The organism is Oceanisphaera sp. W20_SRM_FM3 (assembly GCF_052119705.1).
Lineage (GTDB): Bacteria > Pseudomonadota > Gammaproteobacteria > Enterobacterales > Aeromonadaceae > Oceanimonas.
On sequence record NZ_JBGQOP010000025.1, the window covers coordinates 1 to 49,713 of the forward strand.

At 50.5% G+C, this 49,713-nt stretch carries 42 protein-coding genes; 15 read left to right on the forward strand and 27 right to left on the reverse strand.

From position 1 onward, the window contains the following. Positions 1-173 precede the first annotated feature (173 nt). Entirely contained in the window at positions 174-857 is a 684-nt protein-coding gene (locus ACEN2G_RS12060; protein ID WP_442021851.1) for a type 1 glutamine amidotransferase domain-containing protein, read from the forward strand. Positions 858-1,199: 342 nt separating this feature from the next. On the opposite strand, the gene ACEN2G_RS12065 is transcribed toward ACEN2G_RS12060, so the two are convergent. Beyond that, complete coding sequence (locus ACEN2G_RS12065; RefSeq protein WP_442021852.1) at positions 1,200-5,504, reverse strand: hypothetical protein; 4,305 nt, start codon at positions 5,502-5,504, stop codon at positions 1,200-1,202. Between the two features lie 574 nt (positions 5,505-6,078). Between ACEN2G_RS12065 and sstT the strand changes: the two genes are divergently transcribed. Then, a complete protein-coding gene (gene sstT / locus ACEN2G_RS12070) occupies positions 6,079-7,329 on the forward strand; it encodes a serine/threonine transporter SstT (RefSeq protein WP_442021854.1) in 1,251 nt (416 codons plus the stop codon). A gap of 461 nt (positions 7,330-7,790) precedes the next feature. Here the strand turns inward: sstT and ACEN2G_RS12075 are convergent, their stop codons facing one another. Beyond that, positions 7,791-8,669, reverse strand: coding sequence for a LysR substrate-binding domain-containing protein (locus ACEN2G_RS12075; protein ID WP_442021856.1), 879 nt, complete (start codon positions 8,667-8,669; stop codon positions 7,791-7,793). A 91-nt stretch (positions 8,670-8,760) separates the two neighbouring features. Between ACEN2G_RS12075 and ACEN2G_RS12080 the strand changes: the two genes are divergently transcribed. Further along, positions 8,761-9,732 carry a TDT family transporter gene (locus ACEN2G_RS12080; RefSeq protein WP_442021858.1) on the forward strand — a complete coding sequence of 324 codons (972 nt, stop codon included), beginning with the start codon at positions 8,761-8,763 and terminating at the stop codon, positions 9,730-9,732. Positions 9,733-9,797: 65 nt separating this feature from the next. Here ACEN2G_RS12080 and ACEN2G_RS12085 read toward each other — a convergent pair whose 3' ends face one another. The 5 genes from ACEN2G_RS12085 to ACEN2G_RS12105 form a co-directional block, all read right to left on the reverse strand. After that, positions 9,798-10,637, reverse strand: coding sequence for a metal ABC transporter permease (locus tag ACEN2G_RS12085; protein WP_442021860.1), 840 nt, complete (start codon positions 10,635-10,637; stop codon positions 9,798-9,800). Continuing rightward, a complete protein-coding gene (locus ACEN2G_RS12090) occupies positions 10,634-11,491 on the reverse strand; it encodes a metal ABC transporter permease (protein WP_442021862.1) in 858 nt (285 codons plus the stop codon). The genes ACEN2G_RS12085 and ACEN2G_RS12090 overlap by 4 nt, the downstream gene beginning before the upstream one ends. Beyond that, entirely contained in the window at positions 11,475-12,395 is a 921-nt protein-coding gene (locus ACEN2G_RS12095) for a manganese/iron ABC transporter ATP-binding protein (protein ID WP_442021864.1), read from the reverse strand. The genes ACEN2G_RS12090 and ACEN2G_RS12095 overlap by 17 nt, the downstream gene beginning before the upstream one ends. Next, positions 12,392-13,312 (reverse strand): metal ABC transporter substrate-binding protein, encoded by a 921-nt coding sequence (locus ACEN2G_RS12100; protein WP_442021866.1) that lies wholly within the window; start codon positions 13,310-13,312, stop codon positions 12,392-12,394. Before ACEN2G_RS12100 ends, ACEN2G_RS12095 begins: the two co-directional genes overlap by 4 nt. A 335-nt stretch (positions 13,313-13,647) precedes the next feature. Then, positions 13,648-14,148 carry a lactoylglutathione lyase family protein gene (locus ACEN2G_RS12105; protein ID WP_442021868.1) on the reverse strand — a complete coding sequence of 167 codons (501 nt, stop codon included), beginning with the start codon at positions 14,146-14,148 and terminating at the stop codon, positions 13,648-13,650. Positions 14,149-14,243: 95 nt separating this feature from the next. Here ACEN2G_RS12105 and ACEN2G_RS12110 point away from each other — a divergent pair, with 95 nt between their 5' ends. Further along, positions 14,244-15,113, forward strand: coding sequence for a LysR family transcriptional regulator (locus ACEN2G_RS12110; protein WP_442021870.1), 870 nt, complete (start codon positions 14,244-14,246; stop codon positions 15,111-15,113). Positions 15,114-15,194: 81 nt separating this feature from the next. On the opposite strand, the gene ACEN2G_RS12115 is transcribed toward ACEN2G_RS12110, so the two are convergent. From ACEN2G_RS12115 to azu, 14 genes are all read right to left on the reverse strand, one after another. After that, positions 15,195-16,238 (reverse strand): NADP-dependent oxidoreductase, encoded by a 1,044-nt coding sequence (locus ACEN2G_RS12115; protein WP_442021872.1) that lies wholly within the window; start codon positions 16,236-16,238, stop codon positions 15,195-15,197. A 36-nt stretch (positions 16,239-16,274) separates the two neighbouring features. Then, positions 16,275-17,432, reverse strand: coding sequence for an iron-containing alcohol dehydrogenase (locus tag ACEN2G_RS12120; protein ID WP_442021874.1), 1,158 nt, complete (start codon positions 17,430-17,432; stop codon positions 16,275-16,277). A 107-nt stretch (positions 17,433-17,539) separates the two neighbouring features. Further along, a complete protein-coding gene (locus ACEN2G_RS12125; RefSeq protein WP_442021876.1) occupies positions 17,540-18,127 on the reverse strand; it encodes a TetR/AcrR family transcriptional regulator in 588 nt (195 codons plus the stop codon). A gap of 289 nt (positions 18,128-18,416) precedes the next feature. Then, a complete protein-coding gene (locus ACEN2G_RS12130; RefSeq protein ID WP_442021878.1) occupies positions 18,417-18,941 on the reverse strand; it encodes a TIGR00645 family protein in 525 nt (174 codons plus the stop codon). A 288-nt stretch (positions 18,942-19,229) separates the two neighbouring features. Next, on the reverse strand, positions 19,230-20,225 hold the full coding sequence (locus ACEN2G_RS12135; RefSeq protein ID WP_442021880.1) for a branched-chain amino acid aminotransferase: 996 nt from the start codon (positions 20,223-20,225) through the stop codon (positions 19,230-19,232). A 95-nt stretch (positions 20,226-20,320) separates the two neighbouring features. Further along, entirely contained in the window at positions 20,321-21,682 is a 1,362-nt protein-coding gene (mnmE, locus tag ACEN2G_RS12140) for a tRNA uridine-5-carboxymethylaminomethyl(34) synthesis GTPase MnmE (RefSeq protein WP_442021882.1), read from the reverse strand. A gap of 107 nt (positions 21,683-21,789) precedes the next feature. After that, the gene (yidC, locus tag ACEN2G_RS12145) at positions 21,790-23,469 is read right to left on the reverse strand and encodes a membrane protein insertase YidC (protein ID WP_442021884.1); all 1,680 of its coding nucleotides are present in this window, start codon (positions 23,467-23,469) and stop codon (positions 21,790-21,792) included. A gap of 6 nt (positions 23,470-23,475) precedes the next feature. Further along, positions 23,476-23,718: a membrane protein insertion efficiency factor YidD gene (gene yidD, locus ACEN2G_RS12150; RefSeq protein ID WP_442021886.1), complete on the reverse strand. Its 243-nt coding sequence runs from the start codon at positions 23,716-23,718 to the stop codon at positions 23,476-23,478. Further along, positions 23,679-24,041 carry a ribonuclease P protein component gene (gene rnpA, locus ACEN2G_RS12155; RefSeq protein ID WP_442021888.1) on the reverse strand — a complete coding sequence of 121 codons (363 nt, stop codon included), beginning with the start codon at positions 24,039-24,041 and terminating at the stop codon, positions 23,679-23,681. The genes yidD and rnpA overlap by 40 nt, the downstream gene beginning before the upstream one ends. Continuing rightward, on the reverse strand, positions 24,041-24,175 hold the full coding sequence (gene rpmH, locus ACEN2G_RS12160; RefSeq protein ID WP_087035869.1) for a 50S ribosomal protein L34: 135 nt from the start codon (positions 24,173-24,175) through the stop codon (positions 24,041-24,043). The genes rnpA and rpmH overlap by 1 nt, the downstream gene beginning before the upstream one ends. A 330-nt stretch (positions 24,176-24,505) precedes the next feature. Continuing rightward, complete coding sequence (locus ACEN2G_RS12165; RefSeq protein WP_442021930.1) at positions 24,506-25,162, reverse strand: amino acid ABC transporter ATP-binding protein; 657 nt, start codon at positions 25,160-25,162, stop codon at positions 24,506-24,508. Positions 25,163-25,253: 91 nt separating this feature from the next. Next, on the reverse strand, positions 25,254-25,919 hold the full coding sequence (locus ACEN2G_RS12170) for an amino acid ABC transporter permease (RefSeq protein WP_442021890.1): 666 nt from the start codon (positions 25,917-25,919) through the stop codon (positions 25,254-25,256). A gap of 1 nt (position 25,920) precedes the next feature. Further along, positions 25,921-26,679, reverse strand: coding sequence for an amino acid ABC transporter substrate-binding protein (locus ACEN2G_RS12175; protein WP_442021892.1), 759 nt, complete (start codon positions 26,677-26,679; stop codon positions 25,921-25,923). 238 nt (positions 26,680-26,917) lie between these two features. Continuing rightward, a complete protein-coding gene (gene azu, locus ACEN2G_RS12180) occupies positions 26,918-27,379 on the reverse strand; it encodes an azurin (protein WP_442021894.1) in 462 nt (153 codons plus the stop codon). Between the two features lie 371 nt (positions 27,380-27,750). Here azu and dnaA point away from each other — a divergent pair, with 371 nt between their 5' ends. The 6 genes from dnaA to ACEN2G_RS12210 all read left to right on the forward strand — a co-directional run bounded on the left by dnaA (position 27,751) and on the right by ACEN2G_RS12210 (position 36,415). Beyond that, a complete protein-coding gene (gene dnaA / locus ACEN2G_RS12185; RefSeq protein WP_442021896.1) occupies positions 27,751-29,154 on the forward strand; it encodes a chromosomal replication initiator protein DnaA in 1,404 nt (467 codons plus the stop codon). A 13-nt stretch (positions 29,155-29,167) separates the two neighbouring features. Further along, complete coding sequence (gene dnaN / locus ACEN2G_RS12190) at positions 29,168-30,271, forward strand: DNA polymerase III subunit beta (protein WP_442021898.1); 1,104 nt, start codon at positions 29,168-29,170, stop codon at positions 30,269-30,271. A 2-nt stretch (positions 30,272-30,273) separates the two neighbouring features. Next, on the forward strand, positions 30,274-31,368 hold the full coding sequence (gene recF, locus ACEN2G_RS12195) for a DNA replication/repair protein RecF (protein WP_442021900.1): 1,095 nt from the start codon (positions 30,274-30,276) through the stop codon (positions 31,366-31,368). 4 nt (positions 31,369-31,372) lie between these two features. Then, positions 31,373-33,790, forward strand: coding sequence for a DNA topoisomerase (ATP-hydrolyzing) subunit B (gyrB, locus tag ACEN2G_RS12200; protein WP_442021902.1), 2,418 nt, complete (start codon positions 31,373-31,375; stop codon positions 33,788-33,790). Positions 33,791-33,977: 187 nt separating this feature from the next. Continuing rightward, entirely contained in the window at positions 33,978-35,654 is a 1,677-nt protein-coding gene (gene ilvD, locus ACEN2G_RS12205; protein WP_442021904.1) for a dihydroxy-acid dehydratase, read from the forward strand. 335 nt (positions 35,655-35,989) lie between these two features. After that, positions 35,990-36,415, forward strand: coding sequence for an Hsp20 family protein (locus tag ACEN2G_RS12210; RefSeq protein WP_442021906.1), 426 nt, complete (start codon positions 35,990-35,992; stop codon positions 36,413-36,415). 161 nt (positions 36,416-36,576) lie between these two features. Here ACEN2G_RS12210 and ACEN2G_RS12215 read toward each other — a convergent pair whose 3' ends face one another. From ACEN2G_RS12215 to glyQ, 3 genes are all read right to left on the reverse strand, one after another. Continuing rightward, positions 36,577-37,836 carry a valine--pyruvate transaminase gene (locus ACEN2G_RS12215; protein WP_442021908.1) on the reverse strand — a complete coding sequence of 420 codons (1,260 nt, stop codon included), beginning with the start codon at positions 37,834-37,836 and terminating at the stop codon, positions 36,577-36,579. 269 nt (positions 37,837-38,105) lie between these two features. Then, the gene (gene glyS / locus ACEN2G_RS12220) at positions 38,106-40,175 is read right to left on the reverse strand and encodes a glycine--tRNA ligase subunit beta (protein ID WP_442021910.1); all 2,070 of its coding nucleotides are present in this window, start codon (positions 40,173-40,175) and stop codon (positions 38,106-38,108) included. A 9-nt stretch (positions 40,176-40,184) separates the two neighbouring features. Continuing rightward, entirely contained in the window at positions 40,185-41,096 is a 912-nt protein-coding gene (gene glyQ / locus ACEN2G_RS12225) for a glycine--tRNA ligase subunit alpha (protein WP_442021912.1), read from the reverse strand. A gap of 158 nt (positions 41,097-41,254) precedes the next feature. Here glyQ and ACEN2G_RS12230 point away from each other — a divergent pair, with 158 nt between their 5' ends. Further along, entirely contained in the window at positions 41,255-41,830 is a 576-nt protein-coding gene (locus ACEN2G_RS12230) for a DNA-3-methyladenine glycosylase I (RefSeq protein WP_442021914.1), read from the forward strand. An 85-nt stretch (positions 41,831-41,915) separates the two neighbouring features. Beyond that, entirely contained in the window at positions 41,916-42,566 is a 651-nt protein-coding gene (locus tag ACEN2G_RS12235; RefSeq protein WP_442021916.1) for an OmpA family lipoprotein, read from the forward strand. 164 nt (positions 42,567-42,730) lie between these two features. On the opposite strand, the gene tusA is transcribed toward ACEN2G_RS12235, so the two are convergent. The 3 genes from tusA to fadB form a co-directional block, all read right to left on the reverse strand. Beyond that, positions 42,731-42,976, reverse strand: coding sequence for a sulfurtransferase TusA (gene tusA, locus ACEN2G_RS12240; protein WP_442021918.1), 246 nt, complete (start codon positions 42,974-42,976; stop codon positions 42,731-42,733). 173 nt (positions 42,977-43,149) lie between these two features. Beyond that, on the reverse strand, positions 43,150-44,325 hold the full coding sequence (gene fadA, locus ACEN2G_RS12245) for an acetyl-CoA C-acyltransferase FadA (RefSeq protein ID WP_442021920.1): 1,176 nt from the start codon (positions 44,323-44,325) through the stop codon (positions 43,150-43,152). Further along, positions 44,318-46,489, reverse strand: a complete 2,172-nt coding sequence (fadB, locus tag ACEN2G_RS12250; protein WP_442021922.1) for a fatty acid oxidation complex subunit alpha FadB — start codon at positions 46,487-46,489, stop codon at positions 44,318-44,320. The genes fadA and fadB overlap by 8 nt, the downstream gene beginning before the upstream one ends. Positions 46,490-46,810: 321 nt before the next feature. On the opposite strand from fadB, the gene ACEN2G_RS12255 reads away from it, so the two are divergent. Genes ACEN2G_RS12255 through hemG form a run of 3 tightly spaced genes read left to right on the forward strand, consistent with a single transcriptional unit; the run spans position 46,811 to position 49,458 of the window. Then, entirely contained in the window at positions 46,811-47,440 is a 630-nt protein-coding gene (locus ACEN2G_RS12255) for a YigZ family protein (protein WP_442021924.1), read from the forward strand. 23 nt (positions 47,441-47,463) lie between these two features. Continuing rightward, entirely contained in the window at positions 47,464-48,921 is a 1,458-nt protein-coding gene (locus tag ACEN2G_RS12260; protein ID WP_442021926.1) for a TrkH family potassium uptake protein, read from the forward strand. Positions 48,922-48,930: 9 nt separating this feature from the next. Then, positions 48,931-49,458 (forward strand): menaquinone-dependent protoporphyrinogen IX dehydrogenase, encoded by a 528-nt coding sequence (hemG, locus tag ACEN2G_RS12265; RefSeq protein ID WP_442021928.1) that lies wholly within the window; start codon positions 48,931-48,933, stop codon positions 49,456-49,458. Positions 49,459-49,713 lie beyond the last annotated feature (255 nt).

The following is a 49,713-nucleotide window of genomic DNA, read 5'->3' on the forward strand; positions in this document are numbered from 1 at the left end:
AGGATTAACCCCCAACGCATATGCGCAGCAACTTAATGCTGCTTAAACTGGTGTCTACTTTAGTCGGGCCATTCCATCTGCACACCTCACACCTCACACCTCCGCCGCACTAAAAACCACCTATGCTAAAAAGCGTGTCTATTTAACTATTTTTTTCAGTTTTAGGAGCTAGCATGCAGATCTTGATGGTGATGACCTCTCACGAAAAATTGGGCAACAGTGGCAAAAAAACTGGCCTGTGGCTTGAAGAGTTTGCCGCGCCTTATTACGTATTTAAAGATGCGGGCGCCGATATTACTTTGGCTACGCCCCTTGGTGGTATGCCGCCTATCGATCCTAATAGCGTGGAGCCCGATGCCCTTACTCCCGCCACCGAGCGCTATGCTGCGGATGCCAGTGCCAAGGCACAATTAGCGAATACCTTTGAGCTAAAAGATTTTTCTGCCTTCGAGTTTGATGGGGTATTTTATCCCGGTGGCCACGGGCCCTTGTGGGATTTAGCCGAAGACCCGCATTCCATTAGTTTGATTCAAGCTATGCTGGCCGCTAATAAACCGGTGGCCGCCGTGTGCCACGCCCCGGGCGTGCTGCGTCACGTTAAAACCGCGCAAGGTTTACCTTGGGTGACAGGTAAAAAGGTAACGGGTTTTAGTAACAGCGAAGAAGCAGCGGCAAGGCTCACGGAGATAGTGCCGTTTTTGGTGGAAGACATGCTTAAAGCAAACGGCGGACATTACCATAAAGCCGATGACTGGCAGCCCCATGTTGAAACTGAAGGCTTGCTGATCACCGGGCAAAATCCTGCCTCATCCGCCGCCACCGCCGAAGCACTATTAGCGAAACTTAACAGTACCTGATTACGTATGAACTTCAGCCATGATGCGCGTTGTTTTGGTTTGTTCTTTGTAGCAGCCCGTCTCTTTAATAAAGAGGACTTCGGCTGGCCAGCTTTGCTGGCTGTTACTGAGGTTTAGATTTAGACCAAAACACCAAACCGGGCCTCATATTCTTTACCGAAGATGCGGCACCTCCCTGTAATCTATTGAATTTATTGATACTGAACTCACTGATATATGGCTGAGCTTTGTGGGTAATCAGGTAACAGTAAAACTTAAGTACCCGTTTAATCCCTAATAGGATCGGCACAGGTAATAAAACGGCAGCCCTTAGGCTGCCGTGTTTATGCTGTTGCTATGAAGCTATAAAGGCTTATCTGGATCTGGCATATCTTGATCAGACTTAGCTAGCGCAGATTTAGCCGCAGCTTGGTTCCTAGTCTTAGTGGCTTTGTTTTTGTCTGCAAAGTCTAAGTGCAACTTCACCGGTCGCCATAAACCTTGGCAAGCAAAGCAGCTCCAACCCCAACGTAACCAGCGCAATAGGGCGAAGGCCAGCCACAGTGCCCAACTTAACATCAGCAAGCGATACACCCACAGCGGCAACGATAACACCCAAGCTTGAGGTAAGTTTCCCGCACTGCGGTCTTGATACCAGCGCAGCGTATTAGCATAAGAGCCATGGCCGCTAATCTGCATATTCGGCAAACCTAACAAGCCCTGTTGAATAGCCAAAAATAAAAAGCCTAGCGCCATTAAGCTCAGCAGCACCAAGCCAATTTGTGCCAGATTAAAGGCCGCTCCCGCCGTTTGATGTTGCCAACGACCGCGCAGCCCCAGTGTCAACAACCACGCCACTACCACCAGCGCCATCCATAGCGGCACTTGGCTTAAGCCGATGCCCAATAATAACCAGTGGTGAAAGCGCAGCGGTGTAAAGTGCACGCGGCTCAGGCCAAAGGCCAGCAAGGCGATAATTAGCAGTAAGCTCCAGAACAATACCGCCGGCCCCATGGGCGGACCCGAGGCCCATAATATCCAACGGTCATCGCCTAAGGTGAGCTGAATGTCGTTATTGACGCTGGCGCTATTCAGCACCATGTGGGGCGTGTTAAACAGGGTGGCAATGCCGGGCTGCTGGCGCCAGTTAAGTTGTATCTGTTGCGCGCCGGGCGTTAACGGGAGCAGCAAGCTGTGATCTGCTTGTAGGCGCAGCGCATGGCTTTTACCGTCGATAAGCACGGCTTGCAGCTCTATTTGCTCGGGCAGCTGCACGCTATGCTGGCCGCCTTGGCTGCTACGCAGCTGTAATGTTAAGTCTACATCTACCGCTTTGCGTCCGGCCGTTACGTTTAACTGGCTGCTATCTATGGTCAGGGTTTGCCCCAGCACGCCGGCTGGGCGGCTAATATGCAAGGTTAGCGACTCACCCGGCCAGGGGTGCCACACCGGCAGCCAAGTATTTTGTTCGCTGCCTTGCGCGCTATTGGGTTGGCTCTCCACTAAACCGCTGCTTTCTACGTGCCAGATGGCGCTGCTATCTAGGCGCCACACTTCACTCCAACGAGTAGTCTCGGCGGCGGTAAGCGTTAATTCAGCGGATTTATCTAAGCGCGATTGCCAATGAGCGCTCGTTTGATCCGCCTGCAAGGTAAGCTGCAAGTTACCGTCTTTGACGGTGAGGCCATCCGTGAGCAGCGATTCGCCTTTTAATAACGGCAGGCTCAAGATAATGGGCTCACCTAAAGGAGAAACGCGGCTTACTTGGGTGTCTACCTGCCAGTCTAGCCCCAACTGCACGGTGCGCGTAACTTGCACGAAGTCCGGTTGCGAGCCACTCGCTAACTGAGCCGCTCCCGCTTGGGAGCCTGTCTGTGCTTGGGCGCGACTAAACTGTAGCGGGCTTTTTGGTACGCCATTATCATTGAGCCCGCGCACCGCCCAGCCGTTAGCCATCACTTGTACATAACGGGGCACTAACGGCAGATCCAGCTGTAATTGCTCGCCATACAAGTCACCTTGCAGCTGCAGCTGATGAATCCCCTTACTCAGCGGTACATACAAGACTCCAGCCGCATCACGGCGCAAGGCTGTGGCAGGCTGCCCATCCACTAATACCGCCTTGAGCTGCCAATTAGGCTTAGCATGGGGCAAGGGGATGGCCACCGACGCTTGGGCATGAACTTCCAACTCCATGTTGAGCGGTGGAGCTGTGTTGGTAGCGGTGTTTTCAGGCAGGTTCTCAGACAAGTTATCAGGCACATTATTAGGCTCTTTATCAGGCACTTTATTAGATAAGGTCGGTAAAATGAGGTGCAGCCTAGTGATTTGCGCGCATTCGGGCAGGCAGTCGGCGGGCACCAGTAAACGCGTTTTTAGCTCATTCAGTAATGCTTGGTTAGGTATGTCCGCTTGGGCAGGCGAGGGCAAAGCCAACAGTAAAGGCAGCAATAAGCCGAGGGGTAACAGGGCTGACCATAAGCGCGACTCTTGATAAAAGCCGCGTTGGCGGCTGAGGGTAAAGCCTGCCATGCGCAGCATCAGCAGGCTGAGTAATAGCACTCTTAATAGGCTTAATGCCAGATTCATGGTCGGTGATAACAAGATTAAATTAATTTGTTGCGCCTCCTCTACCGGGCCATTCCAGCTCATGTCTATGCTGTTGGCATGCCACTGTGGCAGTCCGGGGCCGGTTTGTAACTTAGCATTGGGATCGGCTTGATGCAGAGCTCGAACTGGGGTGAGTGATTTGCCAGCCAGGGGTGCCGCTGAGCCTTGGCGGCGCACATGGCTGTCGGTTAAGGATTGCACGGGTGAGGACTCTGATTTTAAAGACTGATGCTCACCATCCCGAACATCGCCCATATCATCCGCTGCCGACATTTCTGCCTCTTGGATAGATGAGTAGTGTTCTAGAGTCTTATTAGGTAAGTGATAACTCACTTCAGCCAGCTGTGGATACATGGCAAGCCTCACTTGTTCGGCCATAAAAGGCAGCGCAATTAACAGCAATACTGCCAAACAAAGACTGCGATACCCGATCATCGCTTTTCTGAGCAAACCGACAGGCAGCACTTTGAGTAAGGCGCTGGCGGCCATTAGATTGAGCCATACCCAGCGCGGCGGGCCAAAGCCTGAGCTTTCGTGCCAGATTAATGCCAGCGTGACTAAAGTGAGCAAACCCCACCAGCCACCCCATAAGCGAAAGGCGGCCACGGCGGCAATTAACACCAAAAACAAATCCAGCAACGTCCACTGAGACAGCCAAGTGTTGGGGGCTTTATCCATGCCAGAGGCGGAAAGTAGGCTCCAGCCGGGCGGCAAATATAGCCGAGTCTGTAAGGAGGCCAGATCCGTATTCCAACCGACCGCCGGCAAACTGCTCACTGAGCCTTGATAACGACTGTCGGCGATAAGTTCTATATTGCCTTGGCGAATTTCCACGCCCTGCAATTCAGAGTCTACTTGCTGAGTAATAAACTGCGGTTGGCCATTTAAGGTTACTTGCCCCAGCTCTAAAGCGGGTTTGGCCTCTAGGCGCCAACCTTGATTGATTTGGCCGCTAAGCCGGTCTTGTACGCTATAGCCAGCGCCATCAAAATCCAGCCACAGCTGGCGCCTTAGCTCAAGTTGATTGGGTTGTGGATCGGGATTACCGCGGCGAATTTCGCGCAACACCATACGCTCGCCTTGGTTTACGCGATAGGCGGGCAGGCGTTGCCAGTCACTGGGTAAATTCGTTTGTTGTGGATCTATCGAACTGAGGTTTTCCACTTCGACTAAGCGCAGCTGCGGTGCGGCTTCAAATACCCACACTTCTTGCTTAGGCCAAGGCGCTTTGATCGTGGGAAGGCTTATCTCATGCACGGCACTGGGGTGGCGACTAATCAGGGTGAGAGTCCAGCGGCCGGGGCGTACCTGTATTCTTAAACGGCCATCGGGCTCTATTTTGGCCGGCAAGGGGCTGTCGAGTTGCAAGGGGATTTGCTTATCCAGCAATACGGGGCCCAGTACTAGCTCGCGCTGCTCACCGGTTACCTCTAGCGTTAGCTGATTGGTCACTTGCAGCGGATTAAGATCGCTTATTTTTCGAAACACCTGCAGCGTGAGTGCATCCGAGGGCGGCGCCGTATCGGGCTGCTCAGTCTGGGACTTTGCCAACCACAGTCGCCCCTTGGCGTCGATATCCAACTCTCGTTTGGCTTGCTTATTAATAGTGAGCGCTAACAAGCCGCTGGCGGGCGGTAACATCAGACTCTTGGGTAGGGAATTCCATTGCCACTGGCCGCGGATCATATATTGGCCGGCGGCGAGTTTAACGCTGAGCCAGCCATTCTTTAAGGCGATAGGCTGCGGCTGACCATTAACGGTTACTTGTTGTGGCCAATGCTGAATATCGCCGGGTAAGGGTACCCAGCTCTCGCTATAAAGTTGCCATTGTTGGCTAAATTGTCCGCCGCGTTCGGTTAAGTCTAAGTTCAGCTGAGTAGGCCAAGCACAGGGCTGATCGTGAGCTTGATTGTATAAAAAAGGGCATAAGCGTTGCGGCTGATCGGCTAATACCCATTCCACCCACGGCTGCAAAGGCTCAGGTATGGGCGTGCTGGCGCGAGCCGAAAGGGCGCTTAAGTTGAGTAATAACAGCGTAAAAAATATCAGGTAACGCATAAGAATCCTTTCTTTGCTTAGCCAAACTCAGGCGGTGTGGTATTAGGGTCTGTTGACCTTTCGAGATGATTTTTACAGCAGTTTGTGGGAGTTTTATACAAGGCAGAGCCTATGACATGTAGTCACTCTCCATAAATAGGCGATAACGCAGTAGAAAGCGTCCACCAGCGCTGCCCTTCGGATTCGGCGAAACGCGTTTTTCTCTTTGTTGAGAGTGTTTTGCTTAGAATGCTGGCTACACCCCTCTCGTCGCGATAAAAACGCGTTTAACTCGAACAAAATTTAACCGCGAAAGGTCAACAGACCCTAGGCCTTAATCGCATCCTAACATGCAGCCCTTAAAACATAGCTGCAGCAGCACAGTGAGGGGGTGACAACTAAGCAGTGCCGTCTAAGCTGGGGCATAAATGCAGGTTTTTTCTGTTAGCGGCTATTACTCAAACAGCATAAAAAAGTAGCGAGATGTGCGCCTCGTTGCAAAATGCTGCAGTAGCGGTTTTTTTATAGTGACTTCTGCTATAAAGTTGCTGAAATATGATTGGATAAGATGGATTTTTACCATCAAAGGATGACTATGAACCAAACACAGCCTTTTTTACTGCGTTTAAGTAATCGCGTTAGCTTAGTAACGCAGATTTTGATCGGTATTATTGCCGGCGTAGCGTTAGCTGTGCTGGCTCCCTCGGCGGCCGAGTCGGTTGGCTTATTGGGTAATCTGTTTGTGAGCGCGCTAAAAGCGGTGGCACCTATCTTAGTCTTTGTGTTGGTGTTGTCTTCTATCGCCAATCATAAAAAAGGTAGCCAAACCAGTATCAGGCCTATTTTGGCTTTGTATCTGATCGGTACCTTTGTGGCGGCGCTGACCGCTGTGGTGATGAGTTTTATCTTTCCCACTACCTTGGTATTAGTCAGCACCGGCATTGAGGCCTCGCCGCCAGAAGGCATAGCCGAAGTATTACACACCCTATTATTCCAAATAGTCGATAACCCAGTGAATGCGCTACTCACAGGTAACTTTATCGGTATTTTGGCCTGGGCCCTTGGTTTGGGCATGGTACTGCGCCACGGTGCCGACTCCAGCAAACATGTGTTTCGCGATATTTCCGATGGCGTGTCCAGCATAGTGCGCTTCGTTATTCGTTTGGCGCCCTTTGGTATCTTTGGTTTGGTAGCCAGCACCATAGCCGCCACCGGCTTTGATGCACTTTGGGGGTATGCGCGGTTATTAGCGGTATTAATCGGCTCCATGTTGATTATTGCGCTGGTGATGAACCCGCTGATCGTTTATTTCAAGATCCGCCGCAATCCGTATCCATTAGTATTTAAGTGCCTGCGCGAAAGTGGCGTCACTGCCTTCTTTACTCGTAGCTCAGCCGCTAATATTCCGGTGAACATGGATTTATGTAAGCGCCTAAACCTGCATGAAGACACCTATTCAGTGTCCATCCCCCTGGGCGCCACCATTAACATGGGGGGTGCGGCCATTACCATTACCGTGCTCACCTTGGCAGCCGTGCATACCTTGGGCATAGAAGTCGACTTAGGCACAGCACTACTATTAAGTGTGATCGCGTCGGTTTCTGCTTGTGGCGCATCCGGCGTAGCCGGTGGCTCCTTGCTGCTGATACCGCTGGCTTGTAGCTTGTTTGGTATTCCTAACGAAATCGCGATGCAGGTGGTGGCGGTAGGCTTTATTATTGGCGTGCTGCAAGACTCGGCAGAAACCGGTTTAAACAGCTCCACCGACGTACTGTTTACCGCCGCCGCTTGTCAGGTAGAAGAAGCGAAAGCTACCGTCTCTAAGGCTGCAGCAAACAAAGCCTAACGCCGTGCGCTAGGTCATTAGCCGTCAGAATAAAGATAAGCCCCGAGTCACCAGACTCGGGGCTTTTTTTAGCTGATCGCTTATGGCCTGTCTCTTAGTCACAAGTCAGTAAAGCACGCAGAGGTCGTGGTTTGCCTTCGTCAACTCGCTTAAGCTGCATCCATGCGGCGCTCGGCAAATGCCGTTGAGCGCCATGGACGGCGCGAGTGTCAACATTGCAGGAGCCTTTGTTGACCATGGCATTTGACGGTTGACTCCGGCAATGCCCACAACCTCTGCCGAAGATACAGAGTCCGTTGATGGTATTAACAGCGAACTCGGATGTATAGAAAGGCAGAGTGCAGCAGCTGAGCCACCTGGGATGGGTTCACGGCGAGTCGGAGGAGCGGTGCGCTTTGCCTGATATCGCCATTAAGCACAACAAAAAGATGTGACTAAGAGACAGGCTTATGGCTTAAAGCTTACCGCTTTGTTTCCTCATATTGCTGGCACAGCGCGATAAAGCGGCGTAATAAAGCCGAATGGTATTTTTGTTTATGCCATACCAGTTTGAGAGTGCGAGATAAGTAAGTGTTCACATTGATGGTCACTAAATGGCCATAGGTCAGCCGATCACTGACCGCTCTTCTAGACACAAACGCCAGCCCTAATCCTTGCTCTGCGGCCTGCATCACCGCCTCTAGGGTATTGAGCTCTAGGGTCTGACCTAGAGTGCCAATTTGCGGCGCCAGCTCGCGATCAAACTGCTCACGATTGCCCGATTGCGGCTCCCGCAATACCCAGTTGTGGTGTGCTAATTGCGCCAACTTGAGCGTTTCTTTCTCGGCCAGTGAGTGATGAGGGTGAGCGATAATTAACATTTCATCTTGTAACCAGTCCTGAGTCACCAAGTTAGGGTGAAAATTTTCCCCTTCAATCAATGCCATATCCAGCTCAAAGCGCAGCAGCATGTCACACAGGTTATGAGTATTAGTAATGCGCACCTTGGCCTGTAATTGCGGTTGTTGCGCCAATAGTTTGGGTAGCAGGTAATTGCCGATGGTTTGGCTGGCACCTAAGCGCAAAGAACCACTGGGCGCGCCTTGCTCATCAAAGAGATGTTCAATATCCGTGATGCGGCTTAACACTTCTTCTGCCAGCGGCTGTAATTGGCGACCTTGATCGTTGAGCTGCAAGCGTGGGTGTACCCGATCGAATACCGGATGGCCGAGCTGGCGCTCCAATTCGGCCAGTGCTTGAGACAGGGCGCCTTTGCTTAAAAACAGCTCTGCTGCCGCCAGCCCTAAGTTGCCGTGGCGGGCAATACTGCTAAACACCTGTAGCTGTTTTAGACTTATCATTTAGAAAAACAAAACGCTTTGTTTAAATCATTTAGATATCGTAAATACTAAGAGTTTTTTATGATGAGAGCCAGTTACCAAGGAGGCTCACATGCTAAATATTGCTCGACATCGTTTTGCCAATGTCCCCACGCCCATGGCGGGGCTGGCGTTAGGCATCGCCAGCCTTGGCTGGGCTTGGGAGAATGTGGGCCTGTTTGCGGGTGGAGCGCAACTGCTGGGCGCTGTTATCGCCGCTGTGTTGCTGCTGATTTTAACCGCTAAATTTGTGCTGCATCCGCAGCTATTAATGCAAGATTTAGCTCACCCTGTGGTTGGCAGCGTAGTGCCGACCTTTGCCATGGCCACCATGGTGGTATCTAAAGCGGTGAGCATGAACGTAAGCGGCCAGTTAGGTAGCGGCTTATGGCTGTTTGCCATCGCTCTGCATCTGGCGTTTTTGGTGACCTTTATTTGGCATCGTCTTAAAGACTTTAAACTACACCACATGGTGCCCAGCTGGTTTGTGCCACCCATTGGTATCATAGTGGCCGATGTAGCCAGCCCGGGTGGCGCATTTGCTCCTTTGGCCCAAGTGCTACTGTGGTTTGGTATCGTTTGCTATGCGGTCATGTTACCCATGATGCTGTATCGCCTGATATTTTGTGCTGAGGTGCCAGACGCCGCCAAACCGACCATCGCCATTATGGCCGCTCCCGCCAGCCTATCTTTAGCGGGTTACTTAACCGTTACCGCCGAGCCAGCACCGGTATTAGTGGCCGTGTTGTTAGGAATTGCCGTGTTAATGACCGCCCTTATTTACTTAGCCTTTATTAAGTTATTACGCTTACCCTTTAGCCCAGGTTACGCCGCCTTTACATTTCCGATGGTAATAGGTGCTACTGCCTTGTTTAAAGTGGCAATATTGGCCGAAAGCTTAGGTTTAGATGCTGCCGCTATTAATCAATTACGTTGGATGGCAGAAGGCGAGTTGGTTATCGCTACCTTGGTAGTCAGCTACGTAGCACTGCGTTTTGCGCTGCACTTTAACCCACTGCGTAAAGCCTTAGCCGAACTGGCTTAATGATATATAAGCGCCGAGCACCAAGCTTAACAAAAGACAGCGTTTTTTCTGCTCGGTGCTTAGCGCTAGGCGCTGTTTTCATTTTCTACATTAGCCTGCTTGCGGGTGGCACGAATAAAAGCCGCGATAAAGAACAGCGTGAGCAGCAACACTATGGTGGGCGCGGGCGCACTGTCGATAAAGAAGGACGCATAAACGCCAAAGAAGGCTCCTACAACGGCTATCACCACCGACAGTATCAACATGGTGCTGAATTTATTGGTGAGCAAGAAGGCAATGGCGCCGGGGGCGATTAGCAGTGAAATCGCCAAGATTAAGCCCACCGACTTTAATGCGGCTACTATGGTCAGTGCGATTAAACACAATAGGCTGTAATGCAGCACATTCACCCGCAAGCCTATGGCTTGCGCATGGGCTGGATCAAAAGCGTGCAGTAAAAAATCCCGCCATTTACTGCCTAAGATCAGCACAGTAATCAGCGCAATAACGCCGGTTTCGATAATATCTGGCCAGCCTACGCCCAACATGTCGCCAAACAGAATATGATCCAGGTGCACATCTGAGTTAATTTTCACATATAACAGCAGCCCTAAGCCGAACATGCCGGAAAACACTATGCCCATGATGGTGTCTTGCTTGATGCGGCTGTTATTTTTTAAAAAACCAATCGACAGCGCGCACAGCATACCGGCAATAAAGGCACCGATAGTAAAAGGTGCGCCCACTATGTAGGCAATCACGACGCCCGGGAATACGGCATGGCTCATGGCATCGCCCATTAACGCCCAGCCTTTAAGCACCAAGAAGCAGGATAAGAGTGCGGTCGGTACCGCAATCAGTACCGAAATAAGCAGCGCATTGGTCATAAAACTAAACTGAAAGGGCGCCAGTAAGGTGTCCATCATGATGCCACCTCCAATGCTTGCGCCGCCCGTTTGCGAGCAGCGAAGTAGCCGTGCTTAGGTGCAAAGAAAAAGGCCAGTAAAAACAATGCTGTTTGTAGCACCACTATGATGCCGCCGGTGGCACCATCGAGAAAATAACTGGCATAAGCGCCAATAAAACTGCTTACCGAGCCGATACTGATGGCGATAATCAGTAACCGAGGAAAGCGGTCTGTGAGCAAGTAAGCTGTTGCCCCCGGCGTGACCACTAAGCAAATTACCAAAAACGCGCCCACGGTTTGCAGCGCCGCTACCGTAGAGGCGGCCAGTAGCGTAAAAAACAGCAGCTTAATTTTGGTGGGATTAATGCCAATGGAGCGGGCGTGGCTTTCATCGAAGAACACCACCAAAATATCTTTCCATTTCACCAGCAAAATCAACAAGGTCACCACGCTTATCAGTACCAGCTGCAAAATATCCATGGGATCTATGGCCAGAATATTGCCCAGCACTATGGTCTTGATGTTCACCGCCGTGGGCTTGAGCGACACCATAAACAAACCCAGCGCGAAGAAGCTGGAAAAAATCAGCCCGATAATCACGTCTTCTTTAAGTTTGCTGCGCTGATTTAAAAACAGCATGGTGCCCGCCGCCAAACCGCCGGCAAAAAACGCACCCAACGAGAACGGCAAACCCAGCATGTAAGCGCCCGCTACCCCCGGTACGATAGAGTGGGACAGGGCATCACCAATCAGCGACCAGCCTTTGAGCATTAAATAGCAGGATAAAAAAGCACAGACGCCGCCGACCAAAGCAGACACCCACATGGCATTAATCATGTATTGGTAGCTAAAGGGCTCAAGCAGTAGGCTCATTATCTTTATCCTCCCACTGGCTCTGCGCTTCTCGGTTATGCACTTGTCCGGCTTTAATAATTAACGGACGTTCGTCATCACTAATAATACCGATGGCGTGCTCGCGGCCGTGGCGATTTTCATTGAGTACGAAGTGGCGCAACACACCGCCAAAGGCCAGCTCTAGGTTGTCTTGAGTAAAGGTGTCTTGGGTAGTGCCGTGGGCCAAAACTGTGCCTTTGATCAAGATAGTGCGATCACAAAACTCCGGCACCGAGCCTAGGTTATGAGTAGACACTAACATTACTCGGCCTTCGGCCCGTAACTCACGGAGCAGGGCGATGATTTGATCTTCGGTTTTTACATCCACGCCAGTAAAAGGCTCATCGAGTAATATAATGCGGCCGTTTTGCGCCAAGGCGCGAGCCAAAAATACTCGCTTCTTTTGGCCGCCCGATAACTCACCGATTTGGCGTTTGCGAAATTCAGTCATGTTCACGCGCGCCAGCGCTTGGCTTACGGCTTCATGATCCACCTTTTTGGCGCGGCGTAACCAGCCCATATGGCCATAACGACCCATTATCACCACGTCTTCTACCAACACCGGAAAATTCCAGTCCACGTCCTCGGCTTGTGGCACATAAGCTACTAGGTTTTGACGCAGTGCCTCATCCACACTCATGCCCAGCACGCTGATCTTGCCTTTAGCTAAACGCACAAAACCCATAATGGCTTTAAATAGCGTGGACTTACCGGAGCCGTTTACGCCTACTAATGCTGTGATGGTGCCGGTGGGAATAGCAAAGCTCGCATCACGCAGCGCCGTATGGCCGTTACGGTAAGTGACGGTTACGTCTTCTACATTAATGCCGGCACCGGCCGTTAGCGTCGTGGCTGCATTCGGTTGCTGATGCCGTTCGCTCATTTTGCTAATCCTTCTTTGATGCCGGTTACTATGGTTTTTGAGGTCACGCTCAGTAAGTCGAGATAAGTCGGCACTGGGCCATCTTCGGCACTTAAGGAGTCAACATACAAGACGCCGCCATAGTGACTACCGGTTTCGCGTGCCACTTGTTTGGCGGGCTTATCAGAAATGGTACTTTCGCTAAATACGGTCGGGATCTGATGTTGACGCATGGTGTCTATCACCTTGCGTACTTGCTGCGGTGTGCCTTGCTGATCCGCATTAATGGGCCATAAAAATAGCTCTTTTAAGCCAAAATCGCGGGCAAGATAAGAGAAAGCGCCTTCGCTGGTCACCAGCCAGCGTTTATCTTCTGGCAGCTCTGTAATTAACTGCTGAATAGGCGCAATTTCTGCTGCAATTTTGGCTTTATAGGCCTCGGCATTGGCCTGATAAATATCCGCATTGTCGGGGTCGTATTTCATAAAGGCATCGCGAATATTATCCACATAGATAATGGCATTTTTCGGTGACATCCACGCATGAGGATTAGGCTTACCCGCATAAGGGCCAGCCACTATGCCCATGGGCGCTATGCCATCAGACACCACCACTTCTGGCATCTGTTTCATATTTTGATAGAACTTCTCAAACCACAGCTCTAAATTCAAACCGTTAGCAAAAATCAGCTGGGCATCATGGGCGCGAATAATATCGCCAGGCGTAGGCTGATAATCGTGGATCTCGGCACCCGGCTTGGTAATCGACTCCACAGTGGCGGCATCACCGGCTACGTTGCGCGCCATGTCGGCGATCACGGTAAAAGTGGTGACGGCCTTAAATTTTTCTGCAGCCTGAACAGAGCCAAGTGTTAACAGCATGGTAAGTGCTAACAATCCGGTGCTTTTTATAAGCGCCCCTGCTTTAATATTTAACATGCTTGCTCCTTAACTGTGCCTACTATGCAAAACCGCAGAGTCAGCCAACGATACCCGTTTATCTTCATTTATAGAGAATTCCAACGCCAGAAAGGCGCTGGTGCGCCCTAAGTATCTATCGATACTAACTATTTCCCTACAATAGGGGAATGTGATCTATATCTCAAATTAACCGTTTTAAGTAGCCTCAATTGGCATAAGCCGTTAATTAAGGAAAGGGCGTTAAACCAAAGCTGGATTTAAGGGCTTGCAGAGTGGTTGCTGAAAGAGGCAAATAACCTCAACAAAGGGCGCAGTTGCGCCCTTTTAGCTAGATAGTTATGTGTGGTGCTAATTTAATAGGCGCCTTCGCTATAGATTAGTTCGTAGCTGTGGCTGTAGATTTCTAAAATATTACCGAACGGGTCTTCCATATAAATCATGCGATAAGGTTTTTCACCTGGGTAGTAGTAGCGCGGTTGTGCCATGCGCCGCTTACCACCGGCGGCGACAATGCGCTCGGCGAGCTCTTCTACGTGGGGATCTTGTACACAGAAGTGAAAGATGCCGGTTTTCCAGTATTCAAAGTTGTTTTCTGGATTGATCTGATTTTTAAACTGAAACAGCTCCACACCCACTCGATCGCCGGTAGACAGATGAGCAATGTTAAAACTGCCCCAACCAGCGCCGAATACTTCGGTGCACATCTCGCCAATGGCGCTGTCATCCTCGGTAATTTCGGTAGGCTGCATAATTAAATACCAGCCCATCACTTCAGTATAAAACTTCACGGCCTGCTCTAGATCCGGTACCGAGATACCGATGTGAGAAAAATTTCTTGGATAAACGGGGTTCATTGCTTGGTCCTTGTAAGATGAAACTGAATACAAGTTACAGGGTGTTGTAAATCATTTAAAATTATCAATTATCATCAAAACAATCATAAATCGTAATGATAAATACCACTTGGTTAACCAGCTTTTGCACCTTGGTTGAAGTAGGGCACTTCACTCGCACCGCCGAACGGCTGCATATTACGCAGTCGGGGGTGAGTCAGCATGTGCGTAATTTAGAACAGCAGCTGGGCGTTGAGTTACTGGTGCGACAGGGAAAGCAGTTCTCGGTTTCGGCGATGGGCGAGAAGCTCTACATCGAGGCGCAAGCCATTCTGTTGGCGCTGTCTAATCTCGAACAAACCGTTAGTGCAGACTCGCCCTATGAAGGACGAGTGCGCATTATGTCGCCGGGCAGTGTGGGGCTTAAGCTGTACCCTAAGTTATTGGCGTTGCAGCAACAGCATCCGAAGCTGATTATTGATTATCGGTTTGCCCCTAATTTAATGGTGGGCAGCGCCATTGCCGAGTCGAGAGTGGATATTGGCTTGATGACGACTCAATCTAGCTTGGCTGATGTGAGCTGCACTGCCATTGCCGAAGAACCGCTGGTGTTAGTGACGCCTGCCACGGTTAATGATCCTGATTGGGATACCTTGCTCGCCCTTGGCTTTATTGATCATCCGGACGGCAGTCATCATGCTAATTTGCTGCTCAGTGCCAATTACCCTGAGTTTCAACATAGTCAGTTATTCCCTAACAAAGGTTTCTCTAACCAAATCGGCTTGATTCTGGAGCCGGTGAGTATGGGGCTTGGCTTTAGCGTATTACCGGCTCATGCAGTAGCAGCATTTGGTAAGCCTGAGGCCATTAATGTGCATTTCTTGGCAAAGCCGGTAAGTGAGACTTTATATTTGGCTTTACTGCGGGGTAAAGTACTGCCAAAGAGCATAGCAACGGTTATTGCTGATGCCAAACGCTGGCTTTAACGTAGCGAGCAGGCCATAAAAAAGGGCGCTGCTGCGCCCTTTTAAGGTGTGATGAATTAGAGATGATGAAGCATACTTAATTTAGTCTAAATCATCTTCACCCACTCGGATCACTAACTTACCGAAGTTCTCGCCTTGTAATAAGCCGATAAAGGCCTGTGGTGCCTTATCTAGGCCTTCCACTATCTGCTCGCGATAATGAATTTTGCCCTCATATAGCCACTGGCTCATGTCTTGAGCAAACTCATTATAACGATGGCCGTAATCATCGAAGATAATAAAACCCTTCACCGTCATGCGCTTGATGAGAATAGTGCCCATTAGTTGACCGAGGCGATCTGGGCCATCCGGCAATGCAGTGGCGTTATATTGAGAAATTAAGCCGCAAACCGGAATACGGGCACCGGTATTCAGCAGCGGCAGTACCGCATCCAGCACCTTGCCGCCCACGTTCTCGTAGTAAACATCGATGCCCTTGGGGCAGGCCTTGGCCAGCTGTTCGGCAAAGTCAGCCGCCTTGTGATCGATACAAGCATCTACGCCCAGCTTATCCAGTGCATAAGCGCATTTTTCTGCGCCACCGGCAATGGCCACCACGCGGCAGCCTTTAAGCTTGCCGATTTGCGCCACCATGGCGCCTACGGCACCGGTGGCGGCGGCCACCACTATGGTTTCGCCAGCCTTGGGTTGGCCGATATCCAGCAGGCCCATATAAGCGGTGAAGCCTGGCATGCCTAATATCCCTAACGCATAGGAGGGCGGTACTTGGGCTGGGTCCAACTTGATTAAGCCCTCACCATTAGACAGCGCATAATCTTGCCAGCCGCTGTAGCTGAGTACCCAGTCGCCGACCTTAAAATCTGGATGCAGACTGGTGTGTACTCGGCTAACGGTGCCGCCAACCATAGGCTCACCAATGGCCACCGGATCCGCGTAAGACTTGGCATCACTCATGCGACCGCGCATATAAGGATCCAAACTTAAAAACACGGTGCGCAGCAGTACTTCGCCGGTTTGCGGCTGCGGGATGTCGGTTGCTTGTAGTGCAAAGTCAGTCACTGTGGGCGCACCGATTGGACGCGAGGCCAAGGTGAGCTGACGATTGGTGTGCCGAGTTTGTTTCATGTTTTCTCCTTCGCTCTATGTTGATTACAGGGCAAATTACAGGCTGGCTAATAGGATTTGGCGGCAATGCTCGGGGGTCACGTCACCGTGCTCACCTAACGCCACCATGCCGTGAGCGGTAAGGCTGTCGATAATGGCGTCTATATGCTCGGCGCCCAAACCATAGTCGCTTAGGCGGGTTTTTACGCCTACCGACTCGAAGAAGGCACGAGTGCGCTCGATGGCGGCCTCGGCTTTTTCATCATCGTTGCCGTCTCGGATATGCCAAACGCGCTCGGCGTATTGCACCAACTTGCCAAGCTTGGTGGCTTTACGCTGGCGCAGCATTTCCGGCAAAATAATGGCCAAGGTTTGGGCGTGATCCAAGCCATGCAAAGCGGTGAGCTCATGGCCCAGCATGTGGGTCGCCCAGTCTTGGGGTACACCGGCACCAATTAAGCCATTAAGCGCCAAGGTTGCGGTCCACATCAAGCTGGCGCGCGTTTGATAATCTTCTGGATTGGCCAAGGCTTTGGGGCCAATTTCAATTAAGGTTTGCAGCAAACCTTCGGCAAATCTATCTTGCACCGGCGCGTTCGCGGGATAAGTTAGATACTGCTCCATCACGTGCATAAATGCATCGACCACGCCGTTGGCAATTTGGTGAGTTGGCAGCGTGTAGGTCTTTACCGGATCCAGAATTGAAAACACCGGATACACATGCTCACTCATAAAGGGCAGTTTAGCGGCCAGCGATTTGCGGGTAATCACCGAGCCTTTGTTCATTTCTGAACCCGTAGCAGGTAGGGTTAATACGCTGCCAAAGGGCAGGGCGGCAGTGATATTCTGGCCGCCTTGTAGCAAAATATCCCAAGCATCACCTTCATACAGTGCGGCTGCCGCCACAAATTTGGTACCGTCAATCACAGAACCTCCACCCACGGCGAGTAAGAATTCAATGTTGTGTTCGCGAACCATAGTGACGGCTTTCATTAAGGTTTCAAAGCTAGGGTTAGGCTCTATGCCACCAAACAGCTGTACTTGGCGATCACCCAAGGCTTTAGTCACTTCATCCAAGGTGCCTGTACTGCGCGCACTTTCGCCACCAAATAACACCAACACTCTGGCCTTGGCCGGTACTAGTTGGTCTAGGTTCGCAATTTTTCCTGCACCAAACTCAATGCGGGTAGGGTTATAAAAGCTAAAGTCTTGCATAAGTTATCCTTAATGGTTGAACTAAATTAGACCGGTCGTCTATTGTCTAGATAAATAAAAAGGGGGTGAAAAAAGCTCGCACCATGGGCGAGCTTATCGCAAAAAAATTATCGAGTGTTAAGCAGCTGGCAAGTCATGTCCATCGCAAGATCCATGTGTTGCTCATCCCTATGTAGCTTGGTTAATAAGCTGGCGCCCAGCCACAACTGATACAAGCTGGTGGCCAAAAATGCCGGCTGCGCACTCTGTAAAGAGCCATCACTCATGGCCGCTTCAATGCAGCGAGTAATGCGCTCGATAACCTTATTAGTGCCGGCTTTTAACGTCAGTCGCATTGGCTCTGATAAATCCGCCACTTCGGCACTTAACTTAACCACCAAGCAGTCGCTGCGACTATTTGGGCCACAATAGCGACGCTGCCATTCCTGCCAGTAGCTCATCAATTGTTGCTGGCCGTTTAATCCAGCCTGACTAAACAGCTGATCGAGTTCGGTCAAATAAAAATCAAAGTAGTCTTCTAGCAGCGCCTCGCCAAACTGCTCCTTCGACTTAAAGTAGTGATAGAAGGAGCCTTTAGGCACGCCAGCCTGTTGTAACAGTGCGCTCAAACCAACCGAACTAAAGCCCTTTGCTGCGAGAACTTCGCGACCGGTATCCAGTAAGTGTTGGCGAGTATCTTGATATTTTGCGTTCATAAAAGGTACTTTAACTATTATTAGACCAGTCGTCTAATGTTTTTTTGTGTGGTTAAAAGTCTGATAATCCGCTAAGCGTGACTGCAGTTCACGTTATGGATGCAGTGCTGAGTATGAAAAAGATTCTTTTGAGGCTAAAAGGCTGTCAGTAAAGGTGGCTATTGTTCAGAGGTGTTGCGGGAAGAAAAATTATTCAGCGCAGTCATAAATGAACTCACGGGCTTACAACCACCAAGAGCACAGCCCTTGGTGGTTGGTCTTCAGCGCTTATGCTCAGCGTTAATCAGTGCTAGTGCTTTTTAGTTTCACCGGCAACTTTGTCCATAATGGCAAAGAATACACCAGACAATACGAAGGTCATGTGAATGATCACTTTCCACATCAGGCTAGCGGCATCAGCATCACTCATCTCGCGAGGTATATCCATAAACGACTTTAACAGGTCAATCGCAGAAATAGCGACTATAGCACCAATCACTTTTAGTTTGAGGCCAGAAAAGTCGATCTTTCCCATCCAGTCGGGGCGGTCTGTATGATTACCCGTATCAATTTTTGAGACGAAAATTTCGTAGCCGCTGAAAATAATAATAAGCAGTAAACTGGCCACTAACGCCATATCGACCAGCGACAATATTCCTACGATAACATCGGCTTCAGAGGCGCTAAAAACATGAGTGGTCATGTGCCAGAGCTCTTGGGTGAACTTGATAAACAGCAATATGATGCCCAGCACTAAACCTAGGTAAAAAGGGGCCAGTATCCAGCGGCTGTTAAAGATAGTTTTTTCCAAGGACTGTTCAACTTTTTTTAGCATGTAGAATTCTTGATGTCATTAGGGCTAGAAATTATAAATTATTCCCTGTTTTTGCGGTAGCAAAAATTTTTTAGCAGAGGATAACTACCCTGTGTCAGAGATAAATCCGTAAATAAGCAGAGGTTTTTACTGAGAGTTTGCAGACTATAAAATGGGTCATCAGCGGTCAGCGATAGGATCTTGGTTTGTTCAGCTCTAAACCCTGCAGCTTGCTTGCACGCCAGAAACCTGTTTTGTAAAGGGCAGAAGGAGCCGAATATATCGCCTATTCGGCTCAAGACGCGAGTATTAACAGACTTTAGTGAGCCAGCCGTGAGTATCGGCCGCTTTGCCCCACTGAATATCGTTTAACGCTTGGCGCAGCGCATTGGTGGTGGGGCCGGCTTCGCCGTTGCCAACGGTATATTCTTGGCCGTCATGGATTAAGGTGCCAACCGAGGTTAATACGGCGGCTGTGCCTGACAAGGCAGCTTCTGCACCTGGCTTTTGTGCACGCTCTAATAATTCGTCTACGCTTAGCGCCCGCTCAGAGACCATCATGCCGCGATCGCGAGCCAAGGTCAGAATGGAATGGCGGGTAATGCCATGCAAAAACGAGCTATCTAAGGATTTAGTAATAATCTCGTTGCCGTCGATTAATAAAAAGTTAGCGGCTCCCGTTTCTTGCACATCATCACCTGGGCAGAATAAGACTTGGTCGGCCTGCACGGATTGACGGGCTTTCAAGATTGGCTGCAAGGCACTGGCGTAGTTGCCGCCACTTTTTACCACACCCATATGCGAAGCGCAGCGGGTTTCGTCGGCTAATAACAAGCGCAATGGCTTGCTGCCGCTAGCGAAGTAATCACCTACCGGCGACAGCAACACATACAGCAGAGACGTATTGCTGGGTGCAGCCGCCTTGCCAATCGAGGCTTCGGTACCGATATGAGTAGGGCGAATATACATGGAGCCGGGAGGGGTGGGCACGTCTGCTGCGTAACGCTCAACGATATCCAGAATCATCAATTTGAGCTGCTCGGCATTGACGGCCGGCAGAGACAGCAATTCGCTGCTTTGGATCAAGCGGGCAATGTTTTGATCCATGCGAAAGATATTGATGGAGCCATCTTCATGTTTAAAGGCTTTTAAGCCTTCAAAACAGGTACTTGAGTAATGCAGCACGTGTGCACCTGGGTGCAAACTGATGCTGTCGCTGTTCACTATTTGCGTGGCGCTCCACTGACCTTGCTCGTAACGAGCTAGGCTCATTTCAGGGGCGAAAACGGTACCAAATGCTGACATGCTGCTGTTCCTGTGCTGAATAATAAATAGTAATTAAGCCGAAAATGAGTTGGTTCGGCTTATATGTTATGAGTTCTACCAGATTAAGTAAGTGGTTACTTACCGATACAAAACGAGCTGAAGATTTTGCCTAGCAGATCATCGGAGGTAAATTCGCCGGTGATCTGGCTAAGCTGTTCTTGGGCTAGGCGTAGCTCTTCGGCCACTAGCTCACCGGCTTTGTAGACCTCAAGCTGCTCTTTGGCCATCAGCAGGTGAAGGTCTGCATTATGCAAGGCGTCTAAGTGGCGACGGCGGGCGCTAAAGCCGCCTTCTAGTCCACCTTGAAAGCCCATGCAGTCTTTTAGATGTTCTTTTAACGCCTCTACACCCAGACCTGTCATGGCGGAAATCGGGTAAACGGGGTGCTCGCCATCACTGATAACGGCTAGCGGCTCGCCGCTTAAGTCTGCCTTGTTGCGGATGACGGTAAGCCCTATGTGGGCGGGCAGGCGATCGATAAAGTCCGGCCAAATATCTTTAGGATGCAGCGCTGCTGTGGTGGTGCCATCCACCATAAACAGGATGCGATCTGCCTGCTCAATCTCAGACCAGGCGCGTTCGATACCGATGCGCTCAACGGCGTCTGTGGCCTCACGCAAGCCGGCGGTGTCGATAATATGCAGTGGCATGCCGTCTAAGTGAATAAACTCGCGTAATACATCGCGAGTAGTGCCGGCGATATCGGTCACTATAGCCGATTCTTTACCAGCCAAGGCGTTGAGCAGGCTGGATTTACCGGCGTTCGGGCGGCCGGCAATCACTACCTTCATGCCTTCACGCATAATGGCGCCTTGGCGGGCTTGGCGTTGTACTTCGCTCAAGCGGTCGATAATGGCATACAGACCGGCGGCAATTTTACCATCCGAGAGAAAATCCACTTCTTCTTCCGGAAAGTCGATGGCGGCTTCCACAAAGATGCGCAGATTAATCAGCGCCTCTACTAAGTCATGTACATGGTTAGAAAACTCACCTTGCAAGGATTGCAGCGCCGAACGGGCGGCTTGCTCGCTGGAGGCTTCGATAAGATCGGCGATGGCCTCGGCTTGGGCTAAGTCTAATTTGTCGTTTAAAAACGCCCGCTCACTGAATTCACCAGCCTTGGCGGGGCGAAGACCGGGCAGTTCTAAAATACGCTTGATCAGCATGTCTAACACTACTGGGCCGCCATGGCCTTGCAGCTCCAGCACGTCTTCGCCGGTAAAGCTATTAGGGCCTTTAAAGAGCAGGGCTATGCCTTGATCTAGCACTTGGCCTTGGGCATCTTTAAAGGGCAGATAGTCGGCGAAACGTACCTTAGGCACCTTGCCGAGCACGGCCTGCGCCACGGCTTCGGCTTGAGCGCCAGAGACGCGGATTATGCCGACGCCGCCGCGGCCGGGGGCGGTGGCTTGGGCCACTATGGTATCAAACGACATCTGTTGTTACTCCACTACACATACAAGGCGATTAGCATTAAAAAGGCGACCCTAGGGTCGCCTTTAGTGTATTGATTTCTGAGGCTAGCAGCCAGTAAACCTAAGCCTTAAGCGTCGGGCTTGCTGCCGTGCAGGCCTTTCTTCTCTAATTGGCGGAAGATATACCACTGCTGAGCTATGGTCACCACGTTACTGACTAACCAGTATAAGGTGAGGCCAGCTGGGAACCACAAGAAGAAGAAGGTAAAGATGATAGGCATAAACTGCATCACTTTCTGCTGCAGCGGATCCGTGACCGTAGTTGGGCTCATCTTCTGAATTAAGAACATGCTGATACCCATCAGAATTGGCAACACAAAGTAAGGGTCGCGTACTGATAAGTCATCAATCCACAGCATGAAAGGCGCATGGCGCAACTCAACAGATTCCATCAATACCCAATACAGAGAGATGAAAATCGGCATCTGGATCAGAATCGGTAAACAACCACCTAAGGGGTTCACCTTCTCTTTCTTATACAGCTCCATCATGCCCTGAGACATCTTCTGGCGATCGTCGCCAAAGCGCTCTTTCAGTGCCGCCAGTTTAGGCTGCAGCATGCGCATCTTAGCCATGGAGGTGTACTGAGCCTTGGTCAGCGGATACATAACACCGCGCACCACGAAGGTGGTCAGAATAATGGCCAAGCCCCAATTCACGGCGAAGCTTTGTAAGAAGTGCAGCAGCTTAAATAATGGCTGAGCAATAAACCACAACCAACCGTAGTCGACGGTTAAGTCCAGGTTCTCGGCGGCAGCTGCCATTTTCTTTTGCAACTTAGGACCTAACCACAGCTCGGCGGTCACGGTTTGTTCGCTGCCTGCCGCTACCGTAGTGGGCTGGGCTTTAAAACCGATAATGGCTTGGCCTTGGTTGTTCAAGCTACGGCTATAGATTTGGTTGCCATCTTCTTTGGGTGCAATCCACGCCGACACAAAATAGTGCTGCAGCATGGCCACCCAGCCATTGGCCGTGGTTAGCGCTAGGTTTGCTTCTTGTACTTTCTTAAAGTCGTACTTGGTGTAACGAGTCTCGACGCTTGAATAAGCAGGGCCACGATAAGCTGAGGCCATCAGCATGTTGCCGCTTTTTTCGTCGACGGCGTTAACGCTTTGCTTTAATTGACCGTACAGCTGAGTCTCTACCGGTTCATTACTGTTATTCGCAATTTGGTAGCTGACGTTAACCACGTGGCTATCACGGGTTAAGGTAAAGGTTTTGGTGAACACCACGCCATTATCATTGGTAAAGGTCAGCGGTACACTCAAGGTGTCTTGGCCTTCGGTTAGGGCGTAGTCTTGTTGCTCGGCTTGATAAATCGGACGACCTTCAGGGTTAGCATCTGGGCCATCGCGACCGATCAGGCCACTTTGCGCAATATTCACGAAATTCTGAGTATTAGTCAGCAACACAAACTTGTTGTCTGAGTCTAATTTGTCGTCGTGTTCGAGTAACTCAGTACCAACTATGTCACCGCCTTGGGTGTCTATGGTCAGCTTGAGCGTGTCTGAAACAACAGTGATCAGGTTACGACTGGCCGGTACTGCAGCATCGGTCGGCACTTCACCTTCGACTTGCACGCTATCGGATGCAGGAATGAAGTTAGCGTCACTTGAGTTGGACTCAGCGGTGGTTTGCGAGCTTTGCTGTGCCACAACGGGCGGATTCTTATGCTCATCCCACTTCTGCCAGACGAGAAAACTCACCAGCAGCAGAGCGATAATCAGTAGATTGCGTTGAGATTCCATAGTTTATTATCTTCGCTTTGTCGGGACCGGATCGTGGCCACTTGGACCTAAAGGATGGCATTTTAATAGACGTTTGGTAGTTAACCAACCGCCTTTTAAAAAACCGTGCAGCCGGATGGCTTCAATGGCGTATTGCGAACAGGTGGGAGTAAAGCGACACCTGGGCCCAAGCAATGGACTGATGACCACTTGGTATAGCCGAAGAATGCCTATGCTGATTCGTTGCAGCGGCGAGAAAGCGTGCGCCATAATCTATCCAGCAGTTCGAACAGCTCGTCGTTGGGTACCTCTCCGATGCCTTTTTTAGCGATCACTACAATATCGACACTGGGCAATTGATGTTGCTTTAAACGAAAGGCTTCGCGAGTAACACGTTTGACCCGATTGCGCCAAACGGCACGTTTTAGTGCTTTTTTAGGTACAGCTAATCCCAGTCTGGGGTGACCTAGTTCGTTTGGTTTGGCAAGAAGTGTGAGATGTGGGGATGCGGCTCGGACAGGGTTGTCGAAGACGTTTTTAAAATGGGCGGGAGTTAACAAACGTAACTCCCGTGTAAAGGCGTGTCTGGCCATTAGGCGCTCAGACGGACACGACCTTTGGCGCGACGAGCGACCAATACTTTACGACCACCAACAGTGGCCTTGCGAGCACGGAAACCGTGGCTGCGTTTACGCTTCAGATTTGAAGGTTGAAAAGTGCGTTTCATAGTAGTTATTACCGCTGTGTCAGTTAGCTATACAGTTTGGCCATGTGCTTGACAGACGCATAAGCATCACCAAGACGGCCCCACCAAAGAGGCCGAATTCTAAACAGTTCTGTTTATAACGTCAATCCATAGCCGTGATTGATGACCTATACGGCTAAGTATTTCTGCTCGTCTAGATCGATCCCAAGATCCTTAATGATCGCGGGGCTGAAATTATACAGAAGCTCAGGGTGTTAGCAACAAAAACAGCTGCTGATAGGTCACTCAATAAGAAGAGAGCAAGGCCATGGTGGTAAAAGCGTCAATGCCGTTAGTGACGGTTCAGACTGCTTAAGTGACAGGTAGCACCTTGCGTAAAAAGGCACGAGTGCGTGGGTCACTGGGATGAGTGAGTATTTGCTCGGGCGGACCTTGTTCGACTACGTGGCCGCCGTCCATAAAGATCACGCGGTCGGCCACTTCACGGGCAAAGCTCATCTCGTGGGTTACCACCACCATGGTTTGATGCGCCAAGGCCAGCTTCTTCATTAAACCTAAGACTTCATCTACCCATTCTGGATCTAGCGCCGAGGTGGGCTCATCAAATAACATCACCTTGGCATGGCTGACCATGGCACGGGCTATACCAATGCGTTGCTGCTGACCTCCGGATAAAGACGAGGGATAGGCGTCTGCTTTATCGGCCAAGCCTATGTCGGCTAACATGGCCAACGCCTCGGCGTGAGCCTCGGCTTTGGTTTTTTTCCAGACAGTGATCAAGCCTTCGGCTATGTTGTCGTGGGCGGTTTTATTGGCAAATAAGGCATAGTTTTGAAACACAAAGGAGGTGCGCTTGCGCAGTTCTATGGCGTCTTTGCTACTGTGTTTAGCCAAGTTGATGGTAAAGCCATCTATGTCTAACTGGCCCACTTCCGGCGTTTCTAATAGATTGAGGCAGCGCAGCAGGGTCGATTTCCCTGTGCCCGAAGGCCCAAGGATCACCACAATTTAACCTTGTTTAATGTCTAGGCTAATGTCGTTGAGTACCGTCTGACCGTTATAAATCTTGGTCAGATTACGCAATTTGATCATGTGGCTCCTAATATGCGGCGTTGAGCCGACGCTCTAATAAACTCTGCAAATAACTGAAAAACAGCACCACACCCCAATAGATAAGCGCCACCGCAATAAAAGACTCGAAAAACTTAAAGCTACTGGCGGCTTCTTTTTGTGCCGAGGACATGATTTCTGCGACACCTAAGGTAAAGGCTAGTGAGGTACTTTTGATCATATCGATAAAGTAGTTCATTAAAGAGGGCGTGGCGATCCGCGCCGCTTGGGGCAAGATAATGCGCCGCATAGCCTGACTTCGGGTCATACCTATGCTGAGTGCCGCTTCCATTTGGTTGTTATCGACCCCGAGAATGGCGGCGCGAATCGATTCGGCCATATAGGCGGAAAAGTGCAGCGTTAAGCCAATCACGGCCGCACTAAAGGCATTGAGGCCGATAAAAATCGGCATAATTTGTGGTAAGCCGTAGTAAAGCAAAAACAGCTGTACCAATAAGGGCGTGCCGCGAAAAAATGAGATAAAGAGTCTGGCCAGAGCATTGAGGCCAAACAGCTTAAAAGTGCGGATCACCGCCAGTACGCCGGCAATAAGCAGTGCGAACACGAAGCCTAATAGCGCCATTTCCATGGTGGTGCCTAAATACCTAAATAAAATAGGAAATAGCGCCAGCGTATAGTCGAAATCAAAGGTCATATTATTTGTTACTTATGTCTGTGCCCAACCAGCGCTCTGAAATCTGCGTTAAGGTGCCGTCAGCACGCATTTCAGCTAATGCCTTATCGACCTCGGCTAACAAGGCGTCTTGCTTAGCCGTTTTCAAGAACGGAAAGGCGTTTTCTAGGGTATCGAAGGGCTTACCGGCTAATTGCAGCGCGAGTCCTGATTCTTTGATCAATTGCGCCGATCCTACTCTGTCCATCACGAAGGCATCGGTGCGGCCCAAGACCACATCTTGCTCTAGGTTAGTTTCGTAGGTGATGATATTAATTTCGTGATTAGTATCTTGCTGGCGTAGCAATTGTTCGAAGTTAGAGCCTAAGTTAACGGCGACTTTTTTGCCTTTGAGATCGTCCAAGCCTTGAATACTGTCATTGCCTTTGCGCACCACAATTTGTGCGCCGTCATACACATAAGGGGTAGAAAAGTTATATTTTTCTAGTCGCTCAGGCGTAATAGTGATCTGGTTGGCTATGGTGTCGATGCGGCCCGTTTCCAGCATGCCAAACAGGCCAGAGAAGCTAGAGGTAACAAATTCCACATCTTTGCCTAGACGCTTGGCTATCTCGTTCCACACGTCCACTTCAAAGCCTTGTAGCTTATCGAGTTTGACGAAGGTGAAGGGATAATAACTGCCAGACATACCCACCTTTACCGCATCGTCGGCCAAGGCGGGGGTCAGTAATAGTGCAGATAAAGTCAGGGCGCTCCCCAATTGCTTAATAGATTTCAACATTAGGTTTCTCCTCGCGGTGCATCTAGTACCGCCAAGGGCAGTGCCAGTCGCAGTTATGGTAAGCACAGCATAAGGGATGCAAGCTGTATTATGCCAGTCCGGATTAATAAGTGAGCAATAGGTTTGGAGAGGGCAGCTCAATAGAGATTGGGTATGAAAACAGCCGAGGCTAAATAGTAGAGTGAGGTGAGCGGGAACTAACAATAAACAGGTGCCCGAGCGGGCACCTGTAATAGGCTTATTCAGTCAGGCTGAAGGTGCCTTTCATAATGCCGATGTGGCCTGGGAACGAACAGAAGAAGCTGTAATCGTCGCCCGCTTTCAGATCAGCTGTGCTGAACTTGATAGTGTCGCTTTCGCCGCCACCGATCAGTTTAGTATGCGCAATCACACGCTCGTCATCGACTTTGATATAGTCGTTATCGGCGCCTGCTGCCATGCCGTCTGTGGCAATGGCTTGCATGTCATCGGTCTTACTCAGTACCACGTTGTGACCCATGGCCGCTTTTGGCATTGCGCCCGTGTGGTGCAAGGTCAAGGTTACTTCTTCACAGGTAGCAGGAACGCTTAGCTCTGTCTGGTCAAACTGCATGGCATCGTTGCTGTTGATTTCAATGGTACAGTCATCAGCCGCAAAAGCAGGCATAGCAGCGGTTGCTGACATTAATACCAGGCCGGCTAAATAATGTGTCTTTTTCATGCTTTCTCCTTAACGTCTACAGGGCTACTAGTCGCAGCACTATCACAGCACCATCACCGTTCTCGGGGCGGCTAGTTCACATAACCCTAACATATATTTTATTAATGAATAGTGGTTATAAAAAGTACAGCGACAATTATGCATATTGCCCAAGCCAAAAACATGATCCAGGTCTCATTTTTGGATCAAGTGGCAGATTCACTTGTGGGTAGCTTGTTTATAACGATAGGGATCCTGTGTATGAATAATAAGTTATGCACAGATGTCAAGGATCATATTTTAGTGGATCGACACGATCCGGCTAGAGATCCTGCCCTTGGCTCAGTAGAATAACGTCCCCTTGTATTTATCCCTTAGTTCCAGGAGTTTTGATGAGCGCTACGCTTTGGCAGCAGTGTCTTAACCGGCTACAAGATGAATTGCCCTCGGCAGAATTCAGTATGTGGATCCGGCCGCTGCAAGCGGAATCAGACGAGAATACCTTGACCTTGTCTGCGCCGAACCGTTTCGTACTGGATTGGGTACGGGATAAATATTTATTACGCATCAATAGTCTGCTCAGTGAATTCTGCGGCAGTAATTGTCCGCAGATGAAGTTTGAGGTGGGCAAGAAACGCCCCCCAGTTAATCTGATGGCAAATCAAGACAGCCAACCGGCAAGTACCGCCAGCCAGCCTAATAATAAAAAGGCGGCAACCACACAACTGGCTCCTTCTTGGGTTGAGCGAGCAGAAGATAAGCCTGAGCTGATTTATAAGAGTAACGTCAATGCTAATTACACCTTCGACAACTTCGTCGAAGGTAAGTCAAACCAGTTGGCGCGGGCGGCAGCGCAGCAAGTGGCTGAGAATCCGGGTGGCGCTTATAACCCGCTGTTTTTATATGGCGGCACTGGCTTGGGTAAGACTCACCTGTTGCACGCCGTGGCCAACGGCATACGAGCACGCAAGGCCGATGCTAAAGTCATTTACATGCACTCAGAGCGCTTTGTGCAAGACATGGTTAAGGCACTGCAAAATAATGCCATCGAAGAATTTAAACGCTATTACCGCAGCGTTGATGCCTTGCTAATCGATGATATTCAGTTTTTTGCCAATAAAGAGCGTTCCCAAGAAGAGTTCTTTCATACTTTTAACGCGCTGTTAGAAGGTAATCAGCAAATTATTTTGACCTCAGACCGTTATCCAAAAGAGATAGTGGGCGTAGAAGACAGGTTAAAATCGCGCTTCGGTTGGGGCTTAACGGTGGCCATAGAGCCGCCAGAGCTAGAAACTCGAGTGGCGATTTTGATGCGCAAAGCCGACGAAAATAAAATGCGCCTGCCTCACGAGGTGGCCTTTTTTATCGCCAAGCGGTTGCGTTCTAACGTACGTGAATTGGAAGGGGCATTGAACCGAGTGATGGCCAACGCCAATTTTACTGGTCGTGCCATTAATATCGATTTTGTGCGTGAAGCGCTGCGTGATTTATTGGCGCTGCAAGAAAAGCTGGTGACTATGGATAATATCCAGAAAACCGTGGCCGAATATTATAAAATAAAGCTGTCTGATATCTTATCTAAGCGTCGTTCACGCTCGGTAGCGCGTCCTCGCCAAGTGGCCATGGCCTTGGCTAAAGAGTTAACCAACCACTCGTTACCCGAGATTGGTGACGCTTTTGGTGGCCGCGACCATACCACTGTGCTGCACGCTTGTCGAAAAATCGCCCAGCTGCGCGAAGAAAGTCATGATATAAAGGAAGATTATTCTAATCTTATCCGCACCTTGTCTTCCTAAATCGGAGAGCCCCATGCAGTTTACTATTAGCCGCGAAGCCCTATTGCGCCCCTTGCAACTGGTGTCCAGCGCCTTGGGTGGCCGACCTAATTTGCCCATTCTCAACAATATCTTGCTCAGCGTCAGCGAAAACGCCTTATTGATGACCGGCACAGATACCGAAGTGGAAATGATCGCTCGCGTTGAATTGCAAGGTAACGCCACCGACGGTCGCATCACGGTACCGGCGCGTAAGATGTTAGATTTGTGCCGTGGTCTACCCGATGGTGCCGAGCTGAAGTTTAGCCAAGAAGGTGAGCGCTTGATCTTACGCTCTGGGCGCAGCCGTTTTAATTTAGCGACGCTTTCCGCCGAAGACTTTCCCAATATCGAAGAGTGGAGCTCTGAGCTGGAATTCGACATTAATCAGCTGGCACTGAAGAAGCTGATTGAGTCGACGCAGTTTTCGATGGCCATTCAAGATGTGCGTTATTACTTAAACGGCATGTTGTTTGAAACCGACGGTCAGTTACTGCGCACAGTGGCCACCGACGGTCACCGTTTGGCGACCTGCCAGCGCGAACTACTCTCAGAGTCGTTGCCGGCGCAACAAGTGATAGTGCCGCGTAAGGGCGTGCTTGAACTGGTAAAATTGTTAGAGCATGACGACCAAGACGTGCGCCTACAAATTGGTAAAAATAATATTCGCGCTGTCACGCCGGGCTTTACCTTTACCTCTAAGCTGGTCGACGGTCGCTTTCCGGACTACAGACGTGTGTTGCCGCGCGAATGCGATAAAACGCTGATCTGTGGCCGTGAAGAATTGCGCCAAGCATTTTCGCGGGCGGCGATTTTATCGAATGAGAAATTCCGTGGCGTGCGCTTAAACATGCAGCATCAAGTACTGAAGATTACCGCCAATAACCCAGAGCAAGAAGAGGCCGAGGAAGTATTGGACGTAGATTATCAGGGCACGGATCTCGAAATCGGTTTTAACGTGTCTTATGTGCTCGATGTGCTGGGCACCCTCAAGTCTGATAAAGTAAAAATCAGCCTGAAAGACGCCAGCAGCAGTGGTTTGATTGAGGCCGAAGACAGCGGAGATGCGTTGTACGTCGTGATGCCGATGCGACTCTAAGCATGGCCTTGCTTAATCTGCAGCTAAAAGACTTTCGTAATATTGCCCACGGCCGGTTAATTCCGGCCGCGGGCATTAATGTGCTGATTGGACCTAATGGCAGTGGCAAGACCAGTATTTTGGAAGCTATTCACTATTTAGGGGTGGGCCGCTCGTTTCGCACCCACTTAACGGGGCGCGTGATCCACCAAGGTGAAACGGCCTTTACCTTGTTCGCACGTATTGCTCAGGGTGACGACGATAGTTTACCGATTGGTTTAAGCAAAAACCGCGGTGGCGACACCCGACTTAAGGTAGGCGGACGAGTGGCAGAGCGTTTATCGGATCTCGCCCACATATTGCCCATTCAGTTGATCCACCCAGAAGGGTATAATCTGCTAACCGGCGGGCCGAAACTGCGCCGCGCTTATCTGGATTGGGGGTTATTTTACTCTAACGCCCGCTTTTTTAGCGTCTGGGGCCAGTATCGACGCTTATTAAAACAGCGCAATGCGCTATTACGCCGTCAGCGCCCGAGCAGCGAATTACGCTTTTGGGATCAGCAGTTAGTGGCCACGGCCGAAGACTTGAGTCTATTCAGGCAGCAATATGCAGCGGCCATAGAGCCGGTAATCCGTGAGATTGCGCGCGATTTTCTGCCTGAATACGATTTTAGCTTTGATTTTTTTCGCGGTTGGGATCGGCAAGTCGAGCTGGCCCAAGTGTTAGAGCAGGGTTTGGAGCGAGATCTTGGCTTAGGGTATACCCATTCTGGGCCTCATAAAGCCGAAATCCGCATCAAGGCGCGCGGCATGCCGGTGCAAGATTTATTGTCCCGGGGCCAGCTTAAGTTGCTGGTGTGCGCCATGCGCTTGGCCCAAGGCCGGTACCTGAAAACCGAATCCAATCAGGATTGTATTTTTTTAATCGACGACTTTGCGTCTGAGCTGGATGAACACAAGCGGGCCTTACTGGCACACCGACTCAATGACTTGGGTGCCCAAGTGTTTGTGTCCGCCATCGATGTGTCACAGCTCAGTCAAATGATCACACGGGATAACAGCAAGCTGTTTCATGTGAAACAGGGTGAAATCACCGAACACCAGGAGTGCGAGTAAGCCAATGAGTGAACACACTTACGACTCTTCGAGTATTAAGGTATTAAAAGGTCTGGATGCAGTCCGTAAACGTCCGGGTATGTATATCGGCGACACCGACGATGGCTCCGGCCTCCACCACATGGTGTTTGAGGTGGTGGATAACTCGATAGATGAGTCCTTAGCCGGTCACTGTAAAGATATAGTGGTCATCATTCACGGTGACGGTTCAGTGTCCGTATCCGATGACGGTCGCGGCATTCCGGTGGGCATTCACGAAGAAGAAGGCCGCTCCGCCGCCGAAGTTATCATGACAGTACTGCATGCGGGCGGTAAGTTCGACGATAACTCCTATAAAGTCTCCGGTGGTTTGCACGGCGTAGGTGTGTCGGTAGTAAACGCGCTGTCAGAGAAATTACAGCTGACCATTTGGCGTGACGGTAAGGTGCATGAGCAGACTTATCGCCACGGTGTGCCACAAGCGCCGTTAGCGATTGTGGGCGATACGCCAAAAAACGGTACCTTGATCCGTTTTTGGCCCAGCCACGACACCTTTACCAATACCGAATTTCACTTTGAAATTTTAGCTAAGCGCTTACGTGAACTGTCGTTCCTCAACTCGGGTATCTCGATTAAGTTGACCGATGAGCAGACCGATAAAGAGGCGCATTTTGAGTATGAAGGCGGCATCAGTGCCTTCGTAGAATACTTGAATCAGAACAAAACCCCGATCCACCCAAAAGCGTTTCACTTTGTCAGTGAAGAAGAAGGCGGCATTACGGTGGAAGTGGCGATGCAGTGGAATGACTCTTACCAAGAGAACGTATTCTGCTTTACCAACAACATTCCTCAGCGTGATGGTGGCGCCCACTTGGCCGGCTTTAGAGGTGCGTTAACCCGTACTTTAAATAGCTTTATGGACAAGGAAGGCTACAGCAAGAAAGCGAAAACTTCCGCCTCTGGCGACGATGCCCGTGAAGGCTTAACGGCGGTGATTTCGGTGAAAGTGCCGGATCCTAAGTTCTCCTCACAAACTAAAGACAAGTTAGTGTCTTCAGAGGTGAGAACCGCAGTTGAGCAAGCCATGAACGAGCGCTTTAACGAGTATTTGCTGGAAAACCCCGGCGACGCTAAAATCGTCGTTACCAAGATTATTGACGCGGCTCGTGCCCGTGAAGCGGCCCGTAAAGCTCGTGATATGACCCGTCGTAAAGGCGCACTGGATTTGGCCGGTTTACCGGGCAAATTGGCAGATTGCCAAGAAAAAGACCCAGCACTCTCTGAACTTTACATAGTGGAGGGTGATTCGGCCGGTGGTTCTGCCAAGCAAGGCCGTAACCGTAAAAATCAGGCTATTTTGCCGCTGAAGGGTAAGATCCTTAACGTCGAAAAAGCCCGCTTCGATAAGATGTTGTCTTCGCAAGAAGTGGCGACCTTAATCACCGCTTTAGGCTGTGGTATTGGTCGTGACGAATACAATCCAGATAAGCTGCGTTATCACTACATCATTATCATGACCGATGCGGACGTGGATGGTGCGCATATTCGTACTCTGTTGCTGACCTTCTTTTATCGTCAGATGCCAGAAATCGTCGAGCGCGGCTACATCTATATTGCTCAACCGCCTTTGTATAAGGTGAAAAAAGGCAAGCATGAGCAGTATCTGAAAGACGAAGACGCCATGCTAGAATTCCAGACCAATATGGCTCTGGATGGCGCTAGCCTGCACGTTAACGAGTCGGCTCCGGCCATTGGTGGCGAGCATCTTGAAAAGCTGGTGAAGAACTTCCGTAAAGTGGAAATTCTCATCGAGCGCTTAGCGCGTCGCGCACCTGTTATAGTGTTGAATGAACTGATTTATCAGCCGGCATTGACCATAGAAGCCTTGAGTGACGAAGCTCAAGTGGCCGCTTGGGTGAATAACATCAATAAGTCGTTAATCGTCGATAACACCCACGGTGCCGAATATATACTGGAGTATGAATACTTCGATGAGCGCAGCTGTTACCTACCTAAGGTAAAAGTGCGCCAGCACGGTATAGACCGTGAGTTCCCCATCAGCTACGACTTCTTCGCCTCTGGCGAATATCGCAGCATAGTCGAGTTGGGCGAAGGCATTGCCAACTTGATGGAAGAGGGGGCCTACGTGAAGCGCGGTGAAAAGATCAAGCAAGTGGACACTTTTGCCGAAGGTCTTGAATGGTTGATGCAAGAAAGTAAGCGCGGTCTCTATGTGCAACGCTATAAAGGCTTGGGCGAGATGAACCCAGATCAGCTGTGGGAAACCACCATGGATCCGGACTCGCGCCGCATGTTGCAGGTGAAAATTGAGGATGCCATTGCCGCGGACCAGCTGTTCTCGACCCTAATGGGTGACCACGTTGAACCCCGCCGTGAGTTCATCGAAGCCAACGCCTTGCGTGTAGCTAATCTAGATATTTAACAGCAGGATATTTAACGGAAGGATATTTAATTAAGAGTATCTAGTTAAGGTATTCAGTCAGTGAACCATAATAAACTTCAAAAGCAGCCTTAAGGCTGCTTTTTTATGTGTTCTGAGTACCCGTTTTTAACTGGGCTGGTACACTGGCCCGAGAGTCATATTCAAGATTCATATTAAGGACAGCATGATGAGTAATGATAAACGTCGCCAGTATTCCAGTCAGGTCGTAGATGGACCTACCAAGGCACCGGCCCGCGCCATGTTGCGCGCCGTGGGTTTTACCGACGAAGACTTCAAAAAATCGCAGGTGGGAATAGCTTCCACTTGGAGTAATCTCACCCCTTGTAATATGCACATCGACAAGCTGGCGGTAGAAGCCGGCGTGGGTGCGGATGCGGCGGGTGGCAAGAGCATTATCTTTAATACCATTACCATTTCCGATGGCATTGCCAATGGCACTATCGGTATGAAGTATTCTTTGGTGTCGCGGGAAGTGATTGCCGACTCCATTGAAACCGTAGCCGGTTGTGAAGGCTTCGATGGCATAGTGGCTATCGGCGGCTGTGATAAGAATATGCCTGGTTGCATTATCGGCATGGCGCGCCTTAATCGCCCTTCAGTGTTCGTTTATGGCGGCACCATAGCGCCGGGTGCTAATCACACCGATATTATCTCGGTATTTGAGGCGGTCGGCGCTCACGCCAAGGGCGATATGTCGCTGATTGATGTGAAGCAAATCGAAGACACTGCCATTCCGGGCCCGGGTGCCTGTGGCGGCATGTATACCGCCAATACTATGGCCTCGGCCATCGAAGCCATGGGCATGAGCTTGCCCAATAGCTCGGCGCAAAACGCCGTCTCTAATAATAAGATGCAAGACTGTCGTGAAGCGGGTGCGGCTGTATTGCATCTGTTAGAGCATGACATTAAGCCGTCAGACATTATGACCAAAGAGGCGTTTGAGAATGCCATTACGGTGGTGATTGCACTCGGCGGCTCCACCAATGCGGTATTGCATCTGTTGGCCATGGCGCACGCCATTAATGTAGAGCTGAGTCTGGAAGATTTCGTGCGCATCGGTGAGCGCGTGCCGGTATTGGCCGACTTGCGCCCCAGCGGCCATTACATGATGTCTGAGTTAGTGGCGATTGGCGGCATACAGCCGATGATGAAAATCTTACTGGATGCCGGTTTACTGCACGGCGATTGCTTAACCGTAACCGGCAAGACCATGGCGGAAAACTTAAAAGACGTCACACCATACCCTACCGGCCAAACCATTATTCGCCCCTTGGATAATCCGATTAAGAAAGACAGCCACTTACGGGTATTGTTTGGCAACTTAGCACCAGAAGGCTCGGTGGCCAAAATTACCGGTAAAGAAGGCTTGGCTTTCACCGGTCCGGCCCGCGTATTTGGTTCAGAAGAAGAGACCTTAGAGCGTATTTTGGACGGCACAGTGCAAGCGGGTGATGTATTAGTGATCCGCTACGAAGGTCCGAAAGGCGGCCCTGGCATGCGTGAAATGCTCAGCCCCACTTCAGCCATTATGGGCAAGGGTCTTGGCCAAGATGTGGCGCTGATCACCGACGGTCGCTTCTCTGGCGGCAGCCACGGTTTCGTAGTGGGCCATATTTCGCCCGAAGCCCAGCAGGGCGGCCCCTTGGCAATTGTGGAAGATGGCGACATTATTACTATCGATGCACAAACCAATAAGCTGGAAGTGCAGCTGACCGATGCAGAGATCGCCGCGCGCTTAGCCAAGTGGCAAGCGCCTGCGCCTAATTATCGTCGTGGTGTGTTAGCCAAATATGCCCATACCGTAAGCTCGGCTTCCACGGGTGCGGTAACCGATAATTTTTAGTTGGTGAAGAGTGATGAGTGAGGCGTAAAGAGTCAGGCGTAAACTCCGAGCTTTTCGGTTGGATTTAACGCCTCACATTTATCTCCTCACTCCTCACAATTCAAAAAAAAGATCCTGCGGGATCTTTTTTGTTTAAAAATCCAGCTATTGCTCTTGAAAGTATCAGGCTCTGCCCTTATCTATTAATTAAGGCAACAGAGTCGCTCGCTTGAGGGCTCTAAGATGCTCTGGACAGTTTCTCTAAGAAGCTTTTTCTAGACAATAACTGCCGATTAAGGCTAACGCTCGTCCATGTGGAGAGCACTTTTAACATCGCTCATTTGAGGATATAAAATATGTCACGTTTCGATCTTACTCCCCTGTACCGTACTGCCATTGGCTTCGACCGTTTAGCTTCCATGATGGAAAACGCCAATAACAGCAGCAGTAATAACGGTTATCCCCCTTACAATATCGAACTGCTGAGCGAAAACCATTACCGCATTTCCATGGCGGTGGCGGGTTTTGCAGAAAGTGATCTAGAAATTACCAGTCACGAAAATAGCCTGATCGTAAAAGGCACCAAAGAGCAGCCCGAGACGCCAAAGAACTATTTATATCAAGGCATCGCCGAGCGCGGCTTTGAGCGCCGTTTCCAGTTGGCCGACCACGTTCAGGTAACGGGTGCCGACATGGAAAATGGCCTACTGCATATCGACTTAGTACGTGATGTGCCAGAAGCGGCTAAGCCGAAAAATATTGCCATCGGCCACGCCCGCTAACTTTTTCTGACCGAGTAAAACCAAACGCCGACCCTAGGGTCGGCGTTTTTGCTTTTGTACATGTGAGGAGAGAGGCGAAAGGTGTGAGGAGTACAGACAAACACCCTGAGCTGATAATTTCGGTGTTTTACGCCTCACCCCTCACGCTTCACCCTTTACGATCAGGCTGCTGGCGCTTGATAAATAGCGTAGATTTCATCGGCCAAAATTTTAATGCCGGCCTGCACGTCTGCTTCGGATTGGGCATAGTTCAGGCGAATACACTGTTTGCTGTGCAGCCATTGCTCATCTTCGATGCCCGGAAAGAAGTAATGACCGGGCACTATCAATAAGCCTTTTTTCTTCAGGCGCTCATACAGCTCTTGGCAATGAATGGGTAAGTCTTCAAACCACAGCCATAAGAAGAGTGCGCCTTCGGGTTTATGAATATGAAACTGCGGCAAGCTGATGGCTGCTTGTAGCCACTGTACGGCTTGGCTCGCTTTGTGTTGGTAGAAAGGCTTAATCACTTCGTTGCTCAGTTTTAATACGTCGCCATTCTCCATCATAGGTAAGGTCATGGCTGGGCCCACGCTGCCGGGTGCCAAGTTGATAATGCCGCTGATATTGATCATGGCCTTAATTAACTCGGGCTTAGCCACCACAATACCGCAGCGTACGCCGGGTAAACCGAGCTTAGACAGGCTCATGCACAAAATGGTGTTGTCGTTCCAAAACGGCTTGGCGTCAGAAAAAATAATATTCGGAAACGGCATGCCATAGGCGTTATCGATTAATAACGGTATGCCTTTTTCCCGCGCTATGGCATCGAGACGCATAATTTCTTCATCGGTGAGCACGTTACCGGTCGGGTTGGTGGGGCGTGACACACAAATTAAGCCGATATCGTCGCCGACTTCTAATTGCTCAAAGTCCACGTGATATTTAAATAAACCGTCATCTAAAAGCGTGATGGTGGGCTTGCAGGCCACAAAGTGATCTTCACTGAGCGCGCCATCGCCATAGCCGATGTATTCTGGCGCGAGCGGAAATAACACTTTCTTCTTGCGGCCATCAGCGAACTCACCGGCCAATAAGTTAAACAGATAAAAAAAGGCGGTTTGGCTGCCGTTGGTCAGCGCAATATGTTCAGGGCCAATGGCCCAGCCCAGCTCGTTCGACAATAGCTTGGCGAGAGCGTTGATGTAGGCATCTTTGCCTTGGGGACCGTCGTAATTGGCCATGGCTTTAATTAAATCGCCGTTTTTTATCAGCTGTTGCGCCTGTTGCTCGAGATAAGCCAGCACTTCAGGAATGGCTGCCGGATTGCCGCCGCCCAGCATAATAGTGTCTGGCGTGGTCAGCCCCTGATTAAGGTCGTCCATCAATTGGGTGATGCCCGCATGGCGGGTAAACTTTTGGCCAAACGTTGAAAATTCCATGAGCTAACTTACCAACCAGAAAAAGTGAATATAAGGGGTCACGTTAGCCGATTTGCCCCTGACTGTCGACCGAGTAAAGAAAAGCCCCGCACTGGGCGGGGCTTGGTTTATTTTTACTTTACAGAGCATGGCAGTAAGGTGGCAAGATTTGTCGGAGCCAACCGTCAAATGCCAGGGAAGGCATTTGCCGAGCGTCGCAAGGATGCGGCTTAGCGTGTTGGCGGAGACAAGCCTGCTGCCTCCGCCATTAAGACCTGCAATCTCAATGCTTACTGCAGCAGCGAAATATCTGCTATTTGCAGGAACAGGTTACGCAGCTGGTTGAGCAGGCTTAAGCGGTTTAAGCGCAGCGCTTCGTCATCTGCCATTACCATCACCTGATCGAAGAAGTTATCGACACTTTCGCGCAAGGTGGCCAACTCGCTTAGTGCGCTGTTGTAATCCGCATTGGCAAACAAGGGCGTGAGGCGCGCGCTTAATTCGCTTAACTGCACTGCCAGTGCTTTTTCGGCGTCGTCTTGCAGCAAAGCAGGATTAACTTGCGCTGGAATATCACCCTCAAATTTGGCCAAAATATTACCCACCCGCTTATTGGCGGCGGCCAAGGCAGATGAAGCTTCGAGCTTGCGAAATTCGCTCACGGCTTTCATGCGCGCATCAAAGTCTGATGGGCGAGTAGGGCGGCGTGCCAACACCGCTTGGATCACGTCTACGCCGTAACCTAAGTCTTGATACCAAGCGCGGAAACGACCCAGCATAAAGTCTAAGATTTCATTGGCGGCGTTAGCGTTGCTTAGCTTATCGCCATACAGGGCTCGGGCCTGCTCAATCAGGATCGGCAAGTCCAGGTTATAGCCCTTTTCCACGATAATACGCAGCGCACCTAAGGCGGCGCGGCGCAGCGCAAACGGGTCTTTGTCGCCTTTCGGTGTTTGGCCAATACCAAAAATACCCACCAGCGTATCTAACTTATCGGCCAGTGCTACGGCGGCAGAAATATCTTGGCTTGGCAGCTCGTCACCAGAGAAGCGCGGTTGATACTGTTCTTTTAACGCCAGCGCTACCGCTTCGTCTTCGCCGTCGTGGCGAGCATAGTGCATGCCCATTACGCCTTGGGTGTCGGTAAATTCAAACACCATGTCGGTGACCAAGTCGCACTTAGATAACAAACCGGCGCGCTCGGCTTGTCCTTGATCCGCACCAATAGCCGCGGCAATAAAGCCCGACAGCGCACTGATGCGCTCCGACTTCTCGCGTACCGAGCCCAACTGCTGTTGGAACAAAACGTTGTCGAGTTGCTCGAGGCGTGAGGCCAAGGTGGTTTTGCGGTCGTTGTTAAAGAAGAACTGTGCATCGGCTAGGCGTGGGCGCACGACTTTTTCGTTACCCGAGATAATTTGGCTGGGGTCTTTCGACTCTATGTTAGTAACGAAGATAAAGGTCGACATTAAGTGACGGGCCGCGTCGTAGACCGGAAAATATTTTTGGTCACCCTTCATGGTGTGCACCAGCGCTTCGGCCGGCACTTCGAGGAAGTTATTCTCGAAGTTGGCGGTGAGCACGACTGGCCACTCTACCAGCGAGGTGACTTCTTCTAATAAGTCGGCATCTAAGTCGGCAATACCACCGGCAGCGGCGGCGGCTTTTTCTACGCCGTCTTTAATCATGGCTTTACGACGTTCGAAGTCGGCCAACACCTTGCCGGTGTTTTCCAGCGCGCTTAGGTAATTATCTGCATGATCCAGCTCAAATTCGGGCACACCCATAAAGCGGTGGCCGCGGATGATACGCGCAGACTCTAAGCCTAAGATAGACGCCGGCAGCAACTGCTCACCCAATAACAAGGTCAGCGTGTGCACAGGGCGAATAAACTGAATGCTCTTATCGCCCCAGCGCATGGCTTTCGGGATTGGCAAGTGACTTAGCGCTTGTTCAACCATGGCGGGCAGTAATTCGGCGGCGGTTTGGCCTTTAACATCGGCCACGTGTACCAGCCACTCGCCTTTGTCGGTTTTTAAACGACCCGCTTGGCTCACTTCTATGCCATTGCCGCGCGCCCAGCCTTGGGCGGCCTTGGTCGCATTACCGTCGGCGTCAAACGCCGCTTGTACCGCAGGACCGCGCTTTTCGACTTGTTTATCGGCTTGGGCCAAGCTCAAACCAGTCACGTACACCGCTAAGCGACGGGGGGCTGCAAACCAAAGCACTTCGCTGAAAGACAAGTCCGCCTGGTTCAGTTCTTGTTGTAGGTTGTTGGCAAAGGCGGTGCCTAGGCTACGTAGCGCCTTAGGAGGTAGCTCTTCGGTGCCTAATTCAACCAGAAAATTCTGTTCAGACATGCTGTTCCCTTATCTTTCTTTCTTACACATGGGGAAGCCAAGCGCCTCGCGAGAAGCATAGTAGGCTTCGGCCACGGCTTTGGTGAGGGTGCGAATGCGTAATATATAACGCTGGCGTTCGGTAACCGAAATTGCCTTGCGCGCATCGAGCAAGTTAAAGGCGTGACCGGCTTTCAGAATGCGCTCGTAAGCGGGCAAGGGCAGCGGCGTTTCTAACTCGAGCAGATACTGACATTCTTTTTCGCACTGTTCGAAGAAGCCGAACAAGAAGTCTACGTCTGCGTGCTCGAAGTTATACGTCGATTGCTCTACTTCGTTCTGGTGGAAGATATCGCCATAAGTGGTTCTGCCCAGCGGGCCGTCGCACCACACTAAGTCGTAAACTGAGTCTACGCCTTGAATGTACATGGCCAAGCGCTCCAGACCATAGGTGATTTCACCCGTCACTGGCTTGCATTCAAGCCCGCCCACCTGCTGGAAATAAGTAAACTGCGTCACTTCCATGCCGTTTAGCCAGACTTCCCAGCCTAAACCCCAGGCACCCAAGGTTGGGTTTTCCCAGTTATCTTCCACGAAGCGAATATCGTGGATTAAGGGATCGAGTCCTAGCGCCTTCAAGGAGCCCAAGTAGAGCTCTTGCAGGTTATCGGGAGACGGCTTTATGATGACCTGAAACTGATAATAATGTTGCAGTCGATTCGGGTTTTCACCATAGCGACCGTCGGTGGGGCGGCGTGATGGCTGCACATAGGCGGTAGCAATTGGCTCTGGACCTATGGCGCGCAGACAGGTCATAGGGTGAGAGGTGCCGGCACCTACTTCCATATCCAGCGGCTGCACTATGGCGCAGCCTTGCTGAGCCCAATAGTCCTGCAGCGTCAGGATCAGCCCCTGAAAGGTATTGATATCAAATTTTTGCATGATGTAGCGCCTTGATATAGGTGCGTTCGCAGAATGAAACTAAGGGCTAGAGTATACCTTCTGACCCGAAACGAATATAGGTTGAATTCTAGAGGCAATAAGCTATCGGCTTTACGCTCTGTGTGGTGTTTAACCTTCACTATATTGAAGGAGTCATAATGCTGAAACGCTGTAATTGGGTTAATGACGACCCCAGATATCAGGCTTATCACGATTTTGAGTGGGGCGTGCCCGAATATGATAGTCGCGCCTTGTTTGAAAAGCTGTGCCTTGATGGCCAGCAGGCCGGATTAAGCTGGTTTACCGTGCTTTGCAAAATACCTAACTATCGCGTCGCCTTCGCCGATTTTGAACCGGCAATGATTGCCGTTTTTAGTGAGCAAGATATTGAGCGCTTAATGGCAGACTCAAAGGTGGGCATAATACGTAATCGCTTAAAAATTCGCTCTATTATCACTAATGCTAACGCCTATCTTTTGATGCAAGCAGAGGGTATTAATTTCAGCGATTGGCTGTGGCAATTTGTGGGTGGAGCGCCTGTTATTAACCATTGGCCAAGTGCTGAACAGGTGCCGACTCATACCGCTGAGTCACAAGCCATGGCGAAAGCGCTAAAAAAACGTGGCTTTTCTTTCGTTGGCGAAACCATATGTTATGCCTTTATGCAGGCCACGGGCATGGTTAACGATCACTTACTTAACTGCCCTCGCCACCCCTGTAACGTCAGTAATTGACCACTTAGTTGAAGGAAGCTTTGTAGATCACAATCAGCAAGGCTATATTGAGCCACATTGCGCTTGTTACATATGGAACCTAATTATGAAAAAAATCTGTCTGGCAATTGCCACTACTATCGCTTTGTCTGCTTGTACGACTAACCCGTACACTGGCGAGTCACAATCTTCTAAAGCGGCTATCGGTGGCGGCTTAGGCGCGCTGGCCGGTGCCGTTATTGGTGGTGCAACTGCCAGCTCTAGCGACCGTAAGAAAGGTATCTTAATTGGTGCCGCCAGTGGTGCTGCACTGGGCGGTGGTGTGGGTTACTACATGGACGTGCAAGAAGCCAAACTGCGTGACCAAATGCGCGGTTCTGGTGTGAGCGTAACGCGCAGCGGCGACAACATCATCCTGAATATGCCAAGCTCTATTACCTTTGCCGTAGATAGCGCTGACTTATCTCCTAGCTTCTACAACACCTTAAGTGGTGTGGCTTTGGTGTTGAAAGAGTACGACAAGACCTACGTAAACGTAGTGGGCCACACCGACAACACAGGTTCTGCAAGCCACAACCAGCAGTTGTCTGAGCGTCGTGCCGGTGCCGTTGGCCAGTACCTGATTGGTCAAGGCGCTGCCGCTAACCGTTTCAATATCCGTGGCGTAGGCTTTAACCAGCCAGTAGCCAGCAATAACACTGAAGGCGGCCGTGCACAAAACCGTCGCGTAGAAATCACCCTGAGCCCAATGCAGTAAGCATGAACTTGTAAACCGGTGAAACAAAAATGCCCGCAACAGCGGGCATTTTTTTGCTTAAAAAGTGAGGGGGTGAAGTGTAAGGGGTGAGGCGAACTCATAAACCTAGTTGGGTACTTTTACGCTTTATCACCTCACACTTTACCCCTCACTCCTCACAGCCTTCAATTCCCTTTCTTAATCAAAAACTGATAGGGCAGTTGCTCTACTTGGCTAGACAGCAGGGCGTGATCCATAAACTGGCAGAAGCTGGGGATATCGCGGGTGGTCGAGGGATCGTCGGCGGTGATCAGCAAGGTGTCGCCCACCGCCATACTGCGCACTTGTTTGCGCACCATCATCACCGGCTCTGGGCAACGCAGGCCTATGGCATCTAAATGATGTTGAGCGTCGAGAATAGCAGTGGTCATTAGCTAGTTACCTTGAGATTACAGTCTTCAAACAGGCCGACTATTTTAAAGCTGTTGAAATAATGGTCAACCTTAAATCTGTGATGAGTGAAAGGTGAGGCGTGAGACGTAAGACACCTAGCCATCAGGCTGGGTGTCTTACGTCTCACGCTTTCCCCCTCACTCCTCACACATTAAACCCGCTCAAACACGGTCGCTATACCTTGGCCGAGGCCGATGCACATGGTGGCAATGCCAAAGGTGGCGTCTTTATTTTCCATCAGGTTTAACAGCGTGGTGGAGATGCGTGCGCCCGAGCAGCCTAATGGGTGGCCCAGGGCGATGGCGCCGCCGTTGAGGTTCACTTTTTCGTCGACCAAATCTAACAAGCCTAGCTCTTGTAGCACCGGAATAGATTGCGCGGCGAAGGCTTCGTTAAGCTCAAACAGCTCAATGTCACCAATGGCTAGTCCTGCACGCTTTAGCGCCTTATGCACAGCTGGCACTGGGCCGTAACCCATAATGGCAGGGTCGCAGCCCGCCACCGCCATGGCGCGAATGCGTGCGCGGGGCTTAAGGCCGAGCGCCTTGGCTTTAGCGGCGGACATCACCAACATGGCAGCGGCACCGTCCGATAACGCCGATGAAGTACCGGCGGTGACGCTGCCGTTTACTGGGTCAAATACCGGGCTTAATTTGGCCAGTGATTCCATGCTGGTTTCGGGGCGGATCACTTCATCTGTCTCAAACAAGATCAGGCTGCCATCACTGCTGTGGCCATTGGTGGCTAAAATCTCATTGGCGAAACGCCCAGCCGAGGTGGCTTCATAAGCCAAGCGATGAGAGCGCACGGCGAAGGCGTCTTGCTGCTCGCGGCTCACGTGGTACAGGTTAGCCAACATTTCGGCGGTGAGGCCCATCATGCCCGAGGCTTTGGCTACCTTGAGCGCTAATTTAGGATGAAAGTCTACGCCATGGTTCATGGGCACGTGGCCCATGTGCTCCACGCCGCCAATCATAAACACCTCGCCATCGCCCACCATAATGGCGCGGCTGGCATCGTGCAGTGCCTGCATAGAGGAGCCGCACAAGCGGTTTACGGTTACCGCCGCCACTTGCTTGGGCAGGCCGGCCAAGAGTGCGGCATTGCGAGCAATGTTATAACCCTGCTCCAGCGTTTGCTGCACGCAGCCCCAATAAATATCTTCGATATCGGAGGCTGCAAGCGCCGGGTTTCTGGCGAGTAAGCCTTGCATTAGGTGCGCCGACAAATCTTCGGCCCGCACGTGGCGAAAGGCACCGCCTTTAGAGCGGCCCATGGGAGTGCGAATGCAGTCGACAATCACGACTTCGTTTAATGCCTTATTCATGTGCTGTCTCCTGCGCCGCTGGGTAAAAGATTTTGTTGTTTGCCGCCATGTGGCGCAAACCCTCACTGACCTGATAAAGCGGGCCTAAGTGAGCGAACTTATCGGCCAAGGTTACATAATTGCTTAAGCCCATATTATCGAGATAACGGAACACGCCGCCGTGGAAGGGTGGAAAGCCGATGCCGTACACTAAAGCCATGTCGGCTTCGGCGGGAGAGCCAATAATGCCTTCTTCTAAGCAGAGCACCACTTCGTTAATCATGGGGATCATCATGCGCGCTATCGTGTCTTCGGCGCTTAGCTCCAGCGGTGAACCGGCAATTTCGGCGAGCAGTTGATGGCTGTCGGGATCTAGGTCTTTCTGCAACTTGCCTTTGCGGTCTGTGCTGTAGGCGTAAAAGCCTTTGCCGTTCTTCTGGCCAAAGCGCTGCTGCTCATACATCACATCGATGGCGTCTTTGCCGGTCTTGCTCATGCGCTCGGGAAAGCCTTTGGCCATCACCTCTGCCGCATGATGACCGGTATCGATCCCCACCACATCCAGCAAGTGCGCAGGACCCATGGGCCAGCCGAATTTTTTCTCCATAACTTTATCGACGGCCACAAAATCGGCGCCATCACTGACTAACTGATTAAAGGCAAAGAAGTAAGGAAACAGCACTCGATTAACGAAGAAGCCCGGGCAATCGTTCACGACTATGGGTGACTTGCCCATGGCCGCCGCATAGGCCACCACCTTATTAATGGTGTCGTTTGAGGTGTGCTTGCCGCGAATCACTTCTACCAGTGGCATGCGATGCACAGGGTTAAAAAAGTGCATGCCGCAAAAACGCTCCGGATGTTTTAGGTTTTTAGCTAATGCGGAAATAGGAATAGTTGAAGTATTAGAGGCAATAACCGCCTCTGCCCCGACCGCGGCTTCCACCTCTGCCAGCACTTGGCCTTTAATTTTAGGGTTTTCGACTACGGCTTCAACGACCGTATCTACGCCTTGCAAGCTCTGGTAGCCCAGCGTAGGCGTAATACTGGCCAGTATTTGCACTAGCTTTTTACCGTCGATTTTGCCGCGCTCTAACTGTTTATTTAATAACTTACCGGCTTCACTCATGCCGAGCATTAAGGCGTGATCGTTAATATCTTTCATTACAACGGGTATGCCACGGGACGCCGACTGATGCGCGATGCCGCCGCCCATGATGCCGGCACCCAACACCGCTGCTTTTTGAGTAGGCAGAGCCGCCTTGGCGGCCTGTTTGGCTTTGCCTTTAATAAATTGGTCGTTAAGGAAGATGCCAACTAAGGCTCGCGCCACCGACGTTTGAGTGAGCTTAATAAAGTTCTGCCGCTCAATAACCAAGGCTTGATCGCGCCCTAAGCCTGCCGCCGCCGCTATGGTCTTTACCGCGAGCATAGGTGCTGGGTAATGAGGGCCAGCTTGGGCGGCGACCATACCTTTGGCGGTACTAAAGCTCATGGCGGCTTCGAGTTTGTCTAAGCTGAGTGGTGCGGTTTTTTGCGCGCGTCTTGCTTGCCAATCTTGCTGACCGGCACTCGCATTTTTTAATAGTTGGATGGCCGAAGCCTCAAGCTGCTCGGTCTCGACGATGGCATCTAGCACGCCCACTTTTAAACAGGCATCTGCTTTCTGGTCTTTACCGGTAGTGATCCACTCCATGGCGTTATCGGCGCCGATTAAGCGCGGTAATCTTACCGTGCCGCCAAAGCCCGGCATGATACCGAGCGTGGTTTCTGGCAAGCCGATGCGCGCCGTGGCATCGCCGATGCGAAAATCTGTGGTAAGTACGCATTCGCAACCGCCGCCCAGCGTATAGCCACGGATCACCGAAACCGTAGGATAGGGCAAGTCTTCGATTCGATTAAAGATATGATTAGCTTGAGATAGCCAGTCCGCCAGTGTGGCTTGGGGTAGGTCGAACATAGCTAGAAATTCAGTAATGTCGGCACCCACGATAAAGGCGTCTTTATCGCTGGTGAGCATCAAACCGGTAATGCCTGAGCTTTGTTCTAATGCGCTGATGGCCTCGCCAAGTGATGCCATGGTGGCGCTATCTAGCTTATTTACGCTGCCTTGATTCGCAAAACAGAGCTTAGCAATACCGTCTGTGAGTAGGGTGATGGAAAGGGCTTCGCCTTGGTAGATCATTGTTATGTCTCCTTGGTTACGAGGAACAAAACACCATAGAGCTGCTCAATTCCTAATATGGAGGAAGGGCAGAGATAGAATTACTATGGACAGAAAAACAGCCGACTTCAACCGCTAGTTTAAACGAACGTTTTAATTGTGTGCTGGCGCTATTTACGGCAAAAATATCACCGCATAATGGTGCAAAAGATGACAATTCGACAGGATTCAGCAACAATGCTGCGCTATTTTTATTGTTTAAAATCTGAGTAAAGGCTCAATGTTAGGTGCATTTCCTGATCAGAGAGTCTGAACTGAGAGTCTGATCTGGGAGTAAGCAGTATGAATATATCTCCCTATCTGATCCCTGCCACGCCCTTAGTGTGGGAGCAGGAGGTTAAAAAAAGCCGCTTTATTGCCTATATAGGTCACACGGCCACTCCCGAAGAAGGCAAGGCGTTTGTGGATGCCGTTCGTGCTAAAGAGCCTGCGGCGCGTCATCATTGTTGGGCTTTCGTGGCCGGCCAGCCTACAGACTCAAGAGTCTTGGGTTTTAGTGATGATGGTGAGCCTTCCGGCACCGCCGGCAAGCCGATGCTGGCGCAATTACAAGGCTCCAACATTGGCGAGATCTCGGCGGTAGTGGTGCGCTATTTCGGCGGTATTAAATTGGGTACCGGCGGGTTAGTGCGCGCCTATGGTGGGACCTTGTCGTTGGCCTTAGCGGAATTAGCGCTCACCGAGCGGCGAATTTTCTCTGAACTCAGTGTTAAGGTGCAATACGCCCAAATGCCCGTCGTAGAATTTCTGCTCGCGGAATTTAAAGGCCACTGGCAAACCGTGGCATACGGCGCCGAGATCAGTGGCGTGTTGGCGGTGGAAAGCCGATATGTAGCAGGTTTTTGTGCTCAATTGCGGGATCGTAGCCAAGGAAGAGTCGTTGCCACGCCGTTAGAACTGGGCGCGGTCTGAGTCATTAGTGTATTGGAAGTGCTATGCATATTCGCACCATCATTCGCATCGTTGGCATCTTAGTCGCGCTATTTAGTGTGACCATGCTAGCGCCGGCCCTTGTGGCCTACATCTATCGAGATGGTGCCGGCCTCGATTTTTTTAGTGCCTTCGTGATCTGCTTAATATTAGGCTTAGTGCTGTGGTTCCCTAATCGCACCCACACCAAAGAGCTGAGGTCAAAGGAAGGCTTTCTGATAGTCGTCTTGTTTTGGACCGTACTGGGCAGTGTGGCCGCCATTCCCTTTGTGCTCAGCAAAGAGCTGGATATGACGATGGCGGCGGCCTTCTTCGAGGCCTTCTCTGGCCTCACCACTACCGGTGCCACCGTGATCAGTGGTCTCGACTCCTTACCTAAGGCGATTTTATTCTATCGCCAGATGCTGCAGTGGCTAGGCGGCATGGGCATTATCGTATTGGCTGTGGCCATTTTGCCCATCTTAGGCATAGGTGGCATGCAGTTGTTTCGCGCCGAAATACCCGGGCCGGTAAAAGATAACAAGGTGGCACCGCGGATTGCCGAAACCGCCAAAACACTCTGGTATATCTATTTAGTGCTCACTATCTCATGCACCTTATTATTGTGGCTGGCTGGCATGAATATGTTTGACGCTATTTGCCATTCGTTTTCGACTATCGCTATCGGCGGTTTCTCTACTTACGATGCCAGCATAGGTCATTTTAATAGCCCCATGATCAATCTGATTATCGTGGTGTTTTTATTAATCGCCGGAGTTAATTTTAGCCTGCATTTTGCCGCCTTTGCTAACCGTGGTTTGAGATTATCTGTGTATCACTTCGATCCAGAAGTGAAGTTTTTCTTAGGCGTACAAATAGTACTAACGCTGATCTGTATGTCGGTATTGTTGGCTCATCAAGTGTATAGCGACCCTTGGCAAGCATTAGACCAAGCCTTGTTTCAGTCGGTCTCTATTGCCACCACCGCCGGCTTTAGCACTACTGGCTTTGCTCAGTGGCCGCTATTTTTGCCCGTACTGCTCATCATGGCCTCATTTATTGGCGGTTGTGCGGGCAGTACCGGTGGTGGCATGAAGGTGGTGCGCATCATGCTGCTGAACTTGCAGGGTATGCGGGAATTAAAGCGCTTGATCCACCCTAGGGCCGTGTATCGGATTAAGCTTGGCAATAAAGCATTAGCTGATAAAGTGGTGGAAGCCATATGGGGGTTCTTTGCCGCCTATGCGTTAGTGTTTGTAATATGCATGTTGGCGCTATTGGCGACTGGTATGAACGAATTAACGGCCTTTACTGCCGTTGCGGCCACGCTGAACAACTTAGGTCCGGGTTTAGGAGACGTTGCCGCTAACTTTGGTACCACCTCGGAGGCTGCCAAATGGATCATGATTTTGGCTATGTTGTTTGGGCGTCTTGAAATATTTACCTTGCTAGTACTGTTTACGCCAGCATTTTGGCGTAGCTAAGAGGAGTCTATGGAAAAACTGTTGATACTTTATTCATCCCGTAATGGCCAGACCAAGAAAATTATCGATGCCATGCAAGGTGAGTTTAGTGGCTATCAAGTCGAGTTGGCCGACTTGCATGGTCCTATTCGTAAAAATTTAAGTAAATACGATAAGGTGCTGATTGGTGCCTCCGTACGCTATGGCAATTTTCATCCCGACTTGTTTCACTTTATCGATATTCACAGTGAACAACTGGCAGCGGCCGACGCGAGTTTCTTTTGTGTCTGCCTCACCGCGCGCAAACCGGAAAAAGCCAATCCAAGCAATAACGCCTATATTAAAAAGTTCTTGGTGAAATCCCGCTGGCGCCCCAGAACCATAGGTGTGTTTGCAGGAGCCTTGCAATACAGCCAATACACTTGGTGGCAGACGCGCATCATTCAACTGATCATGAAGATGACAGGTGGCAGTACCGATACCAGCCAAGATTTAGAGTTTACGGATTGGGATAAGGTACAAGAGTTCGCCCAGCGCATCGCGCAAGATAAGTACTGAGCATTGAAGATAAGTATTAAGCGATAAAGTAGAGGCAGTAGACTGCCTCATACAAGTTACAAGCAGCATAAAGATTAAGAAAACAGTCTTAGTCTTGATCAAAACACCGATTTGGCACAGTTTTCGTACTAAGTTGGGTTAACATTTGTACTATGCTGTTTTATTTACTAAAAACGGTAAAAAGCCCTTGCGCTAAAACGAGAGCTCCCTATAATGCGCACCACTGACACGGGGCAAGGCGCTCACGGTCACAAG

Bases quoted from the DNA above. Each gene is read 5' to 3' on its own strand.
- azu (WP_442021894.1), bottom strand. From the start codon at position 27,379: ATGAAAAAGACACATTATTTAGCCGGCCTGGTATTAATGTCAGCAACC.
- ACEN2G_RS12255 (WP_442021924.1), top strand. From the start codon at position 46,811: ATGAATATATCTCCCTATCTGATCCCTGCCACGCCCTTAGTGTGGGAG.
- yidC (WP_442021884.1), bottom strand. From the start codon at position 23,469: ATGGAATCTCAACGCAATCTACTGATTATCGCTCTGCTGCTGGTGAGT.
- glyQ (WP_442021912.1), bottom strand. From the start codon at position 41,096: ATGCAAAAATTTGATATCAATACCTTTCAGGGGCTGATCCTGACGCTG.
- ACEN2G_RS12210 (WP_442021906.1), top strand. From the start codon at position 35,990: ATGTCACGTTTCGATCTTACTCCCCTGTACCGTACTGCCATTGGCTTC.
- yidD (WP_442021886.1), bottom strand. From the start codon at position 23,718: ATGGCGCACGCTTTCTCGCCGCTGCAACGAATCAGCATAGGCATTCTT.
- ACEN2G_RS12175 (WP_442021892.1), bottom strand. From the start codon at position 26,679: ATGTTGAAATCTATTAAGCAATTGGGGAGCGCCCTGACTTTATCTGCA.
- ACEN2G_RS12080 (WP_442021858.1), top strand. From the start codon at position 8,761: ATGCTAAATATTGCTCGACATCGTTTTGCCAATGTCCCCACGCCCATG.
- mnmE (WP_442021882.1), bottom strand. From the start codon at position 21,682: ATGTCGTTTGATACCATAGTGGCCCAAGCCACCGCCCCCGGCCGCGGC.
- ACEN2G_RS12100 (WP_442021866.1), bottom strand. From the start codon at position 13,312: ATGTTAAATATTAAAGCAGGGGCGCTTATAAAAAGCACCGGATTGTTA.
- ilvD (WP_442021904.1), top strand. From the start codon at position 33,978: ATGAGTAATGATAAACGTCGCCAGTATTCCAGTCAGGTCGTAGATGGA.
- ACEN2G_RS12235 (WP_442021916.1), top strand. From the start codon at position 41,916: ATGAAAAAAATCTGTCTGGCAATTGCCACTACTATCGCTTTGTCTGCT.
- fadA (WP_442021920.1), bottom strand. From the start codon at position 44,325: ATGAATAAGGCATTAAACGAAGTCGTGATTGTCGACTGCATTCGCACT.
- ACEN2G_RS12115 (WP_442021872.1), bottom strand. From the start codon at position 16,238: ATGAAACAAACTCGGCACACCAATCGTCAGCTCACCTTGGCCTCGCGT.
- hemG (WP_442021928.1), top strand. From the start codon at position 48,931: ATGGAAAAACTGTTGATACTTTATTCATCCCGTAATGGCCAGACCAAG.
- recF (WP_442021900.1), top strand. From the start codon at position 30,274: ATGGCCTTGCTTAATCTGCAGCTAAAAGACTTTCGTAATATTGCCCAC.
- ACEN2G_RS12260 (WP_442021926.1), top strand. From the start codon at position 47,464: ATGCATATTCGCACCATCATTCGCATCGTTGGCATCTTAGTCGCGCTA.
- dnaA (WP_442021896.1), top strand. From the start codon at position 27,751: ATGAGCGCTACGCTTTGGCAGCAGTGTCTTAACCGGCTACAAGATGAA.
- ACEN2G_RS12135 (WP_442021880.1), bottom strand. From the start codon at position 20,225: ATGTCAGCATTTGGTACCGTTTTCGCCCCTGAAATGAGCCTAGCTCGT.
- glyS (WP_442021910.1), bottom strand. From the start codon at position 40,175: ATGTCTGAACAGAATTTTCTGGTTGAATTAGGCACCGAAGAGCTACCT.
- ACEN2G_RS12095 (WP_442021864.1), bottom strand. From the start codon at position 12,395: ATGAGCGAACGGCATCAGCAACCGAATGCAGCCACGACGCTAACGGCC.
- rpmH (WP_087035869.1), bottom strand. From the start codon at position 24,175: ATGAAACGCACTTTTCAACCTTCAAATCTGAAGCGTAAACGCAGCCAC.
- rnpA (WP_442021888.1), bottom strand. From the start codon at position 24,041: ATGGCCAGACACGCCTTTACACGGGAGTTACGTTTGTTAACTCCCGCC.
- gyrB (WP_442021902.1), top strand. From the start codon at position 31,373: ATGAGTGAACACACTTACGACTCTTCGAGTATTAAGGTATTAAAAGGT.
- ACEN2G_RS12075 (WP_442021856.1), bottom strand. From the start codon at position 8,669: ATGATAAGTCTAAAACAGCTACAGGTGTTTAGCAGTATTGCCCGCCAC.
- ACEN2G_RS12230 (WP_442021914.1), top strand. From the start codon at position 41,255: ATGCTGAAACGCTGTAATTGGGTTAATGACGACCCCAGATATCAGGCT.
- tusA (WP_442021918.1), bottom strand. From the start codon at position 42,976: ATGACCACTGCTATTCTCGACGCTCAACATCATTTAGATGCCATAGGC.
- ACEN2G_RS12105 (WP_442021868.1), bottom strand. From the start codon at position 14,148: ATGAACCCCGTTTATCCAAGAAATTTTTCTCACATCGGTATCTCGGTA.
- ACEN2G_RS12120 (WP_442021874.1), bottom strand. From the start codon at position 17,432: ATGCAAGACTTTAGCTTTTATAACCCTACCCGCATTGAGTTTGGTGCA.
- ACEN2G_RS12215 (WP_442021908.1), bottom strand. From the start codon at position 37,836: ATGGAATTTTCAACGTTTGGCCAAAAGTTTACCCGCCATGCGGGCATC.
- fadB (WP_442021922.1), bottom strand. From the start codon at position 46,489: ATGATCTACCAAGGCGAAGCCCTTTCCATCACCCTACTCACAGACGGT.
- dnaN (WP_442021898.1), top strand. From the start codon at position 29,168: ATGCAGTTTACTATTAGCCGCGAAGCCCTATTGCGCCCCTTGCAACTG.
- ACEN2G_RS12125 (WP_442021876.1), bottom strand. From the start codon at position 18,127: ATGAACGCAAAATATCAAGATACTCGCCAACACTTACTGGATACCGGT.
- ACEN2G_RS12110 (WP_442021870.1), top strand. From the start codon at position 14,244: ATGATAAATACCACTTGGTTAACCAGCTTTTGCACCTTGGTTGAAGTA.
- ACEN2G_RS12170 (WP_442021890.1), bottom strand. From the start codon at position 25,919: ATGACCTTTGATTTCGACTATACGCTGGCGCTATTTCCTATTTTATTT.
- ACEN2G_RS12090 (WP_442021862.1), bottom strand. From the start codon at position 11,491: ATGAGCCTACTGCTTGAGCCCTTTAGCTACCAATACATGATTAATGCC.
- ACEN2G_RS12065 (WP_442021852.1), bottom strand. From the start codon at position 5,504: ATGCGTTACCTGATATTTTTTACGCTGTTATTACTCAACTTAAGCGCC.
- ACEN2G_RS12060 (WP_442021851.1), top strand. From the start codon at position 174: ATGCAGATCTTGATGGTGATGACCTCTCACGAAAAATTGGGCAACAGT.
- ACEN2G_RS12085 (WP_442021860.1), bottom strand. From the start codon at position 10,637: ATGATGGACACCTTACTGGCGCCCTTTCAGTTTAGTTTTATGACCAAT.
- ACEN2G_RS12130 (WP_442021878.1), bottom strand. From the start codon at position 18,941: ATGCTAAAAAAAGTTGAACAGTCCTTGGAAAAAACTATCTTTAACAGC.
- sstT (WP_442021854.1), top strand. From the start codon at position 6,079: ATGAACCAAACACAGCCTTTTTTACTGCGTTTAAGTAATCGCGTTAGC.